At 57.3% G+C, this 57,671-nt stretch carries 37 protein-coding genes (1 of these 37 running past the window's edge); 25 read left to right on the top strand and 12 right to left on the bottom strand.

What is annotated here, in order from left to right; translation table 11 throughout:
* Positions 1-143: the 3' portion of a rhomboid family intramembrane serine protease gene (locus GRX76_RS00980; protein WP_160151588.1), read on the top strand. It extends 1,264 nt beyond the left edge of the window; 143 of the gene's 1,407 nt are visible here — the last part of the coding sequence; the start codon falls outside the window, past its left edge; its stop codon occupies positions 141-143.
* A gap of 13 nt (positions 144-156) precedes the next feature.
* Here GRX76_RS00980 and GRX76_RS00975 read toward each other — a convergent pair whose 3' ends face one another.
* Positions 157-1,599, bottom strand: coding sequence for a hypothetical protein (locus GRX76_RS00975; protein WP_160151587.1), 1,443 nt, complete (start codon positions 1,597-1,599; stop codon positions 157-159).
* Between the two features lie 204 nt (positions 1,600-1,803).
* Between GRX76_RS00975 and pepB the strand changes: the two genes are divergently transcribed.
* Both pepB and GRX76_RS00965 read left to right on the top strand, forming a co-directional pair.
* Positions 1,804-3,093: an aminopeptidase PepB gene (pepB, locus tag GRX76_RS00970; RefSeq protein ID WP_160151586.1), complete on the top strand. Its 1,290-nt coding sequence runs from the start codon at positions 1,804-1,806 to the stop codon at positions 3,091-3,093.
* Between the two features lie 192 nt (positions 3,094-3,285).
* Complete coding sequence (locus tag GRX76_RS00965; protein WP_160151585.1) at positions 3,286-3,483, top strand: antitermination protein NusB; 198 nt, start codon at positions 3,286-3,288, stop codon at positions 3,481-3,483.
* Positions 3,484-3,728: 245 nt separating this feature from the next.
* Here GRX76_RS00965 and GRX76_RS00960 read toward each other — a convergent pair whose 3' ends face one another.
* Positions 3,729-5,252 (bottom strand): UxaA family hydrolase, encoded by a 1,524-nt coding sequence (locus tag GRX76_RS00960; protein ID WP_160151584.1) that lies wholly within the window; start codon positions 5,250-5,252, stop codon positions 3,729-3,731.
* 404 nt (positions 5,253-5,656) lie between these two features.
* Between GRX76_RS00960 and GRX76_RS00955 the strand changes: the two genes are divergently transcribed.
* The 13 genes from GRX76_RS00955 to GRX76_RS00895 all read left to right on the top strand — a co-directional run bounded on the left by GRX76_RS00955 (position 5,657) and on the right by GRX76_RS00895 (position 24,786).
* The gene (locus GRX76_RS00955; RefSeq protein ID WP_160151583.1) at positions 5,657-6,394 is read left to right on the top strand and encodes a FadR/GntR family transcriptional regulator; all 738 of its coding nucleotides are present in this window, start codon (positions 5,657-5,659) and stop codon (positions 6,392-6,394) included.
* Positions 6,395-6,687: 293 nt separating this feature from the next.
* Positions 6,688-8,127, top strand: coding sequence for a glycoside hydrolase family 28 protein (locus GRX76_RS00950; RefSeq protein ID WP_160151582.1), 1,440 nt, complete (start codon positions 6,688-6,690; stop codon positions 8,125-8,127).
* Positions 8,128-8,368: 241 nt separating this feature from the next.
* On the top strand, positions 8,369-11,011 hold the full coding sequence (locus GRX76_RS00945) for a TonB-dependent receptor (protein WP_160151581.1): 2,643 nt from the start codon (positions 8,369-8,371) through the stop codon (positions 11,009-11,011).
* A gap of 170 nt (positions 11,012-11,181) precedes the next feature.
* On the top strand, positions 11,182-13,695 hold the full coding sequence (locus GRX76_RS00940; protein WP_236250493.1) for a glycoside hydrolase family 88 protein: 2,514 nt from the start codon (positions 11,182-11,184) through the stop codon (positions 13,693-13,695).
* Between the two features lie 47 nt (positions 13,696-13,742).
* On the top strand, positions 13,743-14,585 hold the full coding sequence (gene kduI, locus GRX76_RS00935; RefSeq protein ID WP_160151579.1) for a 5-dehydro-4-deoxy-D-glucuronate isomerase: 843 nt from the start codon (positions 13,743-13,745) through the stop codon (positions 14,583-14,585).
* A 46-nt stretch (positions 14,586-14,631) separates the two neighbouring features.
* Positions 14,632-15,423 carry a gluconate 5-dehydrogenase gene (locus GRX76_RS00930; RefSeq protein WP_160151578.1) on the top strand — a complete coding sequence of 264 codons (792 nt, stop codon included), beginning with the start codon at positions 14,632-14,634 and terminating at the stop codon, positions 15,421-15,423.
* A 197-nt stretch (positions 15,424-15,620) separates the two neighbouring features.
* Complete coding sequence (locus tag GRX76_RS00925) at positions 15,621-17,015, top strand: glycoside hydrolase family 28 protein (RefSeq protein WP_160151577.1); 1,395 nt, start codon at positions 15,621-15,623, stop codon at positions 17,013-17,015.
* A 109-nt stretch (positions 17,016-17,124) separates the two neighbouring features.
* On the top strand, positions 17,125-19,917 hold the full coding sequence (locus tag GRX76_RS00920; protein ID WP_160151576.1) for a TonB-dependent receptor: 2,793 nt from the start codon (positions 17,125-17,127) through the stop codon (positions 19,915-19,917).
* 476 nt (positions 19,918-20,393) lie between these two features.
* Positions 20,394-20,567 carry a periplasmic nitrate reductase, NapE protein gene (locus GRX76_RS19245; protein ID WP_255461838.1) on the top strand — a complete coding sequence of 58 codons (174 nt, stop codon included), beginning with the start codon at positions 20,394-20,396 and terminating at the stop codon, positions 20,565-20,567.
* Positions 20,568-20,673: 106 nt separating this feature from the next.
* Positions 20,674-21,033: a chaperone NapD gene (locus GRX76_RS00910; RefSeq protein ID WP_160151574.1), complete on the top strand. Its 360-nt coding sequence runs from the start codon at positions 20,674-20,676 to the stop codon at positions 21,031-21,033.
* 1 nt (position 21,034) lies between these two features.
* Positions 21,035-23,539: a nitrate reductase catalytic subunit NapA gene (napA, locus tag GRX76_RS00905; protein ID WP_160151573.1), complete on the top strand. Its 2,505-nt coding sequence runs from the start codon at positions 21,035-21,037 to the stop codon at positions 23,537-23,539.
* 12 nt (positions 23,540-23,551) lie between these two features.
* On the top strand, positions 23,552-24,040 hold the full coding sequence (locus GRX76_RS00900) for a nitrate reductase cytochrome c-type subunit (protein ID WP_160151572.1): 489 nt from the start codon (positions 23,552-23,554) through the stop codon (positions 24,038-24,040).
* A 65-nt stretch (positions 24,041-24,105) separates the two neighbouring features.
* Positions 24,106-24,786, top strand: coding sequence for a cytochrome c3 family protein (locus GRX76_RS00895; protein ID WP_160151571.1), 681 nt, complete (start codon positions 24,106-24,108; stop codon positions 24,784-24,786).
* A gap of 262 nt (positions 24,787-25,048) precedes the next feature.
* On the opposite strand, the gene GRX76_RS00890 is transcribed toward GRX76_RS00895, so the two are convergent.
* From GRX76_RS00890 to GRX76_RS00860, 7 genes are all read right to left on the bottom strand, one after another.
* Positions 25,049-26,539, bottom strand: a complete 1,491-nt coding sequence (locus GRX76_RS00890; protein WP_160151570.1) for a mannitol dehydrogenase family protein — start codon at positions 26,537-26,539, stop codon at positions 25,049-25,051.
* 13 nt (positions 26,540-26,552) lie between these two features.
* Positions 26,553-27,968, bottom strand: coding sequence for a glucuronate isomerase (gene uxaC / locus GRX76_RS00885; RefSeq protein ID WP_160151569.1), 1,416 nt, complete (start codon positions 27,966-27,968; stop codon positions 26,553-26,555).
* A gap of 491 nt (positions 27,969-28,459) precedes the next feature.
* Positions 28,460-29,653 (bottom strand): alginate lyase family protein, encoded by a 1,194-nt coding sequence (locus GRX76_RS00880; RefSeq protein WP_160154749.1) that lies wholly within the window; start codon positions 29,651-29,653, stop codon positions 28,460-28,462.
* A 92-nt stretch (positions 29,654-29,745) separates the two neighbouring features.
* Complete coding sequence (locus tag GRX76_RS00875) at positions 29,746-32,694, bottom strand: TonB-dependent receptor (RefSeq protein ID WP_160151568.1); 2,949 nt, start codon at positions 32,692-32,694, stop codon at positions 29,746-29,748.
* A 363-nt stretch (positions 32,695-33,057) separates the two neighbouring features.
* Positions 33,058-35,520, bottom strand: coding sequence for a glycoside hydrolase family 2 TIM barrel-domain containing protein (locus GRX76_RS00870; RefSeq protein ID WP_160151567.1), 2,463 nt, complete (start codon positions 35,518-35,520; stop codon positions 33,058-33,060).
* A 61-nt stretch (positions 35,521-35,581) separates the two neighbouring features.
* Complete coding sequence (locus tag GRX76_RS00865; RefSeq protein ID WP_160151566.1) at positions 35,582-36,355, bottom strand: glucose 1-dehydrogenase; 774 nt, start codon at positions 36,353-36,355, stop codon at positions 35,582-35,584.
* Entirely contained in the window at positions 36,352-37,659 is a 1,308-nt protein-coding gene (locus GRX76_RS00860) for a glycoside hydrolase family 105 protein (RefSeq protein WP_160151565.1), read from the bottom strand. The genes GRX76_RS00865 and GRX76_RS00860 overlap by 4 nt, the downstream gene beginning before the upstream one ends.
* Before the next feature lie 198 nt (positions 37,660-37,857).
* Here GRX76_RS00860 and GRX76_RS00855 point away from each other — a divergent pair, with 198 nt between their 5' ends.
* Together GRX76_RS00855 and kduI (GRX76_RS00850) are read left to right on the top strand one after the other, a co-directional pair.
* Positions 37,858-38,898: a DUF4861 family protein gene (locus GRX76_RS00855; protein WP_160151564.1), complete on the top strand. Its 1,041-nt coding sequence runs from the start codon at positions 37,858-37,860 to the stop codon at positions 38,896-38,898.
* A 56-nt stretch (positions 38,899-38,954) separates the two neighbouring features.
* The gene (gene kduI / locus GRX76_RS00850) at positions 38,955-39,788 is read left to right on the top strand and encodes a 5-dehydro-4-deoxy-D-glucuronate isomerase (RefSeq protein WP_160151563.1); all 834 of its coding nucleotides are present in this window, start codon (positions 38,955-38,957) and stop codon (positions 39,786-39,788) included.
* Positions 39,789-39,886: 98 nt separating this feature from the next.
* Here kduI (GRX76_RS00850) and GRX76_RS00845 read toward each other — a convergent pair whose 3' ends face one another.
* On the bottom strand, positions 39,887-42,004 hold the full coding sequence (locus tag GRX76_RS00845; protein ID WP_236250492.1) for a hypothetical protein: 2,118 nt from the start codon (positions 42,002-42,004) through the stop codon (positions 39,887-39,889).
* Positions 42,005-42,462: 458 nt separating this feature from the next.
* On the opposite strand from GRX76_RS00845, the gene uxuA reads away from it, so the two are divergent.
* Positions 42,463-43,638, top strand: a complete 1,176-nt coding sequence (gene uxuA / locus GRX76_RS00840; RefSeq protein WP_160151562.1) for a mannonate dehydratase — start codon at positions 42,463-42,465, stop codon at positions 43,636-43,638.
* A gap of 11 nt (positions 43,639-43,649) precedes the next feature.
* Positions 43,650-45,200 carry a mannitol dehydrogenase family protein gene (locus tag GRX76_RS00835; RefSeq protein ID WP_160151561.1) on the top strand — a complete coding sequence of 517 codons (1,551 nt, stop codon included), beginning with the start codon at positions 43,650-43,652 and terminating at the stop codon, positions 45,198-45,200.
* A gap of 73 nt (positions 45,201-45,273) precedes the next feature.
* Here the strand turns inward: GRX76_RS00835 and GRX76_RS00830 are convergent, their stop codons facing one another.
* The gene (locus GRX76_RS00830; protein ID WP_236250491.1) at positions 45,274-46,122 is read right to left on the bottom strand and encodes a FadR/GntR family transcriptional regulator; all 849 of its coding nucleotides are present in this window, start codon (positions 46,120-46,122) and stop codon (positions 45,274-45,276) included.
* A 326-nt stretch (positions 46,123-46,448) separates the two neighbouring features.
* Here GRX76_RS00830 and GRX76_RS00825 point away from each other — a divergent pair, with 326 nt between their 5' ends.
* The 5 genes from GRX76_RS00825 (at position 46,449) to GRX76_RS00805 (ending at position 55,307) form a co-directional block, all read left to right on the top strand.
* Positions 46,449-47,417 (top strand): sugar kinase, encoded by a 969-nt coding sequence (locus GRX76_RS00825; protein WP_236250490.1) that lies wholly within the window; start codon positions 46,449-46,451, stop codon positions 47,415-47,417.
* A 341-nt stretch (positions 47,418-47,758) separates the two neighbouring features.
* The gene (locus tag GRX76_RS00820) at positions 47,759-48,751 is read left to right on the top strand and encodes a TRAP transporter substrate-binding protein (protein WP_160151559.1); all 993 of its coding nucleotides are present in this window, start codon (positions 47,759-47,761) and stop codon (positions 48,749-48,751) included.
* Positions 48,752-48,805: 54 nt separating this feature from the next.
* Positions 48,806-49,393, top strand: a complete 588-nt coding sequence (locus tag GRX76_RS00815; RefSeq protein ID WP_160151558.1) for a TRAP transporter small permease — start codon at positions 48,806-48,808, stop codon at positions 49,391-49,393.
* A 15-nt stretch (positions 49,394-49,408) separates the two neighbouring features.
* A complete protein-coding gene (locus GRX76_RS00810; protein ID WP_160151557.1) occupies positions 49,409-50,710 on the top strand; it encodes a TRAP transporter large permease in 1,302 nt (433 codons plus the stop codon).
* Between the two features lie 604 nt (positions 50,711-51,314).
* The gene (locus GRX76_RS00805; RefSeq protein ID WP_160151556.1) at positions 51,315-55,307 is read left to right on the top strand and encodes a CBM35 domain-containing protein; all 3,993 of its coding nucleotides are present in this window, start codon (positions 51,315-51,317) and stop codon (positions 55,305-55,307) included.
* A gap of 102 nt (positions 55,308-55,409) precedes the next feature.
* On the opposite strand, the gene GRX76_RS00800 is transcribed toward GRX76_RS00805, so the two are convergent.
* Entirely contained in the window at positions 55,410-57,179 is a 1,770-nt protein-coding gene (locus GRX76_RS00800; protein ID WP_201276879.1) for an alkyl sulfatase dimerization domain-containing protein, read from the bottom strand.
* Positions 57,180-57,671 lie beyond the last annotated feature (492 nt).

The raw sequence follows: 57,671 nt of genomic DNA, 5'->3' as shown, positions 1-57,671 counted from the left end.
GGCTGCAGCAAAAGGAACAGCGCCATCCGCTGATGGCGCGTCTGGCCCATGGCCTGGTGGAGCACTACCGCCGCTGCGGCGACGAGGAGCGGGCGCGCAAGGCGCTGGATTTTGTGCGGGCGTTGCAGCCCGCTGTCGTCTGATAGGGAAAATGACTTACGCCGGCTGCGGTCGCAACGTAGGCTTCGCTTCGGCAGCCAGAATGGAATCCAGCTGGCGGACTTCCTGTAGAACCGCACTGTGGGGAAATTTCTTTTGCACGAATGCCAGCAGCTTGCGGCTATTGTCGATGCGGTTGAAACCGTCCATATAGATTTTCGCCAGCAGCAGATAAGCCGCATCCAGCCGGGTGTAATGCGGGTCTTCCTTGTGCAGGTTATTCACCAGGGCCAGTGCCGGCTTGAACTGGCGCTGCCGATACAGGGCCTCGGCAATCTGGTGGCGCAACAGTGACTTGTCGATGGCCGGTGCGCCCTGGGTTGCGAGGGTCGCCATATACAGCTCTGCGGCCTTGTGCGGTTGGTTCAGGGTCACGAACCGCTCCAGCAGGTGCGGTCCCAGTTCCCTCAGTGCTTTCTTGTCATCGGTGGCCAGCAGCAGTCGGTAGTAGCGCTCGTTGAGGGTGATATCGTTGGGCTGCTGGCGCAGGGTGGTTACCAGTGCCTTGCGCGCCTCATCGTGGCGCCCCTCGCGCAAGAAAATACTCGCATCTGCCAGCGCTTTGCGTCGTGTGAACTCAGACTCCTCCAGAAACTCATCGTCATCCACCTGGGAAGCTACGTCCAGCTGCTGCTGCCGGGTAAGGCAGATATAGCCCATCATGGCGCTGGTGACGATGGAGAAGTAGCTGGTAGTAAATGCCAGTAGCGGCAACAGCATCCACGCTGGAATCTTACCCATAACCAACGGCATCAATAGCGCCGGTGCCGCGGACACCGCAGTGGTAGAGAGCCACAGCAACCAGTAGGGCCAGCCGATAATCAGGGTGAACTGCAGTAACTTCAGCGGGTTTACCGCCGCCCGCATGCTGTGCTCCAGTGCCAGCACAATCATTGCCGCCGGACCCAGTAGCGACAGGGCGATGGAATATACCTGCACCGCCCCCTCACCAAGACCCGCCATCAACACACCGCCGCCACCGGCCACCAGGATCATGCCGATGATCTTGGCAAATACCGCGGCACTGCGGCCGTCCTGGGCGTCGCCAAAAGAGGGGGCGACCAGCTGACCGCTGGCGAGTGTTTCAATCACCAGCAGGTTGTAGCGCAGCACTACGGCAAGCATCGCCACCAGCACGAAAATCGACAGCCAGCCGAGCCCGGTGATGGCGAGGGCGGCCACCGCACAGATACTGGAAATGGTCAGGGGCCCGGCGGCGATGGCATAGCGGAAGTAGAAGGGGGCCATCTGCCAGAAGGGCCTGGCTTTGTTGCTGGCGCCGACATTGCTCAGGCGGTTGTTGCACAGAATGCATTTGGGAGTGGATTTGTAATAGTTATCCACAGAACCCGGTACGCATTCGCCGCAGTAATCCTTGCTGCAGCTGTCACAGTGCCAGGAGGCATCAGTACCCGAGTGGTAGTGGCAGGATTCGCCCATGGTGACTTCCTTGTTGTCCCTGTCGTTATATTTTTCCGGGTGAGTATATCGGGTGAGTATATCGGGGGAGTCTATCGGCAGACCGTGAGCCGGCGCAAACGACCACTTGTTCGCTGCTAAACTGACCCAATATCCGTATTCAGACGCGTCGAAGCCGGCGCGCACTCTTATTCCCATAATTCACGATTCAAACAAGGTGTACAGATGACAACAGCGATGCAGGTACGGCTGGAAACCACGGCGGCGGCGGAACACTGGGGCAACAATGCCCTGCTGAGCTTCAATGACAGCGAGGCCCGCATTCATGCCACCGAGGCCACCGGCGGCACCCTGGTCGCGGTACAGCGCGCCGCGCGCCGGCTCGATGGCATGGGGGTGACCGATGTGGCGCTGACCGGCGACAACTGGGATCTGGAGAGTCGCTGGAGTTTCTGGGCCGGTTACTACAACCCTAACCGCAAGAGCACCCTCGACTGGGGCCTGGGTGACGGCGAAGAGCTGAACGAACTGCAGGCGCGCAAGGCTGCGAGCCTGTGGGTGCGGGAAATCACCAATGGCACCCCGGAAAATGTCTCCCCGCGCGCGTTGGCAGAAAGTGCGGCAGATATGCTGCAAAAGCTGGCCCCGGATGCGGTGAGCTACCGCATTGTCTCCGGTGATGCGTTGCTGGATGAAGGCTTCATGGGCATCCACAATGTCGGTCGCGGCAGTGTACGCGGCGGTGCCATGCTGCAGCTGGATTACAACCCCTCTGGCAAAGCGGACGCGCCTGTGGATATCTGCCTGGTAGGCAAGGGTATTACCTTTGACTCCGGCGGTTACAGCATCAAGCCCTCTGCGGGCATGGCCCACATGAAGTCGGATATGGGCGGCGCGGCGATGGTTTCCGGCGGCCTGGCTTTGGCCATTGCACGTGGATTGCAGAAACGCATCAAACTGTACCTGTGCTGTGCGGAAAACCTGATCTCCGGCCACGCGTTCAAGCTCGGCGATATCATCCGCTACAAAAATGGCGTGACCGCGGAAATTCTGAATACCGATGCGGAAGGCCGCCTGGTGCTGGCGGATGGTCTGATTGCCGCCAGCGAGGAAAACCCCCGCTATATCCTCGACGCGGCTACTCTGACGGGCGCGGCCAAAATGGCGGTGGGCCGGGATTACAACTCGGTGATGAGTTTTGAAGATGAGATGGCCGAAAAAGTACTGACGGCAGCCAAGTCAGAAAATGAAAAAGCCTGGCGCTTACCGCTGGAAAAATTCCACCTGGAGCAGATTCCTTCCGGGTTTGCGGAAATTGCCAACGTGGGTATTGATGGCAGCCCCGGTGCATCGACGGCGGCGGCTTTCCTGGCCAAGTTTGTGCGCGATGAAGGCCGCGGCTGGGTACACATGGATCTTTCCGGTTCTTACTTGCCCGGTGCTAATGACCAGTGGGCGCAGGGGGCCAAGGGGCACGGGGTTCGCACCATTGCCCGGTTCCTGTTGGATAACTGAGTTTTTGTGGTAACTATTTAGCGGACTCCGTGGCGGTGGAGCACCGGGTGAGGGTTTTCAGGACCGCTGTGAATACATCCCTGTACGCTGCGTCGGCGACGTCCCTGTCGCCGACGCTCCTGAAAACCCTCACCCGGCACTCCACCTTCGATTCGAATATTTGTGCTTTGCTGGACAGAGAGGAATGGATGTATGGAAGAGTATCAGGTGATGATTCAGTCGCGGGAGTGGCTGGTAGGCTGGGGGACGCTGTCGTTGATCAATGCTGGGTTGGCTCAGGGAAAAAACCGCAGTGGTTTGATCTGGTGGATTTTGAGCCTGATTTTTGGTCCTCTCGCAACGCTTGTGCTTGTTTTACTTAGCAAAGCGCCGGCACGAGTACACGATTGATTGCGATATTAGCGAAGCGCTGAAACTCGATGCAAAGGCAAGGTGCCGGGTAAAGGTTTTCAAAAGCGTCGGCGACAGGGACGTCGCCGACGCAGCGTACAGGGATGTATTCACAGCGGTTTTGAAAACCTTTACCCGGTGCCTTGCCGCCACCGCGCCTGCTTCAACCCGCCACTATGACTAATCCCAAACGCGCATAAAAAAACCGGCTACATGAGCCGGTTTTTTTATATCAGAAGGTGAGATCAGACAACCGCCCCAATATGCCAGGGCGCAAATTCATTATCACCGTAATCGAGTTTCTCACTGGCACTCTGTTCGCCAGAAGCAATTGCCAGAATGTGCTGGAAAATCATCTCACCACATTCGGCAACGGTGTAACGCTTGTCCAGGATACCGCCGCAGTCGATATCCATATCCTCGCGCATACGCTCGAACAGATTGGAGTTACTCGCCAGCTTGATACTCGGTACCGGCTTACCGCCAAAGGCCGAACCGCGACCGGTAGTAAAGCAGACTACATTCGCACCGCTGGCAACCTGGCCGGTAACGGAAACCGGATCGAAGCCCGGGCTGTCCATAAATACCAAGCCTTTCTTGCGCACCTGCTCACCGTAAAGGTAAACATCCTGCAGCGCAGTGGTACCGCCCTTCGCCTGTGCACCGAGCGACTTCTCCGCAATGGTTGTCAGGCCGCCGGCCTTGTTGCCTGGAGAAGGATTGTTGTTCAGTTCGACACCGTTGATCTCGGTGTAGTGCTCCCACCAGTGAATGCGATCCACCAGCTTCTGGGCCACTTCCGGATTCACTGCGCGGCGGGTCAGCAAATGCTCGGCGCCGTAAATTTCCGGGGTTTCTGAATAAATAACCGTGCCACCCTGACGCACCAGGATATCCGCCGCCGCACCCAGGCCCGCGTTGGCGGTAATACCGGAGTAGGCGTCGCTGCCGCCGCACTGCACCGCAAGGGTCAGTTCGGAAGCGGGAATGGGTTCGCGTACGCAGGCGTTGGCTGCCGGCAGCATTCCGGTCAGGCGCTCGATACCGGACTCAATTGCCGCACGGGTGCCGCCCAGTTGCTGAATGGTCATCACCTGGAAACCGTCGCCTTCCTGCAAGCCGGTTTCGCGCATCAGGCTGGTGATCTGCATCGCTTCACAACCGAGGCCGATCAGCAGCACGCCGGCAAAATTCGGGTGTGCGATATAGCCGTGCAGGGTGCGCAACAGTGTCTGGTAGCCTTCACCGGATGTGGACATGCCACAGCCGCTGTCGTGGCCTAGTGCCACTATGCCATCGATATTCGGGAAATCGCGCAGTTTGCCGCTGTCGCGAAAGTGCGAGGCAATGGCGCGGGATACGGTGACGGAACAGTTTACGGTTGAGACAACGGCGAGGTAATTGCGCGTGCCGGATTTACCACTGGCGCGCCGGTAACCCATAAAGGTTGCGCGATCTTCCGGCGCAACCAGTTCGGTGGGAACATAGTCACTGCAGAAGTCGTGCTCTACCTGGTGGTTACCCGCCTCCATGTTGAATTCGTGCACATGGGTGCCGGGAGCAATATCCTCCCGCGCAAAGCCGATGACCTGGCCATACTTGATGACCGCTTCACCGGCAGCAATCGCGCGTACGCAGACTTTGTGCATCGCCGGTACATCGGAAATCAGCGGCAACATGCTGCCTTCCCAGTTCACCAGCGTGCCGGCGGGCAGGGGAGCTTTGCTTACGGCGACGTTATCGTCGGAATGTATATGAATTAGATCCATCTTGTCCTGACTCCGCTTACGGACTTGCGGTCAGTTGTCGTTATGATTGGTTGCAATCTAACACTATATTGGTAAGGCCGCAATCCGAAGGTTAGTACAATTTGGTAAGACTGAGTAGGCAATTCCCGTGTTGTGGTGGCTAAACCCCATCTGCTAAACTGCGGCGAAACATTTCCGCAACTTATATATAAGTACCGATCACCATGGCATTGGTCATGACATTGGTAAGCAATGCGGGAAACCCAGATGGGTCAGGCAGGTTGTGAGGAATTTCCTCTGCTCTGGATTACCATAGGGATATTGCTTAGGCTGCACTCAAACAGTGCATTTCGGGCGCGTTACGCCGCCCGACAAGTACAAGAAAGACAAGACAGATAACAGGTCATACGCAGGAGATTCGGCAGATGCAGGGTGCCAGACTTTACCAACAGGTAGCCGAAAAGCTGGCTGCCGCTATTGCCGCCGGTGACTACCCGGCCGGCACACGCCTGCCTGCGGAGCGCAAACTGGCTGAGCGTTTTGAAGTGAGCCGTCCCACCGTGCGCGAGGCGATCATTGCGCTGGAGCTGGCGGGCTGCGTCGAGGTCAAAGGTGGCTCCGGTGTCTATGTAACAGATACCGAAGCCAGTGCCTTTTCTGCCGGTGAAAGCGATATCGGTGCCTTTGAAATCCTGCAGGCGCGCATGATGTTTGAGGGTGAGGCTGCCGGCCTCGCCGCGCGCGAGATGAGCGATGCAGAAGTCGCGCAACTTGAGGCGATTCTCGAGGAAATGGTTGCGGAAAACGCGGCTGAATCCAGTGCCGAGGTAGCGGACGAGAAGTTCCACCTGCACATTGCCCAGTGCACCCACAACGATGCAGTGGTGTCCGTGTGTGAGCACCTGTGGAAGCTGCGCAACAGTTCCTCGGTATCTGCCCGCATCCTCGAAAAGGTGCGCCAGGCGGGCTCCAAGCCCCGTATTGAAGAGCACCGCCGCATTCTGGAAGCGATCAAGAATCGCGACCCGGACGGCGCCCGCAACGCCATGCGTGACCACTTGCAGCGTGTGGTTCAGCAGCTGCTGGATGCCACCGAAGCCGAAGCCCTGGAGCAGGCCCGTCGCGAGATGAGCGCCGCCCGTCAGCGGTTTGCACTGCCCTGATCGCAGGAACAGTCACCCCGCCATCCTCAGGATGATTGAAAAGCCGGCCCTGGAGCCGGCTTTTTTGTGCCTGTCTATCGTCAAATTTCCTGCGCGTTTAGCTGCTGTCGCCCGGTGAAGGGGTGGGTTTGGCAGCGCGGCGGTGACCGTGTGGTTGTTGCCCTCCCAAAATTGGTATGACAGTATTGCCTCAATTTTGACACTGGTCTTGCCAGATATGCTGGCCTTGCCTGGTGTGGCGATGAATAAATCCAATACTGAAGTCAGTAAAACAATAAGCCCGGGAGGTATTTATGACTGGATTTAACCGGCGAGTATTCTTGCAATCTCTGGTGGCCGCTGCGGCCGTGCCGGCTGTTCCCGGGCTGCTGTCCCAGGCGGTAGCCATGAGCCGCCCGCCGCGGGCGCAATACAATGGTCCCTGGGCACAAGTGCCAAAGATCCTCTCGCAAATCAAACTGCCGTCGATTCCGGCCCGCGACTTTGACCTGAAAGCGCTGGGCGCCAAGGGTGAGGGCGAAGACGCCAGTGCATTCTTTGTCGCCGCGATTGAAGCCAGCCGCAAGGCTGGCGGTGGTCGTATCGTGGTACCCGCAGGCAAATACCGCACCGGCCCCATTCACCTGGTCTCCAATACCGAGCTGCACCTGGCGGAAGGGGCGGAAATTCACTTTATTCCCGAGCCCGAGCGCTACCTGCCGGCGGTGAAGACCCGCTGGGAAGGTATGGAGATGATGGGCTACTCGCCGCTGATCTACGCCCACAAATGTGAAAACGTGGCGCTGACCGGCAAGGGGTTGATTGACGGCGGTGCCGACTGCAACACCTGGTGGCCCTGGAAGGGGGAGAACACCAAGTGCGACAACAGCTCCAACGAGGGCGATACCCAGCACGCGGCGCGCGCGCGCCTGATGGAAGAGATGGAAGCCGGGGTGCCGGTTGCCGACCGCCACTACGCCGAGGGTTCCTTCCTGCGCCCGCCACTGGTGCAGTTCTATGAGTGCAACAATGTGCTGATTGAAGGCGTGACCCTGGAGAATTCTCCGTTCTGGGTTGTTCACCCGGTGCTCTGCGAAAGCCTGACCGTACGTGGCGTGACCACAAGAAGCCACGGTCCCAACTCCGATGGCTGCGATCCCGAGTCCTGTCGCAATGTGCTGATCGAAGACTGTCTGTTCGACAATGGCGATGACTGTATCGCCATCAAATCCGGCCGCAACGCGGATGGTCGTCGCCTCAATGTGCCCACCGAGAATGTCGTGGTGCGGAACTGCCAGATGCGTGATGGTCACGGTGGCCTGGTGCTGGGCAGTGAAATCTCCGGCGGTGTGCGCAATGTATTCCTGGAGGAATGTGTGATGAGCAGTCCTAACCTGGAGCGCGGTCTGCGCATCAAGACCAATGCCATGCGCGGCGGCGAGATCCACGATATCTACGTGCGCAACCTCACCATCGGCCAGGTAAAAGACGTCATCGTGATCAATTTCTTCTATGAAGAGGGGGATAAGGGCGACTTTGATCCCAATGTGTACAACATTCAGGTTGAAAACCTGGTGTGCAAGGAGGCCAACCGCGCTTTCCACGTGCGTGGCTTTGAGCGCGCGCCGATTCGTGGTCTGCAGATCTTCAACAGCCGCATTGACCAGGCGGCGTCCCTCGGTGTGATTGAGGAGGTGACTGGCCTGACCGTGAAAGATGTCACCATCAATGGTCAGGCCTTCAAGCCCAGCTGATCTGCCAAGTTTTTCCCCGCCTCTAAAGGCGACCGGTGCGGCTAAGTCCGCACTGGTTATGGGGGCTTTGGCGCGGTATTCTACAAATTGACGAGAAAAAAGCCGAAATAAGCGGATTAATTGGTCAGCCAAAAGTTGCCAGTTGGTAATCCGTGTGCGAATATCGGCATGCATTGATAATAAGCGGTATAACCAAAAATAGGTTTTACCAAAATAACGACGACAAGCGGAGATGAGAGTCATGAAGACTTTTGAGCTGAAACCACTCACTCTTGCGATGGCCATTGTTGCGGTGCCGGCCTTTGCACAGGAAGCAAATACCACTGGCGATGCCACTCTGGAAGAGATCACAGTAACCGGTAGTTACCGTGCCAGCCTGGCCAAGGCGCTGGACCAGAAGCGCGATGCCGTAGGTAGCAAAGACACCATCCTGGCGGAAGACATTGCAGACTTCCCTGATCTCAACCTGGCAGAATCCCTGCAGCGTATTCCTGGTGTAGCGATCACTCGCGATGCAGGTGAAGGCCGTAACATTGCGGTGCGCGGTCTGGGCTCCCAGTTTACCCGTGTACGTATCAATGGCCTGGAAGCCATCTCCACTACCGGCGGCGCTGACTCCTCCGGCGGTGCCAACCGCGACCGCACCTTTGACTTCAACACCTTTGCCTCTGAGCTTTTCTCCAACCTGACCGTGCACAAAACCATGGCCGCGGATCTGGACGAAGGTTCTCTGGGTGCTACCGTTGACCTGGGCACCGGCCGACCGCTGGACATGGCTGACGATTTCACCTTCGCTGCCAACATGCAGTACGGCTACAACAGCCAGTCCCAGGAAGCGAACCCGCGTACCTCTTTCCTGGTAGGTGGTAAGAACGAAGCCGAAACCTTCGGCTGGATGGCTTCTTACTCCTACTCCGACCGTAATATTCTTGAAGAAGGCTTCTCCACCGTTCGCTGGACCGCCAGTGAAGAGATCGTCAACTGTTCCGCCTGTGCCGACGACAGCGAACTGGCGGCTCTGAACGAAGGCTTCTTCCCGCGTATCCCGCGTTACGGCAAGTTCACCCACGAGCAGGAGCGCCAGGGCTTTACCGGTACCCTGCAGTTCCGCCCGACCGACAGCACCGAAATCCTGGTGGACTACCTGACCTCCCGTTTCGATGCCACTCGTGAAGAAGAGTTTGTTTCCGTCAGCCTGAAAGATGGCGGCAACTACAAAGAATACGATGTAACCGACTACACCATGGACGGCAGTGGCACCATCACCTCCATGACCGTCGAGAACTACGACCTGCGTGTAGAGCATCGTTTCGACGAGCTGGAAACCGCGTTCGACCAGGTTTCTATCCGCGCATCGCACGACTTCACCGATCGCCTGCGTGGTGACGTGCTGTGGGGTACTTCCGAGTCCAACTACAGCAACCCGATGCAGACCACTGCCATCGTTGATGCGATCAACGTGCAGAACAGCTTCACCTACAACGCGACCACTTCTGGTGGCAGCATCGACTTCGCCGATTTCGATACTGCCAACGCAGCAAACTACGACTTTGTAGAACTGCGTCACCGCCCGAACACCGTTGATAACAGCTTTGATACGGCGGCCTTCAACCTCGAGTTTGACCTGACCGACACCATGAGCCTGAAAGGTGGCCTGTCCCAGAAGAGCTTTGAATTCGACGTTGCCGAAATGCGCGCGGGTCCGAAATTCAGCGGCATCTCCGCGACCGAGCTGCAGGGCAGCGTGACCAGCATGAACGGCATCAGCTGGTTCTCCCCGGATGTGGGTTCCACCCTGGCTACCTATTCTGCGGAAGTGGCAGCGGGCATGGCGCCGCGCGCTCAGGATATCCGTAACGTAAAAGAAGACAGCCTCGGTTACTACGTACAGCTGGACTGGAACACCGAAGTTGCCGGCCTGCCGCTGCGCGGTAACGTTGGCGTGCGCCAGGTAACTACCGAAGTGGAATCCGCAGGTCTGGCCGATATCGGCGGCAACCTGGTAGGTGTAACCGCTGAGAACGAGTACGACGATACCCTGCCGTCTCTGAACCTGGCCCTGGACGTACACGAAGACATGGTTGTGCGCTTCTCTGTGGCCGACGTCATGGCGCGCCCGTCTCTGGGTACCCTGACTCCGGGCGGTAAGATCGACCAGTACAACGGCAGCATCAGCTACGGTAACCCGAAACTGGATCCGTTCCGTGCCCGTGCCTACGACATCTCTTACGAGTGGTACTTCTCTGACGAAGCGGTATTCGCAGCGGCATACTTCTACAAAGATATCGACTCCTTCATTACCCGCCAGACCGATTCCGGCATCACCTGGGCTGAAACCGGCCTGGATGCTTCTGCACTGGCGAACGAAGGTACCTACGATGAAACCAGCATCTGGGACGTTTCGCGTAACGTGAACGGCGAAGGTGGTGAGCTCAGCGGTATCGAGCTGCAGTACCAGCAGATGTTCTTCGACAACTACGGCCTCATCCTGAACTACACCTACGTAGATTCCGAGATGAACTACGGTACCGAAGAAGAGCCGCTGTACGACGTGCTGACCGGTATGTCCAAAAATACCTACAACGCGACCGTTTACTACGAGAACGAAGACTGGAGCGCGCGTGTTTCCTACGCCAAGCGTAGCGATTACCTGACCCAGTCTCCGGCTGCCGTACGTAACGGTAACGACACCGAGTACACCGAAGGTACTGGCAACATCGACTTCGTCGCCAGCTACAACGTGAACGACAACTGGAAGCTGAGCTTCGAAGGCATCAACCTGACCAACGAAGCCAACCGCCAGATGATCGACAGCTCCGGCCGTATCGTGGTTGACCACACTACCGGTCGTCAGTACTACGTCGGTGCTCAGTACAAGTTCTAATCTGACGTAACGATTAAGAGCTGAACACAGCGGCCGGGTGCAGGGATTCTGCCGGTGGAAACACCGGCGCATGGATTCGAAGTCGCACCCGGCCGTTTTTCGATTTACTGGTTATTCAAATTTACTGAATAACAACAAACAGAATAAAACCCGAATTCGTGGAGATGTCTGTGAAACTGTTTGAACCGTCCAACCGAACCCCGAGCCTGAGCGTGCTGGCCTTTGCGCTGACCGCGGCAACGCTGACCGCCTGCGGAGAGAAAGCCGCGGTAGAGTCTGCGCAATCCCCGGAACCGGCTGTACAGGCTGAAAAGCCCGGTGCCATCGCCAGCCTGGAGCTCGCTAACCCCTCGGACTTCCCGCGTCTGGACGAAGCGGTTTACCTCAGCTACTACGAACTCGGATTGAAAGCCGGATTTGCGTCGCCGATTGCGGTGTGGAACCAGGCAGAACAGATTCCGGTACAGGCCATCGACAAAGATGCCGACGGGGAAAAAGACGGCATCCTCTTCACCGTGGATGTGGCTGTCGATGAAACCCTGAAACTGCGCATCGCCAAAGCCGATGCAGAATACGCCCAGCACACCAAACGCACCCAGGCGGAAATTTCCCACAAGGTGGGTGGTGAATGGAAAGAGCGTGAATATCTCGGTGGCAGTTTCCAGAACGTAAGCTCGCTGGAAGTGCCCAAAGAGCACACCGACCACTCCTGGTATATCCGCTACGAGGGCCCGGGTATCGAGTCCGACCTGGTGGGCTATCGCGTATACCTCGACTGGCGCAATGGTTTCGATATTTTCGGCAAGCAGACCCTCGAGCCAGTACTCCAGAACGTGGGCCAGGACGGTTTCGATTCCTACCATGAGTCCGCCGACTGGGGCATGGATATTCTGAAAGTGGGCAGCGCCGTGGGCGTTGGTGGCTACGGCTACTGGGATGGCGAAAAAGTCATTCGCGTAAGCAACGTGCAGGACTGGCAGGCCGATATTACCGAAAACGGTGACCTCTACTCCTCGTTCAAGATCCAGTACAAAGGCTGGAAACCCACCGAAGATTTGCAGACCGACCTGACCGCGGTGCTTTCCATGCACGCCGGCAGCCGTCTGGTGGAAGTGAATGCGAAAACCAGTGAAGAGCTGGATAACCTGATTGCCGGTATCGTCGATCACGAAGGTACCGAGCTGATTGTCGGCGACATGGACATCACCGGTCACGCCTACACCTATATCGGCACCTACGGCGCGCAGAGCCTGGACGGCGCCAACCTGGGTATGGCGGTACTGGCCAAGCGTAAAGCCATCAAGGAAACCACCAAAGACGAGCACAACCAGGTGGCCATCCTGAAACCGGCGGGCAACGAGGTTCAATATTACTTTGTCGCCGCCTGGGCCAATGAAGTGGCCAGCGAACACGGCCCTATTACCAGCAAAGCCCAGTTTGAAACCTACCTGCAGCAGGAAGCCGAAAAGCTGACTATGCCTTTGCGCCAGCGTCTGACTACGGCCGCAAGCGTTGCTGAAACCGAGCAGCCGCTGACTGCCGAAGTCGCCCTCGCGTGGAGCAAGCGCCTGGCGGACTCCGAACTGGAGCGCAAGACACTCGAGTATGCATATGGCGGTTACGACCATATCCGCAAACGTCCGTCTTACTTCGAATACACCACTGGCATGGTGATGCAGGCCTACGACGAACTGAACCAGGTTTCTCCAGACGCCCGCTATGCGGATGCTGTGCAACAAGTCATGGGTTCTTTTGTCGCCGACGATGGCAGCATCAACGGGTATGTACAGGACAAGTACAACATCGACAGCGTTCGCGCCGGCACCATGCTGCTGCGCATGTACGAGCGTAACCACGATGAAAATTACAAGAAAGCCGTAGATCACCTCTACGAGCAGCTGGAACACCACCCGCGTACCGAAGCCGGTGCTTTCTGGCACAAGAAAATCTACCCGCACCAGGTCTGGCTAGACGGCGTCTACATGGGCATTCCGTTCCTTGCCCAGTATGAACAGCTGATGCACGACAAGCCCAACGTGGAAGAAGTGCTGGCTGAATTCAAACTGGTGAATCAGATCCTGAAAGATCCGCAAACCGGTCTCTTCTATCACGCCTGGGATGAGAAGCGTCAACAGGTTTGGGCTGACAAGGAAACCGGCCTCTCCGGTTACCACTGGGCCCGCGGCATGGGTTGGCTGGCGATGGCGCTGGTGGACGTGCTGGACTATATCCCGCGGGAAAATACCGAAGAGCGCCAGTACCTGCTGAACATGATCACGGAGATCGCACCGGTGATCGAAAAGTACCAGGACCCGGCAACCGGTACCTGGTGGCAGATCATCGACAAGCCCGGTGAGCGTGGTAACTATCTGGAGTCCTCTGCCAGCACCATGTTTACCTATTTCTTCGCCAAGGCGTTGAACGAAGGTTATCTGCCCAAGGGCAAATACCTGGGTACCGCGAAAAAAGCCTATAAGGGTCTGCTGGATGAGTTCGTGCAGGTGCATGCCGACGGCACCATCAGCATCACCGACATGTGTCAGGTGGCCGGCCTCGGCTTCGGCCGCGATGGCAGCTACGAGTACTACATGAGCGAGCCGATTTACGACGACGACCCCAAGGGCACCGCGCCGTTTATCACTTCCGGCGTCGAGATGTACAAGCTGCTGAAGTCAGAGTCTTAAGTCTTAAAATTTGTAACCGTTGTTGAAAAGAGTTCCGGGAAAGTTTCATGACCACCGTATTTGAAGAGCGCTACGCCAGTCACCCGAGTGACTATGTGAAGTACGATACCGACCGTCTTCGTAAAGAGTTTCTCGTACCGAAACTCTTCGAAGCGGATACGGTGCGCCTTACCTACACCCATGTAGATCGCATGATCGTTGGCGGCATCATGCCGGTGGAAAAAACCGTACAACTGGAAACCGTCGAGGAACTGCGCTCCGAGTATTTCCTCGAGCGCCGCGAGATCGGATTCATCAATATCGGTGGCGCCGGTACTGTGGAAGTCGATGGCAAGGTGCACGAGATCGGTCACAAGGAAGCACTCTACGTGGGGCGCGGTTCCGTTGAGGTAAAGCTGAATAGTGCGGACAAATCCAATCCGGCCAAGTTCTACCTGAACTCCGCGCCGGCACACCGTGCCTATCCAACAGTAAAAGTAAGCAAAGCCGACGCGAATGTCATGGAGCGGGGCGCCAGTGAAACCTGCAATCAGCGGGTGATCAATCAGCTGCTGGTACACGGTGTCATCGAGACCTGCCAATTGCAGATGGGTATGACCGAGCTGGCGCCGGGCAGTGTCTGGAATACCATGCCGGCCCATACCCACAGCCGCCGCATGGAAGCCTACATGTATTTCAATGTGCCTGAAGATCAAGCGGTATGCCATTTCATGGGCCCGCCCCAGCAGACCCGTACGATCTGGATGCACAACGAGCAAGCGGTGATCTCTCCCACCTGGTCACTGCACTCCGGCGTAGGTACCGCCAATTACACCTTTATCTGGGGTATGGCGGGTGAAAACCTGGATTACGATGATATGGATTTTGTGCAGCCCCACGAGTTGCGTTGATCCTGATCTAAGCCTGAGTAATCGCGAAAAATTTTTGGAGTAAAGAATGTCCAAGTCACTGTTTGACTTAACCGGAAAACTCGCCCTGGTAACCGGCGCTACCCACGGCCTCGGCATGGCGATGGCGGAAGGCCTGGGTAACGCCGGTGCCAAGCTGGTAATTACCGGTCACTCCTCCCAGGAAAAGCTGGATGGCGCCGTCGCCGCGCTGCGCGAAAAGGGCTATGACGCCCACGGTTACCTGTTCAACGTCACCAATGAAGACGAAGTGAACGAGATGGTGCCGGTGATCGAACAGGAGCAGGGCCCCATTGATGTACTGGTGAATAACGCCGGCATTATCCGCCGCGTGCCGCTGCTGGAAATGGAACTGTCCGAGTGGAACAAGGTGCTGGAAACCAACCTGACCGGTGTGATGGTGATGAGCCGTCCGGTGGTGCGCCGTATGATCGAGCGCGGTGCGGGCAAGATCATCAACATCTGTTCCATGATGAGCGAACTGGGTCGCGACAGTGTTTCGGCCTACGCCGCTTCCAAGGGCGGCCTGAAAATGCTGACCCAGAATATGGCCACCGAGTGGGCGCGCCACAATATTCAGGTGAACGGTATTGGCCCCGGCTATTTTGCCACCAGCCAGACGGCGCCGATTCGTGTGGATGGCCACCCGTTCAATGATTTCATCATTGGTCGTACCCCCGCGGGCCGCTGGGGTAACCCGGAAGACCTGCAGGGTGCTGCGGTATTCCTTTCCAGTGACGCGAGCAATTTCGTCAATGGTCAGGTGGTGTATGTGGATGGCGGCATTCTGGCGACCATTGGCAAGCCTTCGAACGAATAATTGATACAAGCCGGCGTCCTGTCGGTAGTGGCACATTCTGTTGCCACGGGATGGGCGGGCCTTGAATAGGCCGGCCCGTCCAGATCCGAAAATAGAAAAAATGCTGTAGTTGCTTCCCTCTCAAATGGTTGAGTGAGAGGGCGGGTGCGCCTTCGGCCGCCCAGAATAAAGTTTAATAACGTCCTTCGGGAGCAACGATGAACGCGATGATGTCTCCTCCCCGTTTTCTGCGGGGGCTATGCCTGTGCGCCTGTATGTTTGGCTCTGTGGCTGCTGCAACTTTGACGTGGGCAAAAGACCCGCAAGCCGATAGCGGCTGGCAGCTGGCCGATGAAATTGTGGCTGCCATTCAGCTGCCCAATATTCCCCAGCGCGAATTCCCAATCTCAAACTTCGGGGCCGAACCCAGTGCCGACGTACGCCCTGCCATTCTGTCAGCGATTGATGCCGCGGTGGCCGCCGGTGGTGGGCGGGTGCTCATCCCCGAGGGCGTCTGGCTGAGTCATGGTCCGGTGGTGTTGCAAAGTCGGATTGAACTGCACCTTGCCGAGGGTGCGGTGCTGCGTTTCTCCCCGGACCCTGCCCACTATCTGCCGGTGGTGAAAACCCGTTGGGAAGGCACCGAGCTCTATTCCTATTCTCCGCTGGTGTACGCCAATAATGTCGAGGATGTGGCGATTACCGGCAAAGGCACTATCGATGGCAATGTCGATAGCGTTTTCAAACAGTGGCACCTGAAGCTGGGGCCGGATATGCAGCGCTTGCGTACCATGGGCGCCAGCGGTGTGCCTGTGGCCGAGCGCGTGTTTGGCGAGGGGACTTATTTGCGCCCGCCACTGATCCAGCTGTTCGGTGCCAAACGGGTTTTGCTGGCGGACTTCACCGCAATCCATTCCCCCTTCTGGGTCAATCACCTGGTGTACACCGACCATGCGACGGTGCGCGGTATCCGCGTCGACAGTCACTTCCCCAACAATGACGGTGTGGATATCGAACCCAGTAGCAATGTATTGCTGGAAAACAGCTGGTTCCGCACCGGCGATGATTCAGTGGTGGTGAAGTCCGGGCGGGATCAGGACGGCCGCGAAATCGGTATTCCCAGCCAGCGGATAGTGGTGCGCAATAACGATATGGGCGGAGAGGATGGTATTGCTCTGGGGAGTGAAATGTCCGGTGGTATTCGCGATGTCTTTTTCACCGACAACGTTCTGCGGAAAGGTATTTCCGCGTTTCGCTTCAAGGCCAACCTGGACCGGGGCGGCCTGGTAGAGAACGTACGCCTGCGCAACCTGACGGTCGAAGCCTTCGACAATCTCTTCTGGTTTCAACTGAATTATCCCGGTGAGCTGGGCGGATTTTTTCCGTCAACCTACCAGGACATTGTGTTTGAAAATATTCAGGCACAGAAGGTGGGCACCTTTCTGGAAATTCACGCACCGGATGCCGCGCCGCTGAAAGATGTGGTTTTCAGGGGGGTCCATGTATCAGAGGTGGAAACACCGATGGTTATTGAAAATGCGGTCAATCTCAGGTTTGAGGCGGTAAAAATTGCGGAACAGCGTATAGATGGCGTCTTGAGCTGGCGAAAATGAATGAAGTGAGAGTGAAGAGCGCAATAGCAGAGTTAAAAAAGAGTTAAACGGCAGAGTTAAACAACAGAGATAAACAATAGTAATAAACAACAGAGAGAAGAGAGTAGCCATGAAAAATTACACAATAAAACCACTGGTACTGGCGATGGCTTTTGCCTCCCCTGCGTTTGCGCAGGAGGCGGCACAAGAAGCCGAGCAGCAGGACAGTCAGGTACTCGAAGAAGTTGCGGTTACCGGTTTCCGGCAGTCCCTGGAAAGGGCGCTGGATACCAAGCGCATGAGCGCCAACAATACCGACAGCATCATTGCCGAAGAAATCGGTAAAATGCCGGACCTCAACCTGGCGGAGTCCCTGCAGCGGGTGCCCGGGGTGGCCATTTCCCGCGAGGGTGGTGAGGGCCGCAATATTACCGTGCGAGGCCTGGGGCCGGGTTTCTCCCGCACCACCTTGAACGGCATGGAAGTACCGGCGAGCACCGGTGGTCTGGACTCTTCCGGTGGCGTAAACCGCGGCCGCGATTTTGACTTCAACGTCTTCGCGTCCGAACTGTTCAACCGCATTACCATTCACAAGTCACCGGTGGCCTCGGTAGAAGAGGGCGGTCTGGCGTCGACGGTTGAACTTTCCACGCCGCACGCGTTTGATAATCCCGGTCAGCAGGTTGCATTCAGCGGTAACCTGGTCGCCGACAGCTTTGCCGGCGAAACCAACCCGCGCCTCACCGGCATGTACAGCAACACCTTTATGGAAGACAAGGTGGGCGTGCTGTTCAGTGCCGCTTACTCAGAACGCTCTGTGCGCCAGGAAGGTTTTGGCTCTGTGCGCTGGACCGGCCCCGCCAGTAACGGTGGCCGCAGCTGGGCGAATACCGATGCCGATACAGTAATCAACGGCACCCCAAACCCGGGCGCCAACTACCCGGGTGAAGCCATCGACCAGAGCCAGCAGCTGGATTACATGTGGACGCCGCGCCTGCCGCGTATGGATTCCTTTAACCGCGAACAGGAGCGCCTGGGCTTGACCGGCTCGGTGCAGTTCCGTCCGACCGACAATATGGAATTTGCACTGGATGTGCTGAGTTCCAACCTCAAGGCCGACGTAACCTCCTACAACTATTTCGCCCAGTTCCGTAACAGCTACGGCAATATTTCTCCCAGCGAAGTTACCCTGGATGACAGCGGCCGCTACATCGTAGCGGGCACTTTCGACAATGTGACACCGCGTTCCGAGAGCCGTGGCCAGTTCAGTGAATCCGATTTCACCCAGACGGTATTGACCGGTAAGTTCGACCTCGCCGACAACATGCAGTTGAACCTGATGTACGGCAATGCAATATCCGAGCATATCGAAGAGCAGTACCGCTACAACATTACCGCTGCAGAGGGACACGAGTTTTCCTACTCCTTCCTGAAGGACAGCGATATTCCCGAAATGTCGTACGGCTTCGATATTCTGGATCCATCCAATTACGTATGGTCGGGTCCGACCCTGCGCCACGAGGAAGTGCGCCGTCAGAATGACACCTTCCGCGCGGACTTCACCATCGAAGACGACAACTCCAACATCAAAACCGGCCTGATCTGGAACAGCCGTGAAGTGGATTCCGAGTTCTGGAACCCCACAGAAGGCAGCATTACCCAGCCGGGATCGGTCACTGCCGCGCTGACAGCCAACCTGGCGGATATTATTGATGGCTACGGCAGTGGTATTGATGCGCCGTCTGACTTCCCGCGCAACTGGCTGGTGGCCGATTTCAATCGCGCCAATGCCGCCTGGGGTGCCGGTCAGTTCACCCTGGATGAAGACAACTCCAACACCTACAACATCATCGAAGAAACCCTGGGCGGTTACGTAGAGACCAACGTGAATACCGAGCTGCTGGGTCGTCCGCTGACATTCAATGCCGGTCTGCGCCTGGTCGACACCACCGTGAACTCCAAAGGGGTTACCAGCGACGGCCAGGGCGGCTTTGTGCCCACGGAACTGGAAGACAGCTACACCGAGTGGTTGCCTTCCACCAACGTACTGTGGGAATTCCAGGATGACCTTTACCTGCGTGTGGGCCTCGCGCGCAACCTGTCGCGCCCGGGTCTGGGCAGTATGGCGGGTACCGTCAGCGTTACCCCGATCAACGGCAATGTATCCGTGGGCAACCCCGGCCTGGAGCCGATTCGCGCAAACTCTGCGGATATCGGCCTGGAGTGGTATTTCGGCGAGGAGTCCCTGCTGGCTTTCACCGTATTCCACAAGCAGATTGAAAGCTTTATTACCGGCACTACTTTGACCGGCCAGGAGCTGCCGTCTGATATCCGCGCCATTGTTGCCGCGCGCCCCGAGTACGATGTGAACAGCCCGCTGTACGACGCGAGCGTGCTGTCGCCGAACTCGGACGACTGGAACATCACCACCAGTGAAAACGGCGAGGGTGCAGACCTGGACGGTTACGAGCTTTCCTACCAGCAGCCGCTGCGCTTCCTGCCAGGCTGGGCGAGTAACTTCGGTGTGCTGGCAAACTTCACCCATGTGAAATCCGAGGCGGAATTCGGCAACGGTATTGTCGGCTCTCTCGAGGGGCTGTCGGAAAACAGCTACAACCTGGGCCTGTATTACGAAACGGACCTGTTCGGTGGTCGCCTGATGGTCAACGGTCGCGACGACTACATCACCGACCAGACCGGTTCCGATGGCAACACCGCCCACGCCACAACCGGGCCAACCCGCCTGGATATGTCGGCGTTTTACAACGTGACCGATTACATGAAAGTCACCCTGGAAGCGATCAACCTCACCAACGAAACCGAGCGGCTGTATACCACCGGGCCTGTGGGAGACCTGGATATGGTGCGGGAATACAACAGCACCGGACGTGAGGTCTTACTGGGCCTGCGGGTGAACTTCTAATCCGCGGAGGTAGGGAAATGGCATAGGTCTGATTAACGGCCACGGTTAGAAGAAGGCCGTGCCATTGAGAAAGCACATCGTGCCTGCAGGCTGGGGATTGCTCCAGTCTGCAGGTAGGTGTATTACATGCGGTTAATTGTAATTCTCATTTCCGTTTTGCTTGCCGGGCTATGCCCGGCTTTTTTATGTCGGATTTTTCCGCCGGTTACTCAACGCGCTTTCCCCTTACTTCCGCTCCCAATACCCACATTTTTTAATTCCCGACTTTGAAAGCCGCGCCGCGTTGATCATTTATCTGCAAATTTACTTGTTGGTTCTAGCCTCCTTTCTAGACTCTATTTATATGTCCAGAAATGGCGTCAGTGAGCACTTGTGCCTTTATTTGTTGTGCAGGCACGCCTTGACGCACGCGAGAGCAGTTAAGTGCATATTAACGCTGGTCGTAATTTCTTTCCGTAATGAACAGGGTGGTGATCTTGGCTGAGCAGAAACCGACATCAGGATCGACGCAGCGAGGTCGTGAAGCGCGCCTGGTACTGTTTATTCTTGTTTTCCTTTTTCCCCTTCTCGCCATCGCCATCGTCGGTGGATACGGATTTATGGTCTGGATACTCCAGATGATCTTTGGCCCGCCTGGGCCACCCGCATGACAGGTCTATCAACGGTGATGGTCACTCCAGTGAAATCGCTACGCCCGTGAAGCGGTATGTTTGGGCTTGGCTGGATCCAAGTAAATGTGATGAGAGCAAACGGAAAATGACGCAGCAAAAGGTGGATCTTGATCCAGTAGCGCAGGCGCAAACGCTACATATTGTCAGCCTGATCGTGCACGTTCGGCCGGAACATAACACCGCGGTGAGTTGCTGGTTCGAGAGTCGCCCCGAGCTGGAAATTCACCTCGGCTGCGAGTCGGGAAAACTGGTGGTAGTGCTGGAAACCCAGGATCACCTGCAGATCAACGGCATGATCGAGACCATCAAGGATCAACCCGGTGTGCTTAACGTGTCCATGGTCTATCACGAAGAACTGGCACTGGCAGATATCAACGACGAGCTGGTGGACAGCGCCTGCGACGACGATCAGGCACAGCCGGTCAAAATCTTGGGAGAACTGTGACATGGCGATTACCCGACGGGAATTTACCAAGGCCAGCGCGGTAGTGGCCGCGGCTGCGGCTGCCGGTCTGGCAGTGCCCGCAAAAACCCAGAACCTGGTGAGCCAGGGGGGCGCCAATGAGCTCAACTGGAACAAGGCGCCCTGTCGTTTCTGTGGCACCGGCTGCAGTGTTATGGTTGCCACCAAAGACAATCGGGTGGTGGCCACGCACGGCGATATCAAGGCGGAAGTGAATCGCGGCCTCAACTGTGTCAAAGGCTACTTCCTGTCGAAAATCATGTACGGCAGTGACCGACTAACCAAACCGTTACTGCGCATGAGTAACGGCAAGTACGATAAAAACGGCGATTTTGTCGAGGTGTCCTGGGACCAGGCCTTTGACGTCATGGAGCAGAAATACAAAGAGGCGATCAAGAACCACGGGCCCGAATCCGTGGGGATGTTCGGCTCCGGGCAGTGGACGGTATGGGAGGGGTACGCCGCCAGCAAATTGATGAAGGCGGGCTTCCGCTCCAACAATATTGACCCCAATGCACGCCATTGTATGGCATCGGCGGTGATGGGTTTCATGCGCACTTTTGGCATCGACGAACCCATGGGTTGCTACGACGATTTTGAAAATGCCGATGCTTTCGTGCTCTGGGGCTCGAACATGGCGGAGATGCACCCGATTCTCTGGTCGCGGGTCACCGATCGCCGGCTCTCGCATCCCGGCTGCAAAGTTGCAGTGCTGTCTACCTACGAACACCGCAGTTTTGAACTGGCCGATATTCCCATTGTATTTTCACCGCACTCCGATCTGCTGATTCTGAACTTTATCGCCAATTACATTATCCAGAACAACAAGGTAAACCAGGAGTTTGTTAAAAAGCACACGAACTTTGTGCGCGGCGAAACCAATATTGGCTACGGCCTGCGGGATGAACATCCCCTGGAACAAGAGGCGAGCGGGCGCGACAAAGCCAATAGCTGGACCGACATGAGCTTTAAGGAGTTTGCCGACTTCCTCAAGCCTTATTCACTGGATAGGGTGTCGAAGGAAACCGGAGTACCGAAAGAGAGCCTGACCGCACTGGCGGAGCTTTACGCCGATCCGAAAACCAAAGTCATGTCCCTCTGGACCATGGGCTTTAACCAGCACACTCGCGGTGTCTGGGCTAACAACATGGTGTACAACCTACACCTGCTTACCGGCAAAATTTCCAGCCCTGGCAACAGTCCATTTTCCCTGACCGGACAACCTTCCGCCTGCGGCACCGCGCGGGAAGTAGGGACCTTTTCCCACCGATTACCCGCCGACCTGCTGGTGGCCAACCCCAAACACCGCGCCACGGCGGAAAAAATCTGGCGTTTACCCGAAGGTACCATTCCACCGAAGCCCGGCTTCCATGCGGTGGCACAGAGCCGCGCACTGAAAGACGGCAAGTTGCGGGTCTACTGGACCCAGGCTTCCAACAACGCTCAGGCCGGCCCCAACCTGATGCAGGAGCTGCTGCCCGGCTGGCGCAATCCGGAGACTTTTGTGGTGGTGTCCGATGTGTATCCCACCACGTCCGCCCAGGCCGCCGACCTGATTTTGCCCACGGCCATGTGGGTGGAAAAAGAGGGCGCCTACGGCAATGCGGAACGGCGCACCCAGTTCTGGCACCAGCAGGTGAAAGCACCGGGGGAAAGTAAATCCGACCTGTGGCAGCTGGTGGAATTTTCCAAACGCTTCAAAACCGATGAAGTCTGGCCGCAGGAATTGCTCGGCAAGGCGCGGGAGTACCGGGGCAAAACCCTGTACGAAGTGCTCTTCGCCAACGGCCATGCCAACCGTTATCCCAACTCGGATAGAGACGGCGCTTACGCCAATGACGAGGCCGATGCGTTTGGTTTCTATATCCAGAAAGGACTGTTTGAAGAATATGCGGAGTTCGGCCGCGGCCACGGTCACGACCTGGCGCCGTTTGATCGTTACCATCAAGAGCGCGGCTTGCGCTGGCCGGTGGTCAACGGCAAGGAAACCCTGTGGCGTTTCCGCGAAGGCTACGATCCCTATGTGCAGACGGGAGCGGGCGTGCAGTTCTACGGCAACAAGGACGGCCGCGCGCGCATTTTTGCGTTGCCTTACGAGCCGCCCGCAGAATCCCCGGACAAGGAATATCCCTTCTGGCTGTGTACTGGTCGCGTGCTGGAACACTGGCACACCGGCTCCATGACTCAGCGGGTACCGGAACTGTTCAGCGCTGTACCTTATGGACTGGTGTATATGCATCCGGACGACGCCCAGGCCCAGGGCTTCCGTCGCGGCAGTGAGATCAAAGTCGTCAGTCGCCGCGGTGAAATGGTTGGGCGGGTGGAAACCCGCGGTCGCGCGCGGCCACCCAAGGGGCTGGTGTATGTGCCTTTCTTCGACGCCCAGCGCCTGATCAACAAAGTCACGCTGGATGCGACCGATCCTATTTCCAAGCAGACCGACTTTAAAAAATGCGCGGTGAAGCTGGAACTGATATCCCTGGCCTGACGGGAGGCGATGATGAACGGAAAACAGGTTTTCTCAATCGTCGGAGCGCTGATCGTTCTGGTGTGTGGCCTGGCGACGGTAGCGGAGCAATTTCCCAATACCCCCGGACCGGATGGTATTCGCAAGGGCGGTACCCTGTTTGAAGAAAAGGATGCACCGCAGCTGGCCGATCCGGTGAATGCGAACGGTAAGCGCGTGCGCGCCTATCCGGAACAGCCGCCGACCATCCCCCATACCATCCGCGATTACCAGATCGACAAGAACAGCAACCGCTGTCTGGAGTGCCACCACCGCATCCAGACCGCCGTCAGCGGTGCGCCGATGATCAGTATTACGCACTTTATGGATCGGGATTTCCAGGTGCTGGCCGATGTGGCGCCGCGACGCTACTTCTGTTTGCAGTGTCATGTCCCGCAGACCACGGCGAAATCCTCGGTGGGCAATACCTTCAAGGATGTGGATATTTTGCTGCGTAACCAGAAGCAAGAGTCTGCCCAGTAAGGTTTGGCGAGTGAAGCAAGCCAATAGATATTTTGCCAACCACTATTCGATCCGGAAGCTGAGCGATGATTGACTGGATTAAAGGTTACTGGCACACCCTGAGCCACCCGGCCACCGCATTCAGCTTGGGCTTTCTGCTGCTGAGTGGGTTTATCGCCGGGATTATTTTCTGGGGCGGTTTCAACACCGCGCTGGAAGCGACCAATACCGAAAAGTTCTGCATCAGCTGTCACGAGATGCGCGACAACGTCTATCAGGAACTGAAAGGTACCATTCACTGGACCAACCGCTCCGGCGTCCGCGCCACCTGCCCGGATTGCCATGTGCCCCACGAGTGGACACACAAAATCGCGCGTAAAATGCAGGCCTCAAAAGAGGTGTGGGGGAAGATTTTCGGGACCATAAGTACGCGGGAAAAATTCCTCGACAAGCGCCTGGAGCTGGCACAACACGAGTGGGCGCGCCTGAAAGCCAACGACTCCCTGGAATGCCGAAACTGCCACGACTTCGAGTACATGGACTTTAGTGTGCAGAGCCTGCGCGCGCGCCAGATGCACTCGACCCAGCTTGCTACCGGCAAGGCGACCTGTATCGACTGCCATCGCGGTATCGCCCACCACCTGCCGAACATGGCCAACGAGGATGCCTGGGGCCCGGACAACCCGGCCCACGACGCCAGTCGGTTTGGCGACGACAACCCGCTGAAAGCGGACGACACCAAGCAAAAGGTCGAAGACAAAGACTAACGTGCGCCCATAAAAAAATCCCGCGGGGTTAGCCGCGGGATTCAAAAGAAAGTTTCCAAGGGAGATTCTCAAAACAGAGCAATGGAAACTAATGGCAAACTACCAAACAAAATACGAGTGCTTTAAAACAAAGCAAAAATAAACAAACAAAAAGACAAACTGTTGATTCCCGAAGGAAAGGCCGGCATTACTGTAGGTAATTGGTTAACAGCCGCCGGCAGATAGATCACAAAAAACTTACAGACTTACTGGCTTAAAAAAATCACAGGCTCGCGAACGCTTCTTCCACACAGGCCAGGGTGCCCTGTGCATCCAGCTTGTTCAGCCAGTTCACCACGGCATCCTGCAGGGGTGCGCTCTGTTTCAGGTCGTCACCGAACACCGGCGTAAACGCGAGGAAGTTCGCGGCCAGTGCTTCGTTTCCTTGCGGCTTGTACTGATCGCAAATCGCTTTCAGGTCTGCCGCCAGCGGATCGGAAACCTCGATGGCATTGCCTTTCTCGTCCACCGCGGATACGTAACGGATCCAGTTGGCCAGGGCAAAGCTCAGCACTTCGATGAGACCGTTATTCGCCAGCTGGTGGCGCAGGGTGCCCAGCCAGCGCTGCGGAATCTTCTGCGAACCGTCCATGGCGATCTGCCAGGTACGGTGGCGCAGGGCGCGGTTCTCGAAGCGCTCGATCAGTTCTGCCTGGTAAGCGGCAATATCAAACTCGGCAGGTACCTCGATAGAGGTAGTAGCCTCGGACTGCATGAAGTGCAGTGCCAGCTTGTTGAATGCCGGTACCGCCATCACGTCTGCAACAGTTTCACAGCCAGCCAGATAGCCGCTGTAAGCCAGCATGGAGTGGCTGCCGTTCAGCAGGCGCAGCTTGATCAGTTCGTAGACTTCCACATCGTCCACAAAGGTCGCGCCGGCCTTGTCCCACTCCGGGCGGCCGCGCAGGAAATTGTCTTCCACAACCCACTGGGCGAAAGGCTCCGCCATTACCGCCGCCTCATCGCGACAGCCGATCAGCGCTTCCAGCTCCTCGCGGTCGGCATCGGTGGTGGCCGGCACAATACGGTCCACCATGGTGGACGGCGTGGTGGTGTTTTCCGCAATCCACGCTGCCAGTTCGCTGTCGACTTTCTCCGCAAACTGCCCCAGCACGTTGCCCAGCAGCTTGCCGTTGGATGGCAGGTTGTCACAGGTCAGTACGGTAAAGCCCGGCAGACCGCGCTCCTTGCGCAGGGCCAGGGCGCCGACGATGTAACCAAGCGCAGACTTGGGAGCTTGCGGATTCGCCAGATCGTGAATCACGTCCGGGTGCTGCGGGTTCAGGTCGCCGCTCGCCGGATCGTGGCAGTAGCCTTTCTCGGTGATGGTCAGGGAAACGATACGCACGCTTTCCTGGGCCAGCAGCTCCAGCAGTTGCTGTGGGCTTTCCGGGCCCACCAGCACATCGCTCACCGCACCGACGATCTGCACCTTGGTGCCCGCATTGGACTTCTCCACCACGGAATAAAGGCCGTTCTGCGGCACTAGCTGATCGCGTACCCCGGCGGAGCGCAGGCTCGCACCCACAATGCCCCAGTCCTTTTCACCGGCGGCAATACGGTTTTCCGTGTACCACGCCTGGTGTGCGCGGTGGAAAGCGCCGATGCCCAGGTGCACGATGCCAGTAGTGACTTCGTTGCGGTCGTAGGCCGGTTTGATCACCTCGGCGGGGAGGCTTTCCAGAAGTTGGTTGTTGAGTCTTTCTTGGCTCATTTCTTTCTACCTATCAAAGCTTGTAGGCTTTTTTCGCCAGGTTGTAGGCAAGGTCCGCGGCCAGTTCGAAGGCTTCGTCTTCCTGCAGGCGGTGGTCGCTGACCAGTTGCGCCAGCCATACACAATCCATACGGCGCGCCACATCGTGGCGGGCGGGGATGGACAGGAACGCGCGGGTGTCATCGTTAAAGCCAACGGTATTGTAGAAACCGGCAGTCTCGGTCACCTGCTCGCGGAAACGACGCATGCCTTCCGGACTATCGTGGAACCACCAGCTCGGGCCCAGCTTCAGTGCCGGGTAGTGACCCGCCAGCGGTGCCAGTTCGCGGCTGTAGCTGGTCTCGTCCAGAGTGAACAGAATAATTGTCAGGTTCGGCTCATTACCTACCGCTTCCAGCAGCGGCTGCAGCGCGTGTACGTAGTCGGTCTGGGAGGGGATATCGCAGCCCTTGTCGCGACCGAAGCGCTCGAACACCACCTTGTTGTGGTTGCGGAAAGAGCCGGGGTGGATCTGCATCACCAGACCATCTTCGATGCTCATGCGCGCCATCTCGGTCAGCATCTGGCCGCGGAACAGCTCCGCATCTGCTGCGCTGCCGTTACCCGCGCTCACCTTCAGGAACAGCGCCTCGGCTTCCGCCGCAGACAGGTTCGCGGTGGTCGCAGTGGGGTGACCGTGGTCGGTGGAGGTAGCGCCCATCTGCTTGAAGAATTCACGACGGTTACGCAGCGCCGCCAGATAACCGGACCAGGTGGAAGTATCTTCACCAGTGATCTCGGCCAGCTGCGCCAGGTTATCGGTAAAGCCCTCGAAGTCCGGGTCCAGTACCGGGTCCGGACGGAATGCGGTAATCACACGGCCCTTCCAGCCGCTGTCCAGAATCTTCTGGTGGTGACGCAGGTCGTCCAGCGGGGATTCGGTGGTGGCAATCACTTCGATATTGAAACGCTCGAACAGCGCGCGCGGCAGGAACTCCGGCTGGCGCAGATAGCTGTCGATACGCTCGTAGTAAAGATCGGCCGTCTCAGTGCTCAGCTGTACATCCAGCTCGAACACATCGTGGAAAACGGTATCCAGCCAGGTGCGCGACGGGGTGCCGCGGAACAGGTGGTAATTGTCCGCGAGCAGTTGCCAGATCTTGCGTGGATCCTGCTCAACCTGGGCGCCGTCCTGAGTGCGGATACCCAGGCTCTCCAGCGGGATACCCTGGGAGTAGAGCATACGGAAGACATAGTGATCCGGGCGAATCAGCAGGTTGGCCGGGTTGCCGAACGGCTGGTTCTCGGCGAACCAGGACGGGTCCGTGTGGCCGTGCGGGCTGATGATCGGCAGGTCTTTCACGCTCTGGTAAAGATTGCGCGCGATATCCCGGCTCACTTTATCGGCCGGAAATAGACGGTCGGGATGCAGAATCAGAGGGCGTGTCATGGGTATGCTTCCAGATTTCGGGTTTGCCATTTGGGATCAGCTGCGCGGGTTGTTGTGTAGCCGGTGCTGGCCCCGTTTATTGTTGTGTGGTTTTCTCAATCTCTCACCTGTAACGCCGTACATCTTCTCTCGCTGTGCGACTACTTTTCTCGCTGTGCGACCACCCGGTGACGTGACTGTCCGGTGAAAAGAGGCGGAACAAGAAAAAGCCCGGCTCTCCGCCCAGAACAACGCTGGGGCGGGAGCGGGCGGTATGCGCTAAACAAAGGCAAAGGGGTCCAAACCAGCCCCCTCGTGCCCGGTGCGCCAGGCGATGGAGAAAACCTCGATGCTCGGTACAGGACTCTGTATCGAGTAGCGATTGCTGCCATACTGCCAAAATTGGCTTTACCAGTCAATCATTCTGGTAAGGCATTTGTTCTGTTTAGGGTTGCCCGCTGCCGGAGTTACCGCTATTGCCGGTCATTTCCGAGTTGTCAGTCGGCAGGGGCTTATTTCACCGGAACCAGACGCGGGTCTGGCGCTTTGGTGGCGGCATTGCCAAGCTTGCTCCAGGCCTCCGTAAACAGCGCATCAGGATAGGCGCGCTGGGCGTGGTAAAGGGTGCTGCGGGCCACTTGCAGGTCCAAGCCGGCCATCTCTTTGTAAGGCCAATTCTCCGGCGACATTACGGTCTCCGCGATCAGTGCATAGCCCTTTTTCAGGGCGTGGCCGTCTACCGAGTAGTTCCAGATATCCACACCCACCTGCTCGCCAAACCGGCCCAGCAGGTTGTACGCCTCCAGATTGAAGTTGGCGTAGTGCCAGGGGCGGGTGCGCTCGAACTCTGCGTGCTGGTTGCCGTGGCGATCAAACTGGGCGCCGATACGCCGCATCTGGGTGATGCGCAGTCGCCGCTTGGCGGTGTCTACATCGCCGGTGAAGAGTGCAAAGGCCACCACCTGGGCATCGAACCAGGTGCCGTGGTTGTTGTGCCAGTTATCCTCTTCAAAGCCGTTGTCACTGGTCAGTAGCCAGTGATTGAACTGCTGAAACCACTGGTGAATATGCTGAGTCTCTTCTGCGCTCAGTTGTGCGCCGAGCAATTCGACCGCATCGATCAGCGGAATAAAAAAGCGCGCTTCGATAATGCCAATACCGCGGCCATCGTTCAGGCCGGGGATTGCCTGCGCGTGCTGAAAATTGGGGTTCATCCGCGTGTCTGGGCGGATAAACCAGTTGTGTAGTTGTGTGCGGGCCTTGTCCGCATAGCGGGTATCGCCGGTGACGCGGTAGGCCAGTGCGAGTGCGGTGACGTCGCGGCTCAGTGCCACTAAACGGCCGTTGTCTCCGGCCAGTTGGTTGATTGCCGGGTTGCGCTTGCCGTCGCGGCGGATATACGGCAGACCGTCTTGCGTATCCGGGTTTGGCCACCAGTAAGGGCCGAGACTGTAGTAGTCGTGCCGGTCGCCACTGGCAGGTGTCGATTCCTTTTCGACGACGGAATAGAGCGGATGAGCCAGTGCCTGCTGTGCTTTTTCCTGAAGCGCGGCAAGTGTTTCCGGATTCCGTTCCAGAGTATCTAACAGCTCTGCGTCGAATAAAAACAAGTGGCGGCCGATAGCGCTATCGGCACCTTTGGCCCAGCTGACTGGTGACAGTACCAGGCTAACGATGACGATAAAGAAGGAAAAAAATCTGCGCATCACTCATCACACCTCTTCGGTTGCAATCCGCCAGGCGGAGTAAAAAGGGACCCGAGAGGGTCCCTTTCTGCTTTGGTCGTTGCAGTACAGGCTTAGAAGAACTTGTACTTCGCCTGCAGTACAAAAGTGCGACCATCGAAGTGGGTGGCGCGAGGCTGGAATTCCGTATCCTGGTATTCCTCGTACAGCGCCTCGGTCAGGTTGTAACCTTTGAAAGACAGGGAGAAATTGTCGGTTACGTTGTAGTAGGCCGACAGATCCACGCGGCCCGCGGCCTTCACGTTTTTATTGCCCTCACCGTTAAAGGTGCCAACACTTTCCAGCTCGTATTCACTGCGGTAGTTGTAGGCCAGGCGGATACCGAAGGGGCCATCTTCCCAGTAGCCGATCACGTTGTAGGTGTCATCGGAAATACCGGGAATGCGCGCTTCCAGCGGGGAATCCTGCGAGGTGCTGGAATAGTTCACGATGCCGCCGAAGCCGCTCCAGGGGTAGGGCAGGAAGCTCAGGTTCTGCTGTACGGAAACTTCGTAGCCGCGCACTTCGATCTGCTCATCCACGTTCTGGATTTTGCTGATGCTGACCTGGTCGCCCGCCATGATGTAGTCCGCATCGATCACATCGTAGGCGTCTACGCCGTTGGTAATGCAGTTATCGCCGTCAACCGACAGGCTTCCCACGTTTACGTTGTACTCAGACAGCAGGCCCGCGTCACAACTGGCCACCGCGGTAAAGAAGTTGTCGATCTGTTTCTGGAAGGCGGCGATGCTAATGGCGCTGCCCTCGCGGTTGTACCACTCCAGGGAGATGTCGTAGGAGCGTGCGGAGAAGGGCTCCACATCGGCACCGGGCAGGTTGATACTGACTTCACCGGGGCGCGAGGAAATGGTGGTGGCCGGTGTGGCCGCGCGCACGTTGGGGCGGGAAATGGACTCGCCGTAGCCGAGGCGCAACATCAGGTCTTCACGCAGGTCCACTGCCAGGTTCACGCTCGGCAGCAGGAAGTCATAGTCGCTATCCACCGCGCGCTGTTCCGGGTTATTGATATCGGTAGCGCCGAAGGCGTAGTAGGGAGAAGACGCGGTCTGCTCGGAGCTGACGTAGCGCACGCCCACGTTACCGGATACCGGCAAGTCTGCGACAGTGAAATCCAGATCGGTCATCAGGTACAGGGCGGAAGTGTCCAGTTCGACATCGTAGATCAGGCCGGCACTCTGCTGGCCGCCGCGGGCGATCAGGCCAGTGGTGGGGACGCGCACCGGAATTTCGCCGGTAACCGGGTCCGGCGCCACATCGCCGATGGAGGCGGCGGCCAGTGCATTAAGCGCGTCCACGTCCAGTGCAAACCAGCCGCCACCGGCGCCGGCAAAGCCCGGAGCATCGCCACCGAAGAAGCTGCCCTGGTCAACATAGGCCGGGTTGCCGATGGCTGCGTTGTTCAGAATACCGTTCAGGTCGATACCGGTTGGCGAGCTGCGCAGGCGGTCGGAGTCCTGGGTCTGGTTGGAGAAGCGGTAGCCGAAGGAAACCGCGGAAACCACCGGCAATTCCAGCGCGCGCTTGGCATTGATCTCGAAGGAGTTGGCTTCTGTTTCCAGGGTTTCGTAGGTGCCGGTAATCAGTGCCTGGATTTTGGGGTTGTCGACCAGAGTAGTGACACCGGAACTGCTCAGGGTGTCTTTTACCAGCCACTCGCCGTCGAGGTTGACGTTCTCCAGCCCGCTGAACTCGGTCACGAAGTTGCCAATATCTCCCTCGCCTGTGTACAGGCGGCCGGAGATGCCGCTGGATCCTGCCTGGAAGATCGGCGTGTAGAAGAGCTCGTTCCAGTTATTTTCAGCGGAAGACAGGGACACCAGTCCGTCGATGGTCCAGTCGTCGTTGGCCCATTCCGCGTCCATCAGCACTGCCTGGGACTGTTCGTAGGTATCCCAGATACGGGAGGTGTTGCGGTAGTCCACTTCCGCAAACGAGATATCGGAAACGGTGTAAATCGGGTTGCCGTTGCTGTCCACGGTACCGGTGTTCCGCGGTGCGCTGTTCGGGGTGATGATGGTGCCGCCGCTGCGGGTGCGCAGATCCAGTTCCTGCTGACCGTTCTCGTTCATATCGCGCTCGGTGTAGAGCACGTTCAGGCCGAGTTTGAGGTTGTCGTTGGCCTGGAATTCGATACCGCCGGAGAAGGAGGTACGGGAACCTTCGTTGAGCTCTGAGCCCTGGCGCAGTTCGCCGGGCATTTTCACTACGGCGTTGTCCGGCAGGTTGTTGTCCGCGGCCCAGGTGGCGAAATCTTCACCGTTGGCGCCGACAAAATTGCCGTTGGTGGGAATATTGTCGTAGCGGTTAATTTTTACTGTGTCGCGGCGGAAGGTCTGCTCGGACGTGGCCAGGGTGGCAGTGACCGCGAGCTTGTCGCTGATCAGGTGCTTGGAGCCGGACAGTACCATTTCGCTGTCCAGTGCGTCCGCCAGCTGCTCACTGCGGCCAGCTACGGACAGGCTCAGCTTGCCATCGCCTTTATCCAGTGCGCGCGGCAGTACCAGATCCACGGTGCCTGCAATACCACCTTCCTGCATGGCTGCGGTCTGGGTCTTGATCACGTTGGTGCCGTTGAATACCGCCGGATCAAAAGCGCCGAAGGGGTTGGGTGCGCCGAACGCCTTGGTGCTGCGCGCCGGGCTGGCAAAGGTCTGGCCGTTGGCGGTGGTCTGTACAAAGCCGGAGGGCATACCGCGCAGATTGATGCTGGACTCGCGGCGCTCGCCTTCACGGTTGAGCTGCACACCGGCGACCGCCTGCAGGGCTTCACCCATATCCAGTGCCGGCAGGGTGCCGATATCGTCCGCGGAGATACCGTCGACAATGGTGGAAGCATTGCGTTTTACGTCGAGCGCGTTATCCAGGTTGCGCTGGAATTGCGCGGTAACCGTAACTTCTTCCAGGGTGTTATTTTCCTGCGCCAGGACCGGTGTTGCGGCCAGGGCAACCACGGTGCTCAACAGGGTTTTGGTAAACGTCGGACGAATTCGATTGCTTGTCATGATCAGGCCCTCAGAGGTCTGTTTGTTATTTTCATCTGTTGTCTGACGGTGCCGCTGTCAGAACCTACCATCGCTAAAACTTGGACAGGTTGGGCAATGGTCAATGAAAAATGACAGATCGTCAAGTGGCCTTACCATCTATCCAGTCGTTAATTGAGGTGTCTGAAGCTTCATTGTGACGGTTTTCGCGCCTCGGTGGCAGTCAATTTGGGTCGATGGGGGATTACAGGCAAGTGTGGAGGGACGCCTCTGTTCGCGCCCTCGCAGATACCCAACACCTTGCACAAGTGTGATTTCGCAAGGTGTTGAGAGGATTGGTGTGAGGTTGGCGGGAGGGAGACTGGTGTGGCAGCTTGGCCTGGTTTAGTGGGCGCGTGCCGCCGGCAGCTCGATATAGGCGCCCTTGATGTTCTGGGTACGAAATTCCACTACCGCCGGTCTATCTCCAGGTTTGAACTGTATGGTGGCAAGGCCATTGGCCATTTCTATGCTGGATGAGCCGCTGTAGGTACCCTGATTCTCCACCAGTTCTCCGCCGCCGTTGAGTACAGAGAAATAGGCGCGCTCACTGAAGTCGATCGCGCGTCTGTCCTGCTTGTCGCGGGCCTCCGCGGTAATCAGGTAATCGCCGCTGGCGGTGCGCGTTGCGCTGAGCACGACTTTCTTCGTCTTGCCGGGCTCTCCCTGGTGGTAGGTAAGAGCGAATTCGTCCTCGGCGACCTTTTTGCCGGTGGTATTTGTACCCACGGCGCGCAGCGCGTTCTCTCCTTCCTTGAAGGGTGTCTGCCATACCAGGCCATGGGCGGGAAACTGCCCCGGCTTGCGCTTTTTCTTACCCAGGCTTTTGCCGTTCAGGAACAGCTCGGCGGAATCGGTATTGCAATACACCTTCACTGGCCGCCCGCTCTCCGGGCCAAAACGCACGCTCCAGGTGTGGGATTCAATCCAGCAAAACGGTGTATCGGCCCAGTAGCTCGCGAAAACGTAGTAGGCATCCTTGGGGTTGCCGGCGCGGTCCACCAGCCCCTTCTGGTTAATGTAGGGCACGGGATTCTCCGGGCGCAGCGGGGTGCCGAAATCCTTGAAAGCCCACTGTGCATTGCCGGCGAAATTTTCGATGCCTTCGCTCACGGACAGGTGCCAGTCGAACAGGTTCACCATGTAGTTTTCGTTCCAGTCGCTGTCCTTGGCCACGCTTTTTACTACCGCCTGATTCATGGCTTCGGTGACGGATACCTGGGCGTCGGGGATACCGTTTTTATCTATGGGCGTTTCTGTATGCCTGCCGCGGTGGCTGGAGCCACCGTATTCCATATGCAAGAAGGCGGGGTATTTACCCATCGCGTCTTCCAGCGCTGCCCCGTACTGACCGTAGGCACCGCCATACCATCCCGCCCAGATGGATGGGGAGAAGGCATCCACCACTTCCGCGCCTGGATAGTACTTGCGGATGGTGGTCATACGTTGCGGATCCAGTTCCTTGGCGACCCTGTTCAAGTGCTTGAGGTAGGGCAGCACCAGCGCATCGTCGCCACCACCGGGGAAGTCCTCTTCCCAGTAAATCTCGTTGCCCAGAGACCAGAAGGCGATACTCGGGTGATTGAAGTTCTGCGCAATCTGCTGCCGCAGCAGTCGTTCGGTATTCTTTTTCCACGCCTCGCCGCCCATACCGCCGCGACACCAGGGCAGTTCATCCCACAGGATCAGCCCGAGCTCGTCTGCGGCGCGGTAGATTTCCGGGTCTTGAGGGTAGTGCGCGAGGCGCACAAAATTGGCCCCCATCCGCTTCATCTGTTGCATGTCTGCGCGGTGCTGTTCATTGCTCATGGCGGCACCGATCCCCGCGTGCTCTTCATGGCGGTGGGTGCCGCGAATCAGCACCCGTTTCCCGTTGACGAAGAAACCCTGGTTGGGACGCATCTCAAACCAGCGGTAGCCGAAACGCTCGCGATGCTGATGCAGGGTTTTACCGTTGGTGTCCTGAAGCTCGGTAACCAGTGTGTAGAGTGCCGGTGAATCCGGGGACCAGAGTTGCGGTTGCTGCAACGGTGGGAGCTCGGTCTCCGCCTGCTCGCCGTCAATCTCGGTTTCGCTGCTGCTTACGGTTATTCCCGCAGGGTCCAGCAGTGTCCACTGCAGGCGCGCTGCCTTGCCGCTGGTGCTGGCTGCGGACGATTTATCCAGAGTGATCTGCACCGTTGTCTGCGCCGATTCATGACTGACATTGGGGGTGGTGATCGTTACAGACTGGATGTGTTCCGCAGGCAGTTGCTGCAGCCACACATCGCGGGTCAGGCCGCCGTGAATAAAAAAGTCGGCCTTTTGTGAAGGCATCAGGTTGCGATCGTATTCATTGGATACGCGCACCTGCACCAGGTTGTCGGCATCGGGCTGCAGGTGTTCGGTAAGCTCGACGGCAAAGCCGAGGTAACCGCCAATATGTTCGCCGATCTCGCGCCCATTCAGGTAAACCTGCGCCTTCTGATTGGCGCCCTCAAAATAGAGCTTGTGGCGAGTGCCGGCGGGCAGATTCTCCGCGATACGAAAACGCTTGCTGTACCAGCCCGCACCGCGCCGGTAACCGGGCTGTGCATCCACGGTATCGGTGGCGTTCCAGGTGTGCGGCAGCGTCACATCTACTGCGCCCGCCGCATCGAGCGGTGGTGGCGATAGCCGTTCGTCCTGCAGGTATTCCCAGTCACTATTGAACAACTGCTGTTCCTGTAGCGCTGAAGCCCAGGCTGTGGAAAACAGCAGGTAAAAAAAAGCACCGCAAAAAAACAGTGCGGTGCCTGAGGGTGAGGATAATTCCTCTGCGCGTTGCATGGTTGGCTCCGTAAATTTTTATCGAAATAGTTTCTCGGATTTGCCTAAATTTTTGACGTTCCTAGCGCGCCATCCAGCCACCGTCTACTAACATCACGTGGCCATTCATGTAATCTGCGGCTGGAGATGCGAGGAACACCGCGGCACCGGCCAGATCTTCCGGATTGCCCCAGCGTCCCGCGGGAATGCGCGCGCTGATCGCCGCATTGCGTTCGGCGTCCGCGCGCAGGTTGGTGGTGTTGTCGGTGGCGAAATAGCCCGGTGCAATGGCATTGACCTGAATATTGTTTGCCGCCCACTCGTTGGCCAGTGCCTTGGTGAGCTGGGATACCGCGCCTTTACTGGCAGCGTAGGCGGGCACGGTAATACCGCCGGAGAAGCTGAGCAGCGAGGCAACATTGATAATCTTGCCGGAACCCTGCTTCAGCATCATCGCGCCGGCGGCGCGGCACATTCTGAATACGCCATTGATATTGGTGTCCATCACCGCGTTCCAGTCGTCATCGGAATAATCCACCGCGGGTGCGCGGCGGATGGTTCCGGCGTTATTGATCAGAACGTCCAGGCGGCCAAAGCGGGATTCCACTTCGCGGAACAGCGCCTCGATTTGTTCCGGCTGAGACTGGTCGCAACCCAGTGCGATGGTGTCGATGCCTTCGGCGCTCAGTTCCTGTTGCGCATTCTCGGCGCTGGCGGGGGTGGAACCCACCACCACCACCCGCGCACCGGCGCGGCCGAGGGCCATGGCCATCGCTTTGCCGAGGCCGCGGCTGGCACCGGTGACCATGGCGACTTTGCCCTCAAGGCCAAACTGCTGCTGCAGATAATCGCTCATTGTGCATCTCCCTTGTGTCCGTCCAGCTGAATCACTTCAGAGGCGGCCAGCAACAACGCGCCGGTGCCGTACAGTTGGGTGTCTTCCGCGGTAGCGGAACCCGGTGCAAAGGCGACCTGTTGAACCCAACCCAGCTTGCCGTTCGGTTGCACGCTGTCTACCAGTGACGCCCAGCCTTTGTGTACCGCGTCCACGTATTTCTCATCTTTCAGCAGGCCACTGTTTACACCCCAGGCCAGCGCGTACACCAGCAGGCTGGTACCGCTGGACTCCGGTGGTGACTGTTCCTCGATCTCCAGCAGTGAAGAGGGCCAGCTGCCGTCCTTTTGTTGCAGGTCGACCAGTCGCGCGCTCATTTCCTGGAACAGGGTTTCATAGCGCTCTTTTTCCGCGAAATGATCCGGCAGTTCTTTCAGTGTGCGTGCGATACCGGCGAGTACCCAGCCGTTGCCGCGGCCCCAGTAAATCAGGCGGCCCTTGCTGTCTTTGCGCTCGAAATAGCGGCTGTCACGCAGGTAAAGCTTTTCGTCGGTGTTGTAGAGATAGTCGGTGGTTACCCAGAACTCTTTGTCCATAAAGTCCAGGTATTTTTGCGAGCCGGTAATGCGAGCCAGCTCCGCCCATACCGGCGGCGCCATAAAAATGGCATCGGCCCAGCACCAGCGAATGGTGCAGGAGGGATCGTCGAAATTGCGGTGGGCAAGGTCCTGGTGGAACTTGTCATCGTCATCAAAATAGAGGCTGGTGTCCGGCTGATCTGCCAGCACCTTGTCGAACTGCTGTTTCAGGTGTGCGATTTTTTCCTCGCCACCCATGCGCTCATACAGATCCAGATACACCGTACCCATCGCATGGTCGTCTGCGTGGTGTACCCGCGGACCCAACAGCCATTGATTGGTGAAAGCGTTGTTGATCACCGCCTGTTCGTAGGGCAGCTGCTTGCTCACTTTGGCCCATTCCAGCAGGCCGATTTGCCAGGTGGCATACATCCAGCCCTGGGGGATGCCACTGGCACGGCCTTCCGCGCGCATCATGTTGCTGCGCAGGTCGTACTGGCTCAGCTGCCAGTCCGCAACGCGGTTAGCGGCGGCGGTGATGTCTGCCTGGGTGAGTGCGGGAGAGAGCTTGTCGGCGTAGGCCGGAATTTCTGCCGCCGGTGCCTGCCAGGCAACTGGCTCTGGCCAGTACTCTGCCTGCGCCGCACCACTGGCGCTGGCGAAGGCATTGGCGGAAGTGTGGATGCTGGTGCAGAGACCGCCGATCAGCAGTCCCAGCCCGAGTTGCAGGCTTCGGTTCAGAGTCATGATGCCACCTTTATTACTGTTATCCGTTTTGCGGGGTGCTCCAGCCATTTGGCACGATCGTATCAGGTGTGTGCAGGGGCCGAGCGCTGATGCGGGTCACTATTCCCGCATTGCCACCGTTTCGATTTGGTCATGTGGTAATACCAGTTGCAGTAGTGTATGTTGGCCTTACCATAAAGTCTAGGTGGGGAAATAATAATGTTGGATTTCACGCATAAGGCGGCCCTTGCGGCGGTCGTCACCCTGGTCTCAATCAGTGGCTGCACAGACAGCAGTAATTCACAGCCGGCGGCGCAGGCAGAGGCTGCCGCACAGAGCGCACCCTCAGCAGCGAAACATGACGATGCTGATATGGGCATCAAGGTAACGGGCGCATACGCGGAGCTGGCGGTGCGTCGCGGCGGTGTACCGGGAGAAGACGGCAAGCTGCAGGGTGGTGAATACGTGCCGGTGGAATTTATGCAGCTGCCGGATGATCACCAGATCGGCAACCGCCTGTTCAAGTACGAAGGCCCGGGCTGGGAGTCGGAGCAGGTGGCTTATCGCCTCTATTTCGATGAGCGTGCGGCGATCGATATTTTCGGCAAAACCAAACCGCAACTGGTACTGCCAGAAGTAGGACAGGACGGAACCGACTATCACGCGCTGTCTGACTGGGGGATGGATGTACTGAAAGTGGGGCCGTCGCTCGGTCTTGGCGGTGTTGGTGTCTGGCACAAGGGGAAGTTGGAAGGGGTGCGGCAGTTCGCCGGTGCCTCGGTAAACGTGTCTAACGAAACCGAAGCCTCTGCTGTGCGCGTGCAATACACCGGTTGGAAATCTGCCGGCGGCGAACGGAATCTCGACATGACCCTGCGTATCAAACCCGGCTCCCGGCTTACTCAGGTTCACACCAAAACGGAAATCCCCGCGGAAAGCTGGGCCACCGGAATCGTGCGTCACGGCCTGGAGCCGCTGGTGTCGATGCCGGCCAACAGCGGTTGGGGCTACCTCGCCACCTGGGGGGTGCAGAGCCTGGCGGATGATAATTTGGGTATGGCGATCTTTTTCCGCAATGCAGATCTGCAACAGATCACCGACGATGAATACAACCATCTGGTGCTGCTGAAGGGTGGCACTGAAGCGCAGTATCAATTTGCTGCGGTATGGCGCGATGAAGACGTTCAGAGCCGGGAACAATTTGTCGCTTATCTGGATGCGACGGCGCAGGCGTTGGCTAGTGCGGACACTGGCCAATAAGGCCGCTGGCTTAGAAAAAATTACTTAATAAATTGGCAAAGCGTTAAGGAGCCAAAATGCAATTTCTTCACAGTGCTGACAGCGTGCGCTATCAGCGAATGACCAATGCGGAATTACGCGAATCGTTTTGTATGGAGTCGCTGTTTGAAAGCGGCATGCTGAATCTGACTTATACCGATGTGGACCGTGCCGTAGTGGGCGCCGCAGTGCCTACCGTGCAGCAGCCACTTTCACTGCCCACTCACAAAGAGCTCGCCAGTGCGTATTTTTGTGAGCGACGCGAGTTGGGTGTAGTGAATATCGGCGGTGCCGGTGTTGTCGTGGTGGACGGCAAAGAATACCCGATGGAAAAATTCGACAGCCTGTATGTGGCGCGAGGAAGCCAAACAGTAACCTTCACCAGCGCAGACGACAGTGCGCCGGCGGAATTCTATCTGGTTAGCTACCCGGCGCACCGCGCAACGGAAACCGTGTATATCCCGCTGGAAAAAGCCAACCGTGTAGAGCTCGGCAGTATCGATGGCAGTAACGAACGGGTGATCTGTCAGTCTATCTGCCCCGGTGTAGTAGACAGCTGTCAGCTGGTGATGGGCATTACCCGCCTTGCCAGTGGCAGTGTGTGGAATACCAAACCTCCCCACACCCACCGTCGTCGCACGGAAGTCTATCTGTATTTTGATTTCCCCCAGGACGAGCGCGTATTCCACTTTATGGGGCAGCCCCACGAAACTCGCTCCCTGCCGCTCGCGCCAAAAACTGCTATCGCTTCACCGCACTGGTCGATTCACAGTGGTGCCGGCAGCTGTAATTACAGTTTTGTGTGGGCGATGGGAGGGGAAAATCAGCAGTTCGACGATATGGATCACCTCAGTCTCGGCGATCTCGGCTAGTTGTAGGCAATATTCTCTCTCCGCCAAAATTGATGCCCCACCACGAGTGGGGCTTTTTTGGCTGACGGAGTGGCGGCACCGTGTGCCGCCGTAAGGGGTCAGTAAGCGCGGGTTTTCACGTAGGCACAGCCGTTATTTGACTGGTACTTGAGGGTTGTTCCACTGAATCCATTGGAAGAAGCGTAGTTGGATGAAACGGTCAGTGACCCACTACCGTCTACAGCGGTAATTGTGCCACGGAAATCGCAACTTGAATTGGCGTCACTGTCCCATACTTGCAGGCTCTCGCCTGAAAGGTCGCGATCGAAGCGCACGCAGCTGCCGCTGCTCAGTGTAATTTCCTGGCGGCTGTCCCATGGCATATCGATATAGCTGCTGCAGCTTCCACTGCCGCCACTGGAGCTACTGGATGACGAGCTGCTGGAACTGCTGCCGCCGCTGGAGCTGCTGGATGAACTACTCGATGAGCTACTGGACGAGCCACCGCTGCTGCCCGTGGTGTAAACCCCGGACAGCGGCATCTGCGCATGCACATCTTCTGCGTAACTCTGATCCCAAGTGCTCACCGGTGTGCCGCTAACGTTCAGGTGTACAAATTCACTACCGTCCCAGGCAAACGCGTAGCTGACTCCAGGTGCATCAAACAAACCCCAGGGCACAATTGACGCACCGGCACTGGTTGCCTTGGACAGGTTGTTGTTGAGAAACACATTGTTCGGGCCCGTGGGGCCGGACCAGTCGCTGGCGTGATCTCCGGAGCCGTACCAGATCGGCTGCCAGGTGCCAGAGTCGGGTGCGCCGTTGGTCCAGTTGCGATGCTCAAAGGGCACTGCCACCGTATTGTTGCGGATCAGGTTATTGCGCTCCCAACCTCCGTGCAGGTTGATATCGCTATCGAGGGTATTGTTCTCGACGATATTGCCGGTGGCGGACCATTGAAGCGTCAGGTGGCGCAGCCGCGACAGGGTGTTGCCCTGGATCAGGCTGTCATAGAGTTTAGAGCCGCGGAAGTAGCCATTGCCGCCGGCGCCCTTGTTCCAGGAGCCGTGGAGATGATTGTCCTTGAACGTCATATGGCGGGCGAACTCGGTCACCATTGGGTGTGAGCCCATCATGTCCATACGCACATTCTCTACCCAGCTGTCGGCGGCCCATTTGAAAATGATACCGTGAATCGCATCCTCCGGACACAGGTTCACGTATTTGTGGCCAACGCCGGCGGGATTGGATGGGGAGTAGTCGTTGCCGTTGTAGCCCGAACAGTTGGTGCTTGCTGTGGACATCTGCAAATAGAAATCGCGAAAGCCCACATCTTTCACTGCGGTGACCGGCATTACCCGGCTTTTGTAACCGCTGTTGTTGTTGATGGGGATATCGAACTCAAGAGGGGCATCGAGGGTAACGGTATCGTTGCTGGTATTGCGAGCCGTCACGGTAAAAATCTGCGTGCGCATATGCCCGGTCTGCAAATGGGATTTTGAGCGCTTGCTGCTGGGCACCTGGCCGAGATCCAGAAAGGCGGTATCCGTTGCGGCGCCCACATAGATCAGGTCACCAACAGAGAATTTATTTGCGCCGTTATTTTCCAGGTGCAAAACCGTATCGCCGAGGGATGCGGTCTGATCAAACTCGATGCTGTGTTTCCAGTGGAAATTGATACTACCTTCGTAGTTCTGCTCACCGGAATGCTTGATGCGGGTCTCCACGCGGAAGGCACCAAAGCCGGGCCAGTACTTTTTGTCGAAGTCTGGCGCACCACTGGAATCTGCTCCGTAAGGCTGCCAGCTGCGTACGGTAATTTTGGTACCACTCGAGGGATTATTGCCCGCGCCGACAATGACCACACCGGAGCGGTCCACATGTACTTCATCGTCCAGGTGAATTTCCCCTGCGGGCAGTTGAATCGCCACGCGATTGGACGGTGAATTCCCCAGCGGAATCATGGTGTCGATGATGTTTTGCAGGGCGGCCGCGTCATCCATGCCATCGTTGGCAATAACGCCGTGGGCGGCGGCATTGATGGTCTGGCTGAAACTGGACGGCAGAGGTTGGCCGCCTTTGTAGCCCGGTGCCGCCAGCAGTGGGCCGCTTAACGAAGCGCACAGTGCGGAGGTTGCTGCCAGCGCGACAGGGAGCCGGGCTTCCGTCCATAGGTCTTTGCCTGTGGCTGTTTTTCTCATTAATCGCTGTTTGGGCGGTTGGTTTTGTTTATTCATTATTATCTCCGGAAAAGATTCCAGGGTTGGGTGTCTGGCACACACTGCCAAGGCGGTGCCAGGGCGTTAGCGGGCCGGCAGTCATACAACCATTACCGCGCTGCCAGCCATTTCCGGTAGCCCAATACCGCAGCTGCCGGATGGGAAAAGGTAGTTGGCTTAATCTGGCCTTACAATCTAGCCACTAGGCTTTTTAATCAAAACGCAATAATTCACTCATTTTTGACGTCAAAGTCCTCGATTCACACCTGATTGCGCGAAAATCAGCCTCTAAGCGCTCTGGATTACACTAAATTAGTGCTTACCCTAGCCCGGGACTTGTCATTTATCGCAAAACTGAGTTTAATTGGTCCGGTGGTCTTACCAGTTATGTGTTTCATAATCGATGCGCAAGTATCCCGCTGGAGCTGATGCTCGCGGATGTAAGACCCGGAAGTGGAAAGAACAGGAATAGTCCGATGCAAGAGACATGGCGCTGGTTTGGACCAGATGACGGAATCACCCTGCGGCACATTGCCCAGGCGGGAGCGACGGGAATCGTGAGCGCACTGCACGATATTCCCGCCGGCGAATTATGGCCGCAAGAGGCGATCCAGCAGCGCAAGGCAATGATTGAGGCCGAGGGGCTCAGCTGGTCCGTTATCGAGAGCATACCGGTACACAACGATATCAAGGCGCGCACCGGTGACTTTGAGCGGATGATCGAGAACTACCGGCAGTCCGTGATCAATGCCGGAAAAGCCGGGGTCACCACCATCTGCTACAACTTTATGCCGGTGGTGGACTGGACCCGCACCAATCTGAATTACACCCTGCCAAATGGCAGCCAGGCCCTGCGATTTGAAATGGCCGATTTTGCGGCCTATGACATTCATGTGCTGAAGCGCCCGGGTGCCGAGGGTGATTACCCTCCGGAAGTGCTGGCAAGGGCGGAAACCTATCTGCAAACGAAAAGCAACGATGAGCTCGCGCAACTGGAGCGCAATATTATTGCCGGTCTCCCGGGCGGTGAAGGATCTCACGACCGCGACGGCATCCGACGCTCTATTGAGCTGTTCAATGCGTTGGGCACCGACCGCTATCGGGAAAACCTGTTCCTGTTTTTGCGGGAAGTCATTCCCGCGGCAGAATCTGTCGGGGTGAAAATGTGTATCCACCCGGATGATCCTCCCTTCTCCCTGTTTGGCCTGCCGCGGGTGGTGTCGACGGCGGATGATGCGCGTGCACTACTGGCTGCCTATCCCAGTCCGTCCAACGGGCTCACCATGTGTGCGGGATCTTATGGCGCGCGCGCAGACAACGACCTGGTGTCGATGACGCGGGAGTTTGCCGAGCGTATTTATTTCGTGCACCTGCGCAATGTCATCCGGGAAGCGGACGGGTCTTTTTACGAGTCCGATCATCTTGCTGGCGACAACGACATGGTCGGGTTGATCCGCGCGTTGCTGGACGAGGAAAAACGCCGTCGCGGTTCTGGAAATTGTTGTGAGATTCCCATGCGCCCGGATCACGGCCATCTGATGGCCGATGAGCTGCAAATAGGTTCGGCAAAGCCCGGATACTCGTACGTGGGGCGTCTCAAGGGATTGGCGGAGTTGCGCGGCGTCATCCACGCACTGAAAACTGTCGGCTAGGGGGAAGGTGTATGCCTGCTTTATCGAAGCAGCCTGCCGCGCAGGCATCACAGCTGTATCTGCAGTTTCTCAAGTCGGTTTCTGAAAAACAGAGCACCCTCGGCAACGGGGTGCTCATGCCCGGCTACAACCCTGCGGAGTCGGGTTGTGGCATTGTGCATATTGGTATCGGCAATTTTCATCGCGCACATCAGGCGGTGTACGTGGATGAGGTATTGCGCAAGTTCGGTGGCAACTGGCGTATCACTGCGGTAAGTCTGCGCAATCCGGATGTACGGGATCGGATGCAGTCGCAGAACTGTCTCTACACCCTGTGCGAGCGCGCATCGGGTACAGAAAATCTGCGTGTGATCGGGTCGGTGGCAAAGGTTCTGGTTGCGCCGGAAAGTCCCGATGCGGTTATTGAGGCGCTGACTTCAGAGTCTACCCATGTGGTGACAGTGACTGTCACCGAGAAAGGATATTGCCTGAAGCCAGGTGGTCGAGCCCTGGATCTGTCCCATCCCGATATTGAGCACGACGTGTTGCACCCGGGAGCGCCAAAAACCCTGGTGGGCTTTTTGCTGGCGGCCTGTCGCCTGCGCCGCGAGCGAGGACTGTCCGGTTTCAATCTTTTGAGCTGCGACAACCTGCCGAACAATGGCGCATTGCTGCGGGATTGCCTGTTGACTGCCGCGCGCCTGCAAGACAGCGGTCTGGCGACCTGGATGCTGCGGGAAATCGGTTTCTGCAGCACCATGGTGGATTGCATGGTGCCCGCTACCAGCGAGCCCATTGCCGAGAGCATCCAGCAGCGTGTGGGCTACCGCGATACCGCCTGTCTTCTGAGTGAAGATTTTCGCCAGTGGGTGATCGAAGGTAACTTTGTTGCGCCCACGCCGGACTGGCGTTCGGTAGGCGTCAGCGTGGTCGCCGATGTCGCGCCCTATGAGCGGATGAAATTACGTCTGCTAAATGGCAGTCACTCGGCGCTGGCGTTTTTGGGTGCGCTAAGTGGCTACACTTGTATTTACGAGGCGGCCACGGATGCGCAAATTAGAGCGTTTGTGATGGCGTTGATGCAGAAAGAGATATTGCCGACGCTCGTAGCGCTGCCGGATATCGACTTCGAGCAATACTGCTCCACCTTGCTTAACCGTTTCTCCAATCCCGCGGTACCTTACACCTGCCAGCAGGTGGCGTCTGACAGCAGCCAGAAATTGCCTCAGCGTATCCTTGAGCCGATGATCGAACGACTTCAGCGCGGCCAACAGAGTCCGTTGTTGACGGGGGTTGTGGCTGCCTGGCTTGCGACAATGTTCCTAGGAACTTTTTCGCAAAAAGGGTTCGAATCGCGGGACCCTGCGGCGCAGCCACTGGTGGCAATGCTCAAACGCCAGAAAGATCAGCAAAGCTTTCCCGCGCAGGACCATGTTGCGGCATTGTTGACCCATTCAGGTATCGTGCCCGGGGCTCTGCTGCAGAGTGAAGACTTTGTAGATGGAGTGCGGGATCAGCTGGCGCTGATGATCGAGGGTGGGGTGAAGTCAGCGCTTGCTGTGCTGCTTGCCAAAACCCGATAGCACACCGCACGGCGGTGCGCGACCGGGTTCTGTGTGTTGCTGAGTTCTGTGTTACCGGGTGCAGCGCGCCAGTTTACACTGGCTCCTGCTCAAAATAGGTTGCCGCTGCCGCAGTGGCATTGTCGATATGGTTGCGCATGGCCGCGCGTGCCTTTTCCGGATTGCGCTGTTCCAGTGCCAGAATAATCTTGCGGTGATCTTCGATTGACGGGTGAACGCCCTCTGCGCGCAGTCGCTCCATAAAGCCGGTACTGAGCTCCGACTGATTGCGTAGTTCCCACAGCCAGTTGACGATACCGATGATCGCAGTGTTCTGGGAAGCCTCGGCAATAATGCTGTGGAATTTCCAGTCGGCCTTTTCTGAAGCGTCCGCACGGGTCTCTTCTTCTTCCATTTCCTTGACTGCCTGCTTCAGCTCACGGATTTGCTCGCTGCTAATGCGGGCCGCCGCCAATGCACAGGCTTCCGACTCAATGATGAAGCGGGTTTCCAGAATCTCGAAGGGGCCAACTCCTTTATCGCCAATTTCTGGTTGCGACTGCTGGTACTGTTTTTGTGTGGCGTAGATACCGGAGCCGGTGCGGATCTCGATAACACCGGAAATCTCCAGGGCAATCATTGCTTCGCGAATGGTGGGGCGGCTGACCCCCAGTTTTTCCGCCAGTACCCGCTCGGAGGGCAGGCGCTCACCGGGTTTGATGGACCCATTGGTGATAAGTCGCGAGAGCTGCTCGGCAACCTTTAAATAGAGTCTTTCGGCTTTTACTGCTTGCAGTTCCACGGGTTCGCGCCCCTGTATATGAATACGGTCTGTGAATAAATCGGGCTGCGACCGGCGCAGCCCCAGGTTGGGGACATTTAACGGCAAATTGCGCTCAATGGTGAGTGCCAGGGCCATCGAGGATGCAACCTGTCTGACCACCAGTCCCAATATCCTGACGATTCTAGCGAATTCCTGCCAGCCATAGAAGTTGTTCGCAGAGTTTGTCCGTTGGCGTGAAGCAATTGCGAGCAATCGAGAGCAATTCAGTTGCAATCCAGTAGAAAACCTGAATAATCTGGTAAGGTGGCATTACCAGTTTGGGTTGGGTGAAATTTGCCCAGTCTTCTATGGGCAGGCGCTACCGCAGTTGCCTTGTGCGGCCAAATTGGTTATACCTGTGCAAAAATTCGGTAAGGCCTTGGTGCATATCTGCTGGGCAGACGACGATAAATACAACGATGTTAGAAACGACAGAGGTGGACGCCGTGAAGCTGGCAGCACTGGGAGAAGTCATGGTGGAACTGGCGCCGCAGGCGTCGGTTCAGGGGCAGGCAGGCAGCGACAAGCCGCTGCTGGCGCAGTCCTACGCCGGGGATACTTACAACACCGCGGTGTATATCGCCCGCGGCGGTGTCAGTGTCAGCTACGTGACCCTGCTGGGGGATGACCCCTACAGTGAGGAAGTGCTCACTCGCCTGGCCGGGGAGGGGATTGATACCAGCGCCATCGCGCGCATGCCGGGCCGCTGCCCGGGCCTGTACATGATTCAGAACACGCCAGACGGCGAGCGCTACTTCACCTACTGGCGCGACCAGGCCCCGGCCCGGGAGCTGTTTGCGGATGCGGACCGCCGCGAGGCGCTGAAGGCCCATTTGCGCGAGATGGACTGCCTCTACCTGTCTGGCATCACCCTTGCCATCATGAGCGCGGATGCCCGCGTCGAACTGCTGGCGTTCCTCAAGGAATACCGTGCCGCTGGCGGCCGTGTGGCCTTCGACAGCAACTATCGCCCGCGCCTGTGGAAGTCTGCCGACGAGGCGCGGGAAGCGGTGGCCGCCTTTATGGCCGTGACCGATATGGCGCTGCTGACCTTTGAGGACGAGCAGGCGCTGTGGGGCGACAAGCGCGCGGGCCAGTGTGTACAGCGCAATTCCAGGGCGGGTGTGGTGGAGTTGGTGATCAAGCGCGGCGCCGAGCCGGTGTTGCTGCAGCTCGACGGCGAACTGACCGCCATCGACGTGCCCCCGGTCAGCCGTGTGGTGGATACCACTGGCGCTGGCGACTCTTTCAATGCCGGTTACCTGGCGGCCCGTTTGCAGGGTGCCAGCCCGCAACAGTCCATCGCTGCGGGCAACCGCTGTGCCGCGCGGGTTATCGGCCACCGCGGCGCCATTATTCCGCGCGCTGAGTATCTGGCTGCTGCTGCAGAGGCGCCGGAAGCCGAGGCCTGCTGAGCAGGCTTGCGGCGGCTGGTCAGGCCCGGTGGTCGAGCCGCTTGTGAATTAACAGGTTAAAAATGCGCCGTTTTGGCGTAATATTCACCGCAAGTTGCGGGTCTACAGCGTTTTTCCTGTCGCCGTCTTGGGGAGGGATGTCCCCGATGCCACTTGCCGGGAGCTCTCGCCAGGCTCCAGCCAGGGTAAATCTGCAAAGACCGTTTGCACCCGCTGACCGGTTGTTGGTAGCATGGTATGACCAATTTGGTCTGCCATGCGTTTGGATGCCCGCTGTATCCCGGGGCCCGGCAGTACCGACACACCTGTACCCGATAAGAAATAAATCGCAGGTCACGATGATGATAACGAGAAGATTCTGGCAGCAGCTGCGCGCTGCGGCGCTGGCAGGCGCCACCATCCTGATGGCCAGCTGCGGCTTTCAGGAAGACCAGGTTGCCCTGAAGCTGGCCCACACCCTGGACCAGCAGCACTCGGTACACCGCGCCATGGTGTTTATGGATGAGCGCCTGCGAGAGTTGTCCGGCGATACCATGCGCATCGACATCTATTCCGGCGGTCAGCTGGGCAGTGAGCGCGAACTGATCGAACTGCTGCAGATTGGCAGCCTGGCCATGACCAAGGTCTCCGCCAGCCCCATGGAGGGCTTTGTGCCGGAGATGAAGGTCTTCAACCTTCCCTACGTTTTTCGCGATTCCGAACATTTCTGGAATGTGCTGCAGAGCCCAATCGGCAAAGACCTGCTGGTGGCCTGTGAGCGTGCGCGCCTGCGCGGCCTGGGTTACCTGGATGCCGGCAGCCGCAGCTTCTACATGAACGATATCGGTGTGCAGTCGCCGGCCGATCTCGCCGGCCAGAAAATCCGTGTCCAGAACAGCCAGACCGCGATCAAGATGGTCAACACCCTGGGCGGCGCCGCCACCCCGGTGAGCTGGGGCGAGCTGTACACTGCGCTGCAGCAGGGCGTGGTCAACGGTGCCGAGAACAACCCACCGAGTTTCTACCTCTCCAAGCACTACGAAGTGTCCAAGTACTACACCCTGGACGAGCACACCTATGTGCCCGACCTGCTGCTGATCAGCACCGAGGTGTGGAACAAACTGGAACCGCAACAACAGCAGTGGCTGGAGCAGGCCGTGGCCGAAGCCGTGACCTACCAGCGCAAGCTGTGGCAGGAATCCACCGAGGAGTCCCTGGCGGCCGTGAAGGCGGCAGGTGTGGAAGTCATCTACCCGGATAAACAGCCCTTTATCGATGCCGTAAAACCGCTGCACGACAGCTACAAGGGCACCGAGGTTGGCGATCTGCTGGACCAGATCAAAGCCATTAATTAATTGTTAAAAAATAAAAGCCCACTAATAACGAACGATTAAAAGTGGAAGGCAAAGATGATGCAGAAAATTGAAAAGGCCCTGGCCTTTGTGCTGGGTACGCTGCTGGCACTGATGGTGCTGGACGTGACCTGGCAGATCCTCACCCGTTTCCTGCCGATGCAGCCGAGCTCCTATACCGAAGAAGTGGCGCGCTACCTGCTGGTGTGGATCGGCCTGCTGGGCGGTGCCTACGCCTACCGCAAACGCTCCCACCTGGGTATCGACCTGTTGAGCAATGCCTTGCACGGTGCCAAGCGCCGCGCGCTGCAGATTTTTGTGGTGCTGGTGTGTTTTGCCTTCGCCGCCCTGGCGATGGTTTACGGCGGTGCCAAGCTGATGCTGCTCACCTTTGAGCTGGAGCAATACTCTGCGGCGCTGAACCTGCCGATGGGTTATGTCTACAGTGTGCTGCCATTGTCCGGCTTGCTGATCTGCCTCTTTTCCATCGATCATCTGGTCGAGCTGATTACGGCGAAAGAAGAGTTGCCGGCGGAATTCGATTCCGGGGTACATCCCTACACCGATGATGACGCTGAAGCATCGGCTTCCGGTCAGCAGAACCAACAAAAACAAAAGCAGCCCGAAGCTGCCGTCGAAGCCTAAGCGAGGAGAGTCATCGTGGAAGTTGCAGTTCTGGTATTGCTGGTCAGTTTTCTGATCCTTCTCGCGCTTAATGTGCCTATTTCCATCAGTATTGGTGCGGCTACCGTGCTCACCATGCTGTGCACCATCGATTTTGACCCGGCCATGATCACCATGGCCCAGCGTATGGCCAGCGGCATCGACAGCTTCGCGCTGCTCGCCATTCCGTTCTTTATTTTTTCCGGCATGTTGATGGGCAGCGGCGGTATCGCCCGGCGCATTATCGACTTCGCCCGCGTGCTGGTGGGCATGTTGCCCGGCGGCCTGGCGTTCGTGAACATTATCAGCTGCACCCTGTTCGGCTCCATTTCCGGTTCTGCAGTTGCGGCCACCTCGGCCATCGGCGGCTTCATGATTCCGTCCATGACCAAAGAGGGTTACGACAAAAACTTCAACACGGCGGTGACCGTGGCTTCTTCCACCACCGGCCTGTTGATCCCGCCGAGCAATATTCTCATCGTCTTCTCGCTGGCCTCCGGTGGTGTGTCCATCGCTGCGCTGTTTATTGCCGGCTACCTGCCAGGCCTGCTGCTGGCGCTGGGTTTGATGATGGTGTGTGGCGTCTGGGCGAAAGCCAAAGGCTACCCGGTCGGTGAAAAGCCCACCCTGAAAGAAGCCGTGCAGAAAACCGTGGACGCGGTGCCCAGCCTGTTCCTGATCTTTATCGTGATCGGCGGCATCATCAGTGGTTTCTTCACCGCTACCGAAGCCAGTGCCATCGCCGTACTTTACTCGCTGCTGCTTTCCTGTGTGGTGTACAAGGAAGTGAAGCTGAATCAGTTGCCGGCGCTGCTGACCAAGTCCGTTGAGACCACCGCGATCGTGATGTTCCTGATCGCCGCTTCCTCGGCCATGTCCTGGATCATGTCCTACCAGAATATTCCGCAGACCATCAGCCAGGCCCTGATCACCCTGAGTGATAACCCGCTGCTGATCCTGCTGACCATCAATCTGATTCTTCTCGCTGTGGGCGCCTTTATGGACATGACCCCGGCGGTACTGATCTTTACCCCCATCTTCCTGCCGGTAGTGACCGAGCTGGGAATGTCACCGCTGCAGTTCGGTATCGTGATGATCCTGAACCTGTGTATCGGCCTGTGTACGCCGCCGGTGGGTAGTGTGCTGTTCGTGGGGGCAAGTATTTCCAAAACATCAATCACAGCGTTGATCCGCCCGCTGATGCCCATGTACCTGATGATGTTCGTGGTACTGGCACTGGTCACCTTGGTGCCGGCCATCAGCGAGTTTCTGCCGCGCGCGCTGGGATTGATCGAGTAACCGCCCCAAAGGTTACTCATCGTTGTACCGGAGGTTGGGCTAGGCCTCCAATGTGGTATCGCCCCGCGTGGCACTTTTCATTGATTTCCTCGCATCATCTCAGGATGGTATTGCCGGGCTGTTTAGCCCGGCTTTTTTTTTGGCCTGTCCAAAGCTATTGTGTCGCGGTGTTCCTTCTCAGCTTGTCCTCGGCCGAAGCGCAGCCACTGAATGCAAAATAGATAGCTAAACTGGTGCAAATGTCGCTTTTTTCATCCATTAAGGCGCGAAAGGCTTCTCATATTGGTCAGCCGGTCGGCTAACAGGCTTTACACTCCCCGGTATTGTGGATAACCTTTCCTTCGATTTGGTATTGCCAATTGGCGTCTTATTACAAGGCCGAAATTAATAATAATGGCAAACCAATATTGCGGGCCGTCTGTCCCTTGAGGCCCATAGCGATGATGATTAGTCCCTAACTAAAGTTGTTCCCGTTATTCCCGCACGCCGTTTGCGTAGCCGGGGTGTGTCTCTCGGGTGTTGTGCCTGTGGCTGGTCGTCAGACTGGACCTGAATGCCTTATTTCAGGTTGAACTTCTAAATAATCATAAGTACGGAAGGTCACATGCAGATCAATTTGAAGAGAGCAGCGATGCTGAGTGCATTGCTGGGCACCTTCGCGGCCGCGGATGTTTCCGCGCAGGCCTCGGGGTTTGCCACACAGAACGGTGGCACCACCGGCGGAGCCGGTGGTGATGTGGTCTATGCCACCACCGGAACCGAAATTCACGCGGCCCTGTGTAACCGGGCATCCAGCGATACCCCCATCATTATTCATGTCGAAGGCACCATCAATCACGGCAATACCAGCAAGGTATCCGGTGACAGCTGCAATACCGCCGATGGCGTGATTGAAATCAAAGAAGTCAGCAACGTGTCCATTATCGGTGTGGGCAACGGGGCCTTGTTTGATGAACTCGGCATTCATTTGCGCAGCGCGTCGAACATCATTCTGCAGAACCTGCACGTGCGGAATGTGAAAAAATCGGGCTCCCCCACATCTAACGGTGGCGATGCCATCGGTATGGAAAGCAACGTGTACAACGTGTGGGCGGACCATTTGACCCTGGAAGCCCAGGGTGGTGAAAGCGACGGTTACGATGCGCTGTTCGATATGAAAGCGGAAACTAAGTACGTCACGCTTTCCTACAGCATTTTGCGCAATTCTGGCCGCGGTGGCCTGGTAGGCTCCAGTGACAGCGACAGCAACAATGGTCCTGTAACTTTCCACCACAACCTGTACGAGAATATCGACTCCCGTACACCTCTGTTGCGACACGCTACCGCACACGCCTACAACAACTACTATCGCCAGTTGAACAAGTCCGGGATGAACCCGCGTATTGGCGGTGTCATGAAAGCTGAGCACAATTACTTCGAAGATTCGAAAGATCCGCTCGGTACTTTTTACACCGACGACATGGGTTACTGGGAGGTAAATGGCAATATCTGGTCCAACGTTACCTGGACAGCGGAAGACACTGATAACCATCCTGCGGGCCCGAACCCGGTTTCCACCACTTCCGTCAGCATCCCGTACAGCTACAACCTGGATGACGCGGCCTGTGTTCCGCAGATCGTCCTCGCGGCTGCCGGTGCCAATGCCGGTCTGTTAGTGAGTGACGGTGCCTGTGAGGTCGAAGGCGGTTCCTCCAGTTCCTCCTCTTCCGGTGGCAGCTCCTCTTCAAGCAGCTCTTCGTCCAGCAGTTCTTCATCCAGTAGCTCCGGCGGAACCTCAAGTAGTAGCAGCTCAAGCAGTTCTTCCAGCAGCTCCAGCTCCTCCGGCGGCACCGGTAGCTCCGGTGGCGGTGTGCCCGCGGAACTCGGTTCCAACCTGGCACTTTCCGGCGATGCCGATGGCAGCAGCAAGGGCAGTGGCAGCAGCTACGGTAACGCGATCGATGGTGACTTCGCGAGTTACTGGCAGCCAGGTTCCAGCAGCGGTGAACGCATTTCCGCGAAAAACTTTGGCAGCAGCTTCAATACCGTCATTATTCGCGAAATTGGCGATGTGGTTCAGGCCTGGCGGTTGGTGAATAACGACACCGGTGAAGAACTGGCATCTGGCTCCAGTATTGGCGCCGAGCTCCAGGTTTATCTCGGTGATGTGAGCATGGACAAGATCAATCTGATGATCGACTCCGCTACAAGTGCACCGCAGATTGCCGAGTTTGAAATCTACAACGCCACCGGCGAGGTGAGTTCCTCGTCCTCTTCCGGTGGTTCTTCCAGCAGCTCCTCCAGTTCCGGTGGCAGCAGCTCCGGCGGTAGCGTCGATCTCGCCGTTACCACAACAGGCTCCGATGCCAACCTCAGCTGGAATGTGAGTAATATCGATATCCAGAACCAGGAGGTGTACCGCGATACGGATCCTGATCCGAGCGGCCGCGTGCGTATTGCCACCAGTGTACTGGGCAACAGTTATACCGATGCCAGCCTGGCTGACGGTACCTACTACTACTGGATCAAGGTAACCGACACTACCGGTGTCGTGACCAATTCCAACGGCGATGATGCGGTAATTGCTACTGCGGTCTCCACCCTGCAGTTGCAGGAAGCGGAAGCCGGTTTCTGTGCGGTTGATGGTGCCATCGAAACCGAGCACTCGGGCTTTACCGGTGTCGGCTATGCGAATACTGATAACGACTCGGGCATGGGCGTGGATTGGTCGGTCGTGGTACCTGCTGCGGGTACCTATACCTTGCAATGGCGCTTTGCCAATGGTTCCGGCGACCGTCCGGCGGATGTGCTGGTAAACGGTAGCAGCCAGGGTAGTGTCAGCATGGGTGAAACCGGTGCCTGGGCAAATTATGCCGACAGTGGTTCCGTTACCGTGAATCTCAGTGCGGGCTACAACAGTATCCGCCTGCAAGCGACCGCAAGCAGTGGTCTCGCCAATATCGACAGCCTGTCGGTTACCGGGGTTACACCGGTCGCTGGTGACTGCGCCGGTGGTTCTTCTTCCAGCAGTAGCAGTTCCTCCTCTGGCGGCAGCAGTTCTTCCAGCAGTAGTTCATCTTCTGGTGGCACCAGTTCTTCCAGCAGCTCGTCTTCCGGTGGTACTTCCAGCAGTAGTTCGAGCAGCTCTTCCTCTGGCGGCGGTTCTTCTTCCTCCGGTGGCGCCTTCCCGTCTCCGGAAGTGAGCAATGCCTGCTACATCCTCGCCACGGACCCGAACGTAAACTGGCGCGATTCCGCCGAGCTGGATACCGACCAGGAAATTGTCGAATGTCTGTTCCAGACCCTCGGTCGCGCAGTGGGCTATGGTGAGAATGCCATGGGCGGTTACGACCCCAACGGCAACAGCCAGCTGACCGTGATTACCAAAAACGACGCGCAGGGCCGCTCCGTAGAGCAGCAGATCCTGGATGCGGTCACCGGTGATGACTACAACTGGATCGTTTTCGACAAATTCGAGTTCGCGAACGAAACCGAAGTTTCCATGCACCGCAATCATTGCTCCGATAGCACGGTACAAGCGGCCATTGGTGGCACCGAAGCGCAGTGTAATGACTATCGCCAGTGGTGCTCGGATAACGGTATCGGTGACGAAGCATCCTGTATGGCGGAGTTCTTCAATAACCGCCTGAATGACGGTGATCTACCGATTCGCAATACCAAGATCGGTTCCCACAAAACCCTCGACGGTCGCCAGGCCAACGCTTACTTCCGCTTCAATGGCTTTGCCATCGGTGCAGATAGCAGCGGCGCGCCGACGCAAACTGCAGAACATGTGATCCTGACCAACCTCGACTTCCGTGGTGCCGGCCACACCGAAGACCACGGGCTGGATCCGGACATGATCCGCAATACCGGTGCATCCCACGAAATCTGGATTCACAAAAACACCTTCGACACCACCGGTGACTCGGCGTTTGATGTGAAAGTGGGTGCTTACAACATCACCATGAGCTTCAACAAGCTGGTGAATGTGAAGCGTGCCGCGTTGCATGGTTCCAGCGACAGCAGGACCATCAATGAGCAGATCCGCACCACCATGCACCACAACGCGTTCATTACCACCGACGATCACTACGATGCGCTGGGCAATACTCTGCGTCGTGTTCCGCTGATCCGTCGCGGTACCACGCACATGTTCAACAACTTCTTTATGAACTATCGCAAGGACATTCTCAGCGTGCGTGTTGGTGCGAGCGTGTTGTGGGAAGACAACATGTTCCTGATGAACCGCGACTTCCAGGAAAAAGACGATGTTGTCCAGGCGCTGAACGAGCGCGGTGCAGAACTCGCCCGTGACGTTGACGGCGGGAACTTCCGCACCGACGGCTCTCTGGTCTGGTTCTCTGATGCAGCCTGTAACCTGGATCCGTCACTGGTATATGAGATTACCAATGCATCTGGTTCGGTCAGTGATCTGTCACAGGATTACACTGCGTATTCCCGTGATGTTATGGCCGCTCAGAACCTGCCGGCCGGCCAGGCGATGGCGGATTACATCATTGCCACTGCGGGAGTCGACGGCGAGATACCGTTCAACTCCCCACTGGGTTACGACCAGAGCTATGTTGTTGGGCTCGGTGAGGTTGCCTGTCAGTAAGCGAGTGGACACTTTCGAAATGTCGCTCTAAGTGGCTCTAAATAGAAAAGCCCATTTGCCTTCAGGCAAATGGGCTTTTTTTACGAATGCCGCTTGTCCGGCTCAAGGGTTGAGTGGCGTACCCGGGGGCAGTATAAGATTGACGTCATTGGGTTTGATCAAGTCGAAGAGCCCCAGGAATTTACTGGCAGTCGACCTGTCGCCCGATACCTGAACGCCATCCGCCAGCTTGCCCGTGGCAATGGTTTGCAGGATTGCCGCCTTGGGGCCGCGAATGGTCACGTCCGGGGATTCCAGCTTGTCCTCGGTATAGGCCGCAATTTTGTTGCGCACCTCGAATCCGCCCTGTTCATTGGTATCGGATACGATGAACTGCACCTTCATCGCGGCGTCGCCGGCGCGTTCCGCGTTCAGGCGCACACTCATGGTTTTCATCAGGGATTTGGTGGGTAACACTTTAACGATTGCCGGATCTGCAAAGTTCCACGGCTGCGAACGGTCAATGGTTCCATCAAGTTCGCGGGCGCCGGAGATTCCATACATACGCCAGTAAATGTTGGTCTGCAGGTAACCCCAGTTTCGCAGTGCCTCCGCTTTCAATTTCCGCGCTTCCATGTCGGATGGGTCTGCATTGACGAGATGTGTCAGCAATTCTGCGGCCCAGCCGTAATTCTTTTTATCGATTGCGTCGCGCCCTTCTTTTAGCACCGCGTCTCTTCCACCCATTACGCGAACATACTGCTCGGACCGGGCTTTTGGCGCCGGGCGTGCCAATTGGGTGGGATCGCCTTCCCACCAGCCGATATAACCACCGTAAATATTGCGTACTGAGTGGGCGACAGTACCGTAGTACTCCTGTAGCCAGGGGTCACTGGCATAAGGCTCGGGAAGAACCACTTTCTCCGCCAGTTCATCGCGGGTATATCCCAGGTTGGTCCAGTAAATGGCCTGGTCGTGGACATACTGAATCGCATCGCGGTAGTTGCGGATCCTTTCCACGATAAAGTCATTTCCTTTCCAGGCTCGCATATGTGAGCCTGAATAGGTGTCGGAGTTTTTCGCGTAAGCCAGCAAAATTTCGACACCTTCCAGCCACGCTGCAACATCGCGGTATGAGGTGCCGCGCAATGTATACAGGTTAGGGAAGGTTTCCCCCTGAATGGTTTCCGATCCGTGCACGTGGCGATAGTCCGGGAAATAAACGTCAATCTCATCGGTGTCTGCGTCGCCATAGGCGTGGAACACTTCGAGGTTAACGCCCGAGATATTGAGCTTCAGCGGCTTTTCTTCGGACACGGTGTCCGTTGGCATGAAGAAAGAAAGGGGGCCGGCAGAAAATGTCGGGCCAATGGCTGCGTGAACCAGTCCATCCGCGCCTTGTTTGGGGTATCCACCTGCGTAAGCGGTGCGCTGGGTAAGAATGTTCCCCACCACGCCTACGTCGTTCACGAGATTATCGATAAAGTTTTCCGAAGCAATAATCTTGACCTTGCCCGCGTCAATATCCTGCTGTGTGACACCCCATCCAGCGGAGCCAAACGCATGATCCGGGTGGCGGTGTGTATAGATAATTGCCGTCACCGGAAGGTTTGATGCCGCGGGTACCGCCTTGATAAACGCCTCCCGGGTTGCTTTCGCACTATCATCGTCGGAACCCGGGTCGATAACGATCAGGCCGTCATCGCCGATCACTATCAGGGTGGAGGCCACCTGGAAGCCGTAGGCGTGGTAGATCTTGTCTTTCACTACCTCCTGAATCGACTCGGGCATCATCTTCGCGTATTCGGTCTGGGCTTTGGCAACGGTTGGCGCAGCGTCGGTAAATGCCAGATTTTTACCTTGCCAGATATGAGGGAGCAGATGATCGAGCACCGCTGCGTTTTTGAAGGTCGCAGGGTCTTGGCTTCGAACGGGGCTATTCAGTGGCCCGATATCTTGTGCGGTTGCAATCGCAGCCCAGGAAAAAATAACCGCGCCGCAAAGTGTTGATGCTATTTGCGTCGCAACCGTCCGTTTCGTCGACACCATTTCGATACGTCCTTTCCGTTTGATGAGGCCCGCCAGCATTTTCCCCTGAGGACTCACGCCGCAGTGATTTACGGTGCGATGTTCTCGCCGCGTTGGATCGAGTGGTAATGAAATTTCAATACAGGGGGTTGGGCTGGAAAACCTGCCCGGTGGCATGAAGGCATCAGTATAGAAGTTGATGCGCTAAGTACCGGGGAAGGCGCTTATTTATGCGTGTAAATGTGCGGAGCCATCCAAAAAAAATGCGATTGCGTGGTGGTGTGGATTGGGCCGATCCAGGTGGATGGCCGAAACCGGCCTAAAAGAAGCGGCGTAAAAACCAGCTGTCATAAATGA

The sequence above is a fragment of the Microbulbifer sp. ALW1 genome (assembly GCF_009903625.1).
Lineage (GTDB): Bacteria > Pseudomonadota > Gammaproteobacteria > Pseudomonadales > Cellvibrionaceae > Microbulbifer.
The sequence above is the reverse complement of the archived record's forward strand: the minus strand, read 5'-3'. Positions and strand labels throughout refer to the sequence as shown.

What these genes read in the sequence shown, in the direction of transcription:
- GRX76_RS00975 (WP_160151587.1), bottom strand. Translation starts at nt 1,599, where the DNA reads ATGGGCGAATCCTGCCACTACCACTCGGGTACTGATGCCTCCTGGCAC.
- pepB (WP_160151586.1), top strand. Translation starts at nt 1,804, where the DNA reads ATGACAACAGCGATGCAGGTACGGCTGGAAACCACGGCGGCGGCGGAA.
- GRX76_RS00965 (WP_160151585.1), top strand. Translation starts at nt 3,286, where the DNA reads ATGGAAGAGTATCAGGTGATGATTCAGTCGCGGGAGTGGCTGGTAGGC.
- GRX76_RS00960 (WP_160151584.1), bottom strand. Translation starts at nt 5,252, where the DNA reads ATGGATCTAATTCATATACATTCCGACGATAACGTCGCCGTAAGCAAA.
- GRX76_RS00955 (WP_160151583.1), top strand. Translation starts at nt 5,657, where the DNA reads ATGCAGGGTGCCAGACTTTACCAACAGGTAGCCGAAAAGCTGGCTGCC.
- GRX76_RS00950 (WP_160151582.1), top strand. Translation starts at nt 6,688, where the DNA reads ATGACTGGATTTAACCGGCGAGTATTCTTGCAATCTCTGGTGGCCGCT.
- GRX76_RS00945 (WP_160151581.1), top strand. Translation starts at nt 8,369, where the DNA reads ATGAAGACTTTTGAGCTGAAACCACTCACTCTTGCGATGGCCATTGTT.
- kduI (WP_160151579.1), top strand. Translation starts at nt 13,743, where the DNA reads ATGACCACCGTATTTGAAGAGCGCTACGCCAGTCACCCGAGTGACTAT.
- GRX76_RS00930 (WP_160151578.1), top strand. Translation starts at nt 14,632, where the DNA reads ATGTCCAAGTCACTGTTTGACTTAACCGGAAAACTCGCCCTGGTAACC.
- GRX76_RS00925 (WP_160151577.1), top strand. Translation starts at nt 15,621, where the DNA reads ATGAACGCGATGATGTCTCCTCCCCGTTTTCTGCGGGGGCTATGCCTG.
- GRX76_RS00920 (WP_160151576.1), top strand. Translation starts at nt 17,125, where the DNA reads ATGAAAAATTACACAATAAAACCACTGGTACTGGCGATGGCTTTTGCC.
- GRX76_RS00910 (WP_160151574.1), top strand. Translation starts at nt 20,674, where the DNA reads ATGACGCAGCAAAAGGTGGATCTTGATCCAGTAGCGCAGGCGCAAACG.
- napA (WP_160151573.1), top strand. Translation starts at nt 21,035, where the DNA reads ATGGCGATTACCCGACGGGAATTTACCAAGGCCAGCGCGGTAGTGGCC.
- GRX76_RS00900 (WP_160151572.1), top strand. Translation starts at nt 23,552, where the DNA reads ATGAACGGAAAACAGGTTTTCTCAATCGTCGGAGCGCTGATCGTTCTG.
- GRX76_RS00895 (WP_160151571.1), top strand. Translation starts at nt 24,106, where the DNA reads ATGATTGACTGGATTAAAGGTTACTGGCACACCCTGAGCCACCCGGCC.
- GRX76_RS00890 (WP_160151570.1), bottom strand. Translation starts at nt 26,539, where the DNA reads ATGAGCCAAGAAAGACTCAACAACCAACTTCTGGAAAGCCTCCCCGCC.
- uxaC (WP_160151569.1), bottom strand. Translation starts at nt 27,968, where the DNA reads ATGACACGCCCTCTGATTCTGCATCCCGACCGTCTATTTCCGGCCGAT.
- GRX76_RS00880 (WP_160154749.1), bottom strand. Translation starts at nt 29,653, where the DNA reads ATGCGCAGATTTTTTTCCTTCTTTATCGTCATCGTTAGCCTGGTACTG.
- GRX76_RS00875 (WP_160151568.1), bottom strand. Translation starts at nt 32,694, where the DNA reads ATGACAAGCAATCGAATTCGTCCGACGTTTACCAAAACCCTGTTGAGC.
- GRX76_RS00870 (WP_160151567.1), bottom strand. Translation starts at nt 35,520, where the DNA reads ATGCAACGCGCAGAGGAATTATCCTCACCCTCAGGCACCGCACTGTTT.
- GRX76_RS00865 (WP_160151566.1), bottom strand. Translation starts at nt 36,355, where the DNA reads ATGAGCGATTATCTGCAGCAGCAGTTTGGCCTTGAGGGCAAAGTCGCC.
- GRX76_RS00860 (WP_160151565.1), bottom strand. Translation starts at nt 37,659, where the DNA reads ATGACTCTGAACCGAAGCCTGCAACTCGGGCTGGGACTGCTGATCGGC.
- GRX76_RS00855 (WP_160151564.1), top strand. Translation starts at nt 37,858, where the DNA reads ATGTTGGATTTCACGCATAAGGCGGCCCTTGCGGCGGTCGTCACCCTG.
- kduI (WP_160151563.1), top strand. Translation starts at nt 38,955, where the DNA reads ATGCAATTTCTTCACAGTGCTGACAGCGTGCGCTATCAGCGAATGACC.
- GRX76_RS00845 (WP_236250492.1), bottom strand. Translation starts at nt 42,004, where the DNA reads ATGAATAAACAAAACCAACCGCCCAAACAGCGATTAATGAGAAAAACA.
- uxuA (WP_160151562.1), top strand. Translation starts at nt 42,463, where the DNA reads ATGCAAGAGACATGGCGCTGGTTTGGACCAGATGACGGAATCACCCTG.
- GRX76_RS00835 (WP_160151561.1), top strand. Translation starts at nt 43,650, where the DNA reads ATGCCTGCTTTATCGAAGCAGCCTGCCGCGCAGGCATCACAGCTGTAT.
- GRX76_RS00820 (WP_160151559.1), top strand. Translation starts at nt 47,759, where the DNA reads ATGATAACGAGAAGATTCTGGCAGCAGCTGCGCGCTGCGGCGCTGGCA.
- GRX76_RS00815 (WP_160151558.1), top strand. Translation starts at nt 48,806, where the DNA reads ATGATGCAGAAAATTGAAAAGGCCCTGGCCTTTGTGCTGGGTACGCTG.
- GRX76_RS00805 (WP_160151556.1), top strand. Translation starts at nt 51,315, where the DNA reads ATGCAGATCAATTTGAAGAGAGCAGCGATGCTGAGTGCATTGCTGGGC.